The organism is Microbacterium sp. bgisy207 (assembly GCF_965345035.1).
Classification (GTDB): domain Bacteria; phylum Actinomycetota; class Actinomycetes; order Actinomycetales; family Microbacteriaceae; genus Microbacterium.
The window spans coordinates 112251-169803 of sequence record NZ_CBDRMG010000001.1; the positions used below are offsets into that span (position 1 = coordinate 112251).

The 57553-nt window shown below is 67.9% G+C and carries 47 protein-coding genes and 2 tRNA genes (2 of these 49 only partly in view); 24 read left to right on the forward strand and 25 right to left on the reverse strand.

Features of this window, described 5'->3' with window-relative positions; translation table 11 throughout:
* Together ACSGC5_RS00540 and ACSGC5_RS00545 are read right to left on the reverse strand one after the other, a co-directional pair.
* Positions 1-924 carry the 5' portion of a carboxylesterase/lipase family protein gene (locus ACSGC5_RS00540; protein ID WP_434968682.1) on the reverse strand. It extends 576 nt beyond the left edge of the window, so 924 of the gene's 1500 nt are visible here — the first part of the coding sequence; it begins with the start codon at positions 922-924; its stop codon lies off the left edge, out of view.
* Complete coding sequence (locus ACSGC5_RS00545) at positions 921-1508, reverse strand: TetR/AcrR family transcriptional regulator (RefSeq protein ID WP_434968683.1); 588 nt, start codon at positions 1506-1508, stop codon at positions 921-923. Before ACSGC5_RS00545 ends, ACSGC5_RS00540 begins: the two co-directional genes overlap by 4 nt.
* A 102-nt stretch (positions 1509-1610) precedes the next feature.
* Here ACSGC5_RS00545 and ACSGC5_RS00550 point away from each other — a divergent pair, with 102 nt between their 5' ends.
* Together ACSGC5_RS00550 and ACSGC5_RS00555 are read left to right on the forward strand one after the other, a co-directional pair.
* A complete protein-coding gene (locus tag ACSGC5_RS00550) occupies positions 1611-2939 on the forward strand; it encodes an MFS transporter (protein ID WP_434968684.1) in 1329 nt (442 codons plus the stop codon).
* A 55-nt stretch (positions 2940-2994) separates the two neighbouring features.
* Positions 2995-5280, forward strand: coding sequence for a glycoside hydrolase family 3 C-terminal domain-containing protein (locus ACSGC5_RS00555; protein ID WP_434968685.1), 2286 nt, complete (start codon positions 2995-2997; stop codon positions 5278-5280).
* A 59-nt stretch (positions 5281-5339) separates the two neighbouring features.
* Here the strand turns inward: ACSGC5_RS00555 and galK are convergent, their stop codons facing one another.
* Positions 5340-6500 (reverse strand): galactokinase, encoded by a 1161-nt coding sequence (galK, locus tag ACSGC5_RS00560; RefSeq protein ID WP_434968857.1) that lies wholly within the window; start codon positions 6498-6500, stop codon positions 5340-5342.
* A gap of 44 nt (positions 6501-6544) precedes the next feature.
* On the reverse strand, positions 6545-7708 hold the full coding sequence (gene galT / locus ACSGC5_RS00565; RefSeq protein ID WP_434968686.1) for a galactose-1-phosphate uridylyltransferase: 1164 nt from the start codon (positions 7706-7708) through the stop codon (positions 6545-6547).
* A gap of 47 nt (positions 7709-7755) precedes the next feature.
* Between galT and ACSGC5_RS00570 the strand changes: the two genes are divergently transcribed.
* The gene (locus ACSGC5_RS00570) at positions 7756-8757 is read left to right on the forward strand and encodes a LacI family DNA-binding transcriptional regulator (RefSeq protein WP_434968687.1); all 1002 of its coding nucleotides are present in this window, start codon (positions 7756-7758) and stop codon (positions 8755-8757) included.
* A gap of 43 nt (positions 8758-8800) precedes the next feature.
* Here the strand turns inward: ACSGC5_RS00570 and galE are convergent, their stop codons facing one another.
* The 6 genes from galE to ACSGC5_RS00600 form a co-directional block, all read right to left on the reverse strand.
* Complete coding sequence (gene galE, locus ACSGC5_RS00575) at positions 8801-9778, reverse strand: UDP-glucose 4-epimerase GalE (protein ID WP_434968688.1); 978 nt, start codon at positions 9776-9778, stop codon at positions 8801-8803.
* Between the two features lie 25 nt (positions 9779-9803).
* Entirely contained in the window at positions 9804-11537 is a 1734-nt protein-coding gene (locus tag ACSGC5_RS00580; RefSeq protein ID WP_434968689.1) for a glycoside hydrolase family 35 protein, read from the reverse strand.
* The gene (locus ACSGC5_RS00585) at positions 11534-13060 is read right to left on the reverse strand and encodes an alpha-N-arabinofuranosidase (RefSeq protein ID WP_434968690.1); all 1527 of its coding nucleotides are present in this window, start codon (positions 13058-13060) and stop codon (positions 11534-11536) included. The genes ACSGC5_RS00580 and ACSGC5_RS00585 overlap by 4 nt, the downstream gene beginning before the upstream one ends.
* Positions 13061-13186: 126 nt before the next feature.
* Positions 13187-14530: an ABC transporter substrate-binding protein gene (locus ACSGC5_RS00590; protein WP_434968691.1), complete on the reverse strand. Its 1344-nt coding sequence runs from the start codon at positions 14528-14530 to the stop codon at positions 13187-13189.
* Between the two features lie 86 nt (positions 14531-14616).
* Entirely contained in the window at positions 14617-15495 is an 879-nt protein-coding gene (locus ACSGC5_RS00595) for a carbohydrate ABC transporter permease (protein ID WP_434968692.1), read from the reverse strand.
* Positions 15495-16415, reverse strand: a complete 921-nt coding sequence (locus ACSGC5_RS00600) for a carbohydrate ABC transporter permease (protein ID WP_434968693.1) — start codon at positions 16413-16415, stop codon at positions 15495-15497. The genes ACSGC5_RS00595 and ACSGC5_RS00600 overlap by 1 nt, the downstream gene beginning before the upstream one ends.
* Before the next feature lie 232 nt (positions 16416-16647).
* On the opposite strand from ACSGC5_RS00600, the gene ACSGC5_RS00605 reads away from it, so the two are divergent.
* Both ACSGC5_RS00605 and ACSGC5_RS00610 read left to right on the forward strand, forming a co-directional pair.
* On the forward strand, positions 16648-17643 hold the full coding sequence (locus ACSGC5_RS00605; RefSeq protein ID WP_434968858.1) for a LacI family DNA-binding transcriptional regulator: 996 nt from the start codon (positions 16648-16650) through the stop codon (positions 17641-17643).
* A 111-nt stretch (positions 17644-17754) separates the two neighbouring features.
* Entirely contained in the window at positions 17755-18792 is a 1038-nt protein-coding gene (locus ACSGC5_RS00610; protein ID WP_434968694.1) for an FUSC family protein, read from the forward strand.
* A gap of 28 nt (positions 18793-18820) precedes the next feature.
* On the opposite strand, the gene pgm is transcribed toward ACSGC5_RS00610, so the two are convergent.
* Positions 18821-20461 carry a phosphoglucomutase (alpha-D-glucose-1,6-bisphosphate-dependent) gene (pgm, locus tag ACSGC5_RS00615; RefSeq protein ID WP_434968695.1) on the reverse strand — a complete coding sequence of 547 codons (1641 nt, stop codon included), beginning with the start codon at positions 20459-20461 and terminating at the stop codon, positions 18821-18823.
* A gap of 98 nt (positions 20462-20559) precedes the next feature.
* Here pgm and pheA point away from each other — a divergent pair, with 98 nt between their 5' ends.
* Complete coding sequence (gene pheA, locus ACSGC5_RS00620; protein WP_434968696.1) at positions 20560-21534, forward strand: prephenate dehydratase; 975 nt, start codon at positions 20560-20562, stop codon at positions 21532-21534.
* Between the two features lie 66 nt (positions 21535-21600).
* Here pheA and ACSGC5_RS00625 read toward each other — a convergent pair whose 3' ends face one another.
* The 5 genes from ACSGC5_RS00625 to ACSGC5_RS00645 form a co-directional block, all read right to left on the reverse strand.
* Positions 21601-22968: a cryptochrome/photolyase family protein gene (locus tag ACSGC5_RS00625; protein WP_434968697.1), complete on the reverse strand. Its 1368-nt coding sequence runs from the start codon at positions 22966-22968 to the stop codon at positions 21601-21603.
* 72 nt (positions 22969-23040) lie between these two features.
* Positions 23041-24123, reverse strand: a complete 1083-nt coding sequence (locus ACSGC5_RS00630; protein ID WP_434968698.1) for an LLM class flavin-dependent oxidoreductase — start codon at positions 24121-24123, stop codon at positions 23041-23043.
* Between the two features lie 123 nt (positions 24124-24246).
* Positions 24247-24756: a CinA family protein gene (locus ACSGC5_RS00635; RefSeq protein WP_434968699.1), complete on the reverse strand. Its 510-nt coding sequence runs from the start codon at positions 24754-24756 to the stop codon at positions 24247-24249.
* A 72-nt stretch (positions 24757-24828) separates the two neighbouring features.
* Positions 24829-26196 (reverse strand): DUF222 domain-containing protein, encoded by a 1368-nt coding sequence (locus tag ACSGC5_RS00640; RefSeq protein ID WP_434968700.1) that lies wholly within the window; start codon positions 26194-26196, stop codon positions 24829-24831.
* A gap of 95 nt (positions 26197-26291) precedes the next feature.
* A complete protein-coding gene (locus ACSGC5_RS00645) occupies positions 26292-27374 on the reverse strand; it encodes a diacylglycerol/lipid kinase family protein (protein WP_434968701.1) in 1083 nt (360 codons plus the stop codon).
* Positions 27375-27436: 62 nt separating this feature from the next.
* On the opposite strand from ACSGC5_RS00645, the gene serS reads away from it, so the two are divergent.
* The 3 genes from serS (at position 27437) to ACSGC5_RS00660 (ending at position 29771) form a co-directional block, all read left to right on the forward strand.
* Entirely contained in the window at positions 27437-28702 is a 1266-nt protein-coding gene (serS, locus tag ACSGC5_RS00650) for a serine--tRNA ligase (protein WP_434968702.1), read from the forward strand.
* Complete coding sequence (locus ACSGC5_RS00655) at positions 28699-29607, forward strand: HAD family hydrolase (protein WP_434968703.1); 909 nt, start codon at positions 28699-28701, stop codon at positions 29605-29607. Before serS ends, ACSGC5_RS00655 begins: the two co-directional genes overlap by 4 nt.
* A gap of 76 nt (positions 29608-29683) precedes the next feature.
* A tRNA-Ser gene (locus ACSGC5_RS00660) sits at positions 29684-29771 on the forward strand.
* Between the two features lie 271 nt (positions 29772-30042).
* Here ACSGC5_RS00660 and ACSGC5_RS00665 read toward each other — a convergent pair.
* The gene (locus ACSGC5_RS00665; protein ID WP_434968704.1) at positions 30043-32148 is read right to left on the reverse strand and encodes a DUF4012 domain-containing protein; all 2106 of its coding nucleotides are present in this window, start codon (positions 32146-32148) and stop codon (positions 30043-30045) included.
* A gap of 301 nt (positions 32149-32449) precedes the next feature.
* Here ACSGC5_RS00665 and ACSGC5_RS00670 point away from each other — a divergent pair, with 301 nt between their 5' ends.
* The 9 genes from ACSGC5_RS00670 to ACSGC5_RS00710 all read left to right on the forward strand — a co-directional run bounded on the left by ACSGC5_RS00670 (position 32450) and on the right by ACSGC5_RS00710 (position 42629).
* Positions 32450-33736: an LCP family glycopolymer transferase gene (locus ACSGC5_RS00670; protein ID WP_434968705.1), complete on the forward strand. Its 1287-nt coding sequence runs from the start codon at positions 32450-32452 to the stop codon at positions 33734-33736.
* Between the two features lie 77 nt (positions 33737-33813).
* Positions 33814-33902 (forward strand) — tRNA-Ser (locus tag ACSGC5_RS00675).
* Positions 33903-34219: 317 nt separating this feature from the next.
* Positions 34220-34741 carry a DUF1877 family protein gene (locus ACSGC5_RS00680; protein WP_228178416.1) on the forward strand — a complete coding sequence of 174 codons (522 nt, stop codon included), beginning with the start codon at positions 34220-34222 and terminating at the stop codon, positions 34739-34741.
* A 65-nt stretch (positions 34742-34806) separates the two neighbouring features.
* Positions 34807-36258, forward strand: coding sequence for a DUF3375 domain-containing protein (locus ACSGC5_RS00685; RefSeq protein ID WP_434968706.1), 1452 nt, complete (start codon positions 34807-34809; stop codon positions 36256-36258).
* On the forward strand, positions 36255-36914 hold the full coding sequence (locus ACSGC5_RS00690; protein WP_053547123.1) for a DUF4194 domain-containing protein: 660 nt from the start codon (positions 36255-36257) through the stop codon (positions 36912-36914). The genes ACSGC5_RS00685 and ACSGC5_RS00690 overlap by 4 nt, the downstream gene beginning before the upstream one ends.
* Positions 36911-40264 (forward strand): ATP-binding protein, encoded by a 3354-nt coding sequence (locus ACSGC5_RS00695; RefSeq protein WP_434968707.1) that lies wholly within the window; start codon positions 36911-36913, stop codon positions 40262-40264. The genes ACSGC5_RS00690 and ACSGC5_RS00695 overlap by 4 nt, the downstream gene beginning before the upstream one ends.
* Complete coding sequence (locus ACSGC5_RS00700) at positions 40261-41382, forward strand: DUF3322 domain-containing protein (protein ID WP_434968708.1); 1122 nt, start codon at positions 40261-40263, stop codon at positions 41380-41382. Before ACSGC5_RS00695 ends, ACSGC5_RS00700 begins: the two co-directional genes overlap by 4 nt.
* 112 nt (positions 41383-41494) lie before the next feature.
* The gene (locus tag ACSGC5_RS00705; RefSeq protein ID WP_434968709.1) at positions 41495-42019 is read left to right on the forward strand and encodes a helix-turn-helix domain-containing protein; all 525 of its coding nucleotides are present in this window, start codon (positions 41495-41497) and stop codon (positions 42017-42019) included.
* Between the two features lie 25 nt (positions 42020-42044).
* Positions 42045-42629 (forward strand): PIN domain-containing protein, encoded by a 585-nt coding sequence (locus tag ACSGC5_RS00710; protein WP_434968710.1) that lies wholly within the window; start codon positions 42045-42047, stop codon positions 42627-42629.
* A gap of 374 nt (positions 42630-43003) precedes the next feature.
* Here the strand turns inward: ACSGC5_RS00710 and ACSGC5_RS00715 are convergent, their stop codons facing one another.
* Positions 43004-43633, reverse strand: coding sequence for a hypothetical protein (locus tag ACSGC5_RS00715; protein WP_434968711.1), 630 nt, complete (start codon positions 43631-43633; stop codon positions 43004-43006).
* 131 nt (positions 43634-43764) lie between these two features.
* Here ACSGC5_RS00715 and ACSGC5_RS00720 point away from each other — a divergent pair, with 131 nt between their 5' ends.
* The gene (locus tag ACSGC5_RS00720; protein WP_434968712.1) at positions 43765-44943 is read left to right on the forward strand and encodes a MalY/PatB family protein; all 1179 of its coding nucleotides are present in this window, start codon (positions 43765-43767) and stop codon (positions 44941-44943) included.
* A gap of 63 nt (positions 44944-45006) precedes the next feature.
* On the opposite strand, the gene ACSGC5_RS00725 is transcribed toward ACSGC5_RS00720, so the two are convergent.
* From ACSGC5_RS00725 to ACSGC5_RS00735, 3 genes are all read right to left on the reverse strand, one after another.
* Entirely contained in the window at positions 45007-45177 is a 171-nt protein-coding gene (locus ACSGC5_RS00725; RefSeq protein ID WP_434968713.1) for a CsbD family protein, read from the reverse strand.
* A 94-nt stretch (positions 45178-45271) separates the two neighbouring features.
* Positions 45272-47677, reverse strand: a complete 2406-nt coding sequence (gene ppsA, locus ACSGC5_RS00730; protein WP_434968714.1) for a phosphoenolpyruvate synthase — start codon at positions 47675-47677, stop codon at positions 45272-45274.
* A 20-nt stretch (positions 47678-47697) separates the two neighbouring features.
* A complete protein-coding gene (locus tag ACSGC5_RS00735; RefSeq protein WP_434968715.1) occupies positions 47698-48534 on the reverse strand; it encodes a pyruvate, water dikinase regulatory protein in 837 nt (278 codons plus the stop codon).
* 333 nt (positions 48535-48867) lie between these two features.
* Here ACSGC5_RS00735 and ACSGC5_RS00740 point away from each other — a divergent pair, with 333 nt between their 5' ends.
* On the forward strand, positions 48868-50034 hold the full coding sequence (locus ACSGC5_RS00740; protein ID WP_434968716.1) for a cytochrome P450: 1167 nt from the start codon (positions 48868-48870) through the stop codon (positions 50032-50034).
* Between the two features lie 45 nt (positions 50035-50079).
* On the opposite strand, the gene ACSGC5_RS00745 is transcribed toward ACSGC5_RS00740, so the two are convergent.
* Both ACSGC5_RS00745 and ACSGC5_RS00750 read right to left on the reverse strand, forming a co-directional pair.
* A complete protein-coding gene (locus tag ACSGC5_RS00745; RefSeq protein WP_434968717.1) occupies positions 50080-50604 on the reverse strand; it encodes a flavin reductase family protein in 525 nt (174 codons plus the stop codon).
* 35 nt (positions 50605-50639) lie between these two features.
* On the reverse strand, positions 50640-51164 hold the full coding sequence (locus ACSGC5_RS00750; RefSeq protein WP_434968718.1) for an NADPH-dependent FMN reductase: 525 nt from the start codon (positions 51162-51164) through the stop codon (positions 50640-50642).
* A 349-nt stretch (positions 51165-51513) separates the two neighbouring features.
* Between ACSGC5_RS00750 and ACSGC5_RS00755 the strand changes: the two genes are divergently transcribed.
* Entirely contained in the window at positions 51514-52095 is a 582-nt protein-coding gene (locus tag ACSGC5_RS00755) for a TetR/AcrR family transcriptional regulator C-terminal domain-containing protein (protein ID WP_434968859.1), read from the forward strand.
* Between the two features lie 10 nt (positions 52096-52105).
* Here the strand turns inward: ACSGC5_RS00755 and ACSGC5_RS00760 are convergent, their stop codons facing one another.
* Complete coding sequence (locus ACSGC5_RS00760; RefSeq protein ID WP_434968719.1) at positions 52106-52678, reverse strand: hypothetical protein; 573 nt, start codon at positions 52676-52678, stop codon at positions 52106-52108.
* Positions 52679-52681: 3 nt separating this feature from the next.
* Between ACSGC5_RS00760 and ACSGC5_RS00765 the strand changes: the two genes are divergently transcribed.
* Together ACSGC5_RS00765 and ACSGC5_RS00770 are read left to right on the forward strand one after the other, a co-directional pair.
* Positions 52682-53404 (forward strand): Pr6Pr family membrane protein, encoded by a 723-nt coding sequence (locus ACSGC5_RS00765; RefSeq protein ID WP_434968720.1) that lies wholly within the window; start codon positions 52682-52684, stop codon positions 53402-53404.
* Positions 53405-53419: 15 nt separating this feature from the next.
* The gene (locus ACSGC5_RS00770; protein WP_434968721.1) at positions 53420-54118 is read left to right on the forward strand and encodes a PhzF family phenazine biosynthesis protein; all 699 of its coding nucleotides are present in this window, start codon (positions 53420-53422) and stop codon (positions 54116-54118) included.
* A 31-nt stretch (positions 54119-54149) separates the two neighbouring features.
* On the opposite strand, the gene dacB is transcribed toward ACSGC5_RS00770, so the two are convergent.
* Entirely contained in the window at positions 54150-55712 is a 1563-nt protein-coding gene (gene dacB / locus ACSGC5_RS00775) for a D-alanyl-D-alanine carboxypeptidase/D-alanyl-D-alanine endopeptidase (RefSeq protein WP_434968722.1), read from the reverse strand.
* 115 nt (positions 55713-55827) lie between these two features.
* On the opposite strand from dacB, the gene ACSGC5_RS00780 reads away from it, so the two are divergent.
* Positions 55828-57553: the 5' portion of an ABC transporter ATP-binding protein gene (locus ACSGC5_RS00780; RefSeq protein WP_434968860.1), read on the forward strand. Its footprint extends 134 nt past the window's final position; 1726 of the gene's 1860 nt are visible here — the first part of the coding sequence; its start codon is at positions 55828-55830; the stop codon falls past the right edge of the window.

Genomic DNA, 57553 nt, shown 5'->3' on the forward strand with positions numbered 1-57553 from the left:
GTCCGGCGTCGGCGCCGTGAGCAGATCCCCGTCGATGAGCGGACCCCACGGCAAGCCCTCGTCGAGGAGGCGCCGCACGCCCGCCAGCTGAGTGCCGCCCGATGACCCCGCATCTTCTTGGAGTCCGACCAGGACGTCAGGGTCCGCGGCGGCGAACCCCTCCCGGGTGGCGGGGACCCCGGCGAGTTCCGCCAGACGCGCCGCTGCCGCCGTCGCACGCGACCGGGTGACATCGCCCAGCGCAGGTGAGAGAGCCCAGACTCGATGGAAGAGGTGCTGGGCGGCGGGCATCCCGAGCAGCGTGAGCACCGCGCCACCGCCGGCCGACTGGCCCGCGATCGTCACCGCGCCCGGATCCCCGCCGAACGCCGTGATCTCCCGCTGCACCCACTCCAGTGCTGCCAGCCAGTCGCGTACCCCACGGTTGCTCGGTGCGCCGTCGACGAGCCCGAACCCGTCGAAACCGAGGCGGTATGAGATCACGACCGTGACGATGCCGTGACGGGCGAACGTGCCACCGTCGTACCACGGGCTTGCGGGGGACCCTGAGACGTAGCCCCCACCGTGGATCCACACCAGCACGGGCAGCCGGGCCGTGGAGTCGCCGGGCCTCGGGGTGAACACGTTGACGTTGAGTGTCGAGTCGCCCGGTACGGATGGCTCGGGGATGAGTGTCACCTCGGCGACTGGTCCGCGCTGCGGCGTCGCACCGAAGGCCGTCGCGTCACGCACTCCGGTCCAGGGTGCCATGGGCGCGGGAGCGGCGAATCGGAGTTCGCCGACAGGGGCCTGCGCGAACGGAATGCCGAGGAAGGCCGCGCTGCGTTCCCCCGCCCGTTCGCGCCACACGCCGCGAACCGCACCGAGGCGTGTCTCGACGACCGGTGCGGCAGAGGCCGGGCCCGACTGTCGGGGCGCCGTCACCGTGTGCTCGATTCGCGAGGCTGCAGCGCGGCGAAGAGTTGGTCGACGATTTCGGCCATGTCGATCGTCGGGTCGAGCAGCCACTGAAGCTGCAGGCCATCTGCGACCGCCTGGAGGATGCGTGCGAACACGTCGGGGGACAGCGTCTCCGGCGCCGGCGTGAGGGCGAACGCCTCGCGCAGCGCGGTGCCGCGTTCCACGAAGTACGCGTGAGCGGGGTGGTCCGGGTGTGCAGCCTCGACGGCGAGCCTCGAGAAGAGCTCGACCAGTCCGGGAACGTCGGCGTTGTGGCGGATGACGCGCACAAAGCCCGCCCGGGCCTTCTCGCTGTCGGTTTCCGCCACGTCGGGGAGGACGCCGAAATGCTGGGCATCGTGCTCGTCGCGCTTGCGCAGCACTTCGGTGAACAGCTCTTCCTTGCTGTCGAAGTAGTGCAGCAGGCCCGCCTGACTGAGCCCGACGGCCTCGGCGATGCGTTTGACGCTGGCGCCGCTGTAGCCCTCGGTTGCGATCACGTCGAGCGCGCGTTCGAGGATCTCCTCACGCTTGGCGACGCCTTTCGCATACGAACCTCGTTGTGCCATGAGATGAGTGTGCCGAATGGCGCTTGTTTTTCAAAACCTAGTGTCATATGGTTTTCGGCGAGTCCACCGTCGGACCGCTTCCTTGCCCGAAGGGTATGTGCCATGACATCGCCGTCTGATTCCCCCCTGAGCCCCGCCGATCCTGCGCTGGTCGCGGCCGCCGGCCCCATGACCGAGAACACGTTCGTGGCCTCGGCATCCGGTACCGATGACCCGCCACCACCGATCAAGGGCCTTCGCCGATTGATGTGGTGGATCATCCCTGCCAACCTCGGCATCTTCATGCTCTGGGGCGCGATTCCCGGCATCCTTCTGCCGCAGCAGATCACCGTGCTGTTCGGGGAGGCGGACAAGGTCGCCAACCTCACGGTCGTCGCCACGATCGGTGCGTTCGCCGCCATGGTCGCTCAGCCGATCGCCGGACAGATCTCCGACCGCACGCGCACCCGGTTCGGCCGCCGGGCGCCGTGGCTGATCATCGGTGCGCTCGCGGGCTCCCTTGCCCTCGTAGGTCTGGCCTTCGCGAACTCGTTGGTCGGCGTCATCATCGCGTGGACCCTCGTGCAGATCAGCTTCAACTTCGCGCAGGGTCCGCTCTCGGCGGTGATGCCCGACCGCGTGCCGGTCGCCCGCCGCGGCACGTTTGCCGCCCTCACCGGTATCGGACTCATGGTGGGTGCGCTCGGCGGCTCGATCCTCGGCGCATTCTTCTACAACAGCGTCGCCGTCGGGTACATCGTGTTCGCCGTCTTCGCGGTCGCGATGCTGAGCCTGTTCGTGCTGTTCAACCCGGACTACTCGAGCCATGGTCTCCAACCGGAGCCGTTCAAGCTCGGGGACTTCCTCCGTACGTTCTGGGTGAGTCCGATCACCCACCCGGACTTCTTCTGGGCCTTCACCGGCCGCCTCCTGCTCTACACGGGCTACTTCGCCGTGACGGGATACCAGCTGTTTCTGCTGACCGACTACTTCCGCATCGAGGCTCCCGAAACCGTCATTCCGGTCCTTGGGCTCCTGAGTCTTGTCGGCATCCTCATCTCGACTGTCGTGTCGGGCCCTCTGTCCGACCGCATCGGGCGCCGCAAGCCCTTCGTCTTCGCTTCGGCGGCTGTCGTGAGTCTCGGCTTCCTGCTGCCGTGGCTCTGGCAGGACGTGACCGCATGGATCATCATGACCTTCATCGCCGGCTTCGGCTTCGGGATGTTCCAGGCCGTCGACACCGCGCTGATCAGCGAGGTGCTCCCGTCCGCGAAGTCCTTTGCAAAAGACCTCGGCGTTGTGAACATCGCTGCGACGCTCCCGCAGACACTCGCGCCCGCGGTGGCTGGAGCGATTGTGCTGACGTTCGGATACCAGGGCCTGTTCCCGGTGGCGATCGTGCTCGGCATCCTCGGCGCGCTCGCGGTATGGCCGATCCGATCCGTCAAGTAACCTCTCGCCCAGGTGAACCTGCCTTGGGCATGCCCGTCTCCCCGAAAGGAACCCCATGACCAACAACGACAGCGTCGATGCCACCGTCGCGGATCTGACCCTGGAAGAGAAGGCGTCGCTGACCAGCGGGCTGAACTTCTGGCACACCAAGCCTGTCGAGCGGGTCGGCATCCCGTCGATCATGATGACCGACGGTCCGCACGGCCTGCGCAAGCAGGCGGGAGCCGGTGACCACCTCGGCCTCGGCTCGAGCGTGCCCGCAACCTGTTTCCCGCCCGCTGTGGGACTGGGCTCGTCGTGGGATGTGGAGCTGGTCGATCGGGTGGGCCGGGCCCTCGGCGTCGAGACATCGATCGAGGATGTCGCCGTCCTCCTCGGCCCGGGCATCAACATCAAGCGCTCGCCGCTGTGCGGTCGGAACTTCGAGTACTTCTCCGAAGATCCGCTGGTCTCGGGAGTGCTGGGCGCGGCGTTTGTGAAGGGCGTCCAGTCGCAGGGTGTCGGCACCTCCCTCAAGCACTTCGCCGCCAACAATCAAGAGACCGACAGGATGCGGGCAAGCTCGGACATCGACCCCCGGCCGCTGCGCGAGATCTACCTCCGCGGGTTCGAACGGGTCGTGCGCGATGCGCAGCCGTGGACGGTCATGTGCTCCTACAACCGGATCAACGGCGTCTACGCGTCGGAGGACCCGTGGCTGCTCACCCGCGTGCTGCGCGACGAATGGGGCTTCGAGGGCCTCGTCGTCTCGGACTGGGGCGCCGTCAACGACCGGGTGAAGGGTCTTCCCGCCGGCCTCGACCTCGAGATGCCCTCCTCCAACGGCCGCACGGATGCCCAACTCGTCGCCGCGGTCCGCTCCGGCGAACTCGATGAGTCGGCGCTCGATGTCGCAGCAGGACGGGTCATCGATCTCGTTCGCAAGGCCCGGGCAGGAGCAGGGAAGGTGGCGGGACCGCTCGACGTCGACGCGCACCACGCCCTCGCCCGCGAGGCTGCCGGTCGCTCCATCGTGCTCTTGAAGAACGAGGACGGCATCCTGCCCCTGGCCAAGGACGCGACCCTTGCCGTCATCGGAGCGTTCGCCGAGAAGCCGCGTTATCAGGGTGCCGGCTCGTCGCTGATCAACCCGACCCGCCTCGACACGGCGCTCGAGGAAATCCGCGCGCTCGCCACCGGCGAGGTCGCCTATGCCCCCGGGTTCTCGCTGGCTGCCGATGTCGACGAGTCCCACGCGACGCGGTTGCGTGATGAGGCGGTGGCTGCGGCATCCGCTGCCAAGGTCGTCGTGCTGTTCCTCGGACTGCCCGCGCGACTGGAATCCGAAGGCTATGACCGCGACGACATCGATCTGCCCGCCGAGCAGCTCGCGGTGCTGGATGCCGTGCGAGAGGTCAACCCGAACGTCGTCGTCGTGCTCTCCAACGGCGGGGTCGTGGCGCTGCCCTTTGCCGAAGACGTCCCCGCGATCCTGGAGGGGTGGCTGCTCGGACAGGCCGGCGGCGGGGCGACCGCCGATGTCCTGTTCGGTGAGGTCAACCCGTCGGCCAAACTCACCGAAACGATCCCGCTGCGGCTGTCCGACACTCCGGCCTACCTCGACTTCCCCGGCGAGTTCGGACATGTCCGCTACGGCGAAGGGCTGTTCGTCGGCTACCGCTGGTATGACGCGCGGGACCTGGATGTCGCCTATCCGTTCGGTCACGGCCTGTCGTACACGACGTTCTCGTACACGGATGCCGCGGCATCCGTGACGGCGGACGGCGACATCGAGGTGCGGGTCACCGTCACCAACACCGGTGAGCGGGACGGGCGTGAGATCGTGCAGGTCTATACGTCGCTGCCGGGCTCGACGGTGCAGCGTCCCGTCCGCGAGCTCACGGGGTTCGCCTCGGTCGCTCTTGCCGCGGGCGCGTCGGCGGAGGTCATCGTGCCGGTCCGTCGAGCCGACCTCGCCTACTGGGACATCCGTGTCGATGGCTGGGTGGTCGAGGGCGGCCGGTACACGGTCGATGTGGGAGCGTCCAGCCGCGACATCCGCGCCTCGGTATCCGTTGCGGTGGACGGCGATTCGCTGCGGCTCCCCCTTTCGCGGGAGTCCTCGCTCGCTGAAGTGCTCGCCCATCCCGTCGTCGGTGAGATGGTCCAGGGAGCCTTGCAGCAGATGATGGCGGGAATGGATGGTCTCGAGTCGGTCATGCCCGAGGGCGTGTCGATGGAGAAGATGATGCTCTCGTTCCCGATCGGCCGGATGTCGATGATGGGCGGCGACCAGGTCAGCGCCGAGATGATCGACGGCCTCATCGCCATGGCCAACGCGCCTCAGCAGGAGCGGGCGTAGGTGCACATCGCTGAGGGAGGACGAGGGGCGTTGCCATCGTCCTCCCTCAGCGATACCTCCTACCGCGGTGAAGCTCCGCCGGGGTCGTCGCGGTGGGCGCCCGCGGAGGGCCGTACCGTGAACACCCGCGGCGTGCGGAATCCGGATGCCGAGAACGCGGCGGTCACGGCATCCGTCACCTCCGCCACGCGATCGCGGGGGACGAGAGCGATCGCTGCGCCGCCGAACCCGCCGCCGGTCATCCGGGCGCCGACCGCGCCACCGACCATCGCGGCTTCCACGGCGGTGTCGAGCTCGGGCACGGAGATCTCGAAGTCGTCGCGCATCGACGCGTGCGAGGCCAACAGCAGTTCACCGATCGCCAGCGGCCCGTCGCTGCGGAGCACGCGCACCGTCTCGATGACGCGCGCGTTCTCGGTCACGATGTGGCGCACGCGCCGGAACGTCTCGTCATCCATCACGGATGCCGCGCGCTCGAGGTCATCCAGCGTCAGGTCGCGGAGCGCGGCGACGCCCATCGCTGCGGCTCCGCGTTCGCAGGAGGCGCGGCGCTCGCGGTAGCCGCCGGTCGAATGCGCGTGCGTCACGAGCGTGTCGATCACGAGCACCTCGAGCCCGGCGTCCGAGAGCCCCAGGGGTACGACCTCGGTCTCGAGTGTCCGGCAATCCAGGAACACCGCGGCGTCGGTCTCGCCGAGCATCGAGGCGGTCTGATCCATGATGCCCGTCGGTGCGCCGACGGCCTCGTTCTCGGCGGTACGGCCCACGCGCGCCAGCTCCCGCTTCGAAAGCCCGGCGTTCCAGAGTTCATCGAGGGCCACCGCGACGGCGCACTCGATGGCCGCGGACGACGACAGCCCCGCGCCGACCGGCACCGACGAGGCGATTGCCAGATCCAGACCGTGCGCCGAGGCGGACTCTCCGGCGGCATGACGCAGGGCCCACGCCACCCCGAGCGGGTACGTCGACCATTCGGGGACAGATGCCGGCGCGGCGGACGCGAAGAGCTCATCGAGTCCGGCGATCGGAACTGACGCCGGGGTCTCATCGAAACTGGAGCGCACCCGCAGGACCTCGTCGGTCCGTGGCGCGACGGCGACTGCCGTGCGCGCATCGATCGCGAACGGCAGCACGAACCCGTCGTTGTAGTCGGTGTGCTCGCCGATCAGGTTCACGCGACCCGGTGCCGACCAGACCCCCAGGGGCGCGGCATCCGTCATCTCCCGCAGCAGCCCGAGGGCGGCGGCGTGCGGATCGGCGGCGCTCACAGCTGGACCCCCTCGACGGCGTCACGGAGGCGGGCCGCTGCATCCTCGGGCGGGATGTCGCCGATCCAGGCGCCCATCGCCGCCTCGGAGCCGGCGAGGAACTTCAGCTTGTCGGCCGCGCGCCGCGGCGAGGTGATCTCCAGCCGCAGGCGCACGCTGTCGCGGCCGACGTGGACGGGCGCCTGGTGCCAGGCCGCGATGTAGGGCGTCGGCGTCTCGTAGAGGGCGTCGATCCCGCGCAGCAGGCGCAGGTAGAGCGCGGCAAGCTCGTCGCGTTCGGCATCCGTCGTCTCGGCGAAGTCGGCGACGTGACGGTGCGGCATGAGGTGCACTTCGATCGGCCACCGCGCGGCAAAGGGAACGTACGCGGTGAAGTGATCGCCCGCGAGCACGACCCGGGGCCCGGTCTGCTCGAACTCCAGGACGCGCGCGAGCAGGTCGGGGCTGGTGAGGTCGATGTTCTCGAGCAGCCGGCGGGTGCGCGGCGTCACGTACGGGTAGGCGTAGATCTGACCGTGCGGATGCGGGAGCGTGACGCCGATCGCTTCGCCGCGGTTCTCGAACGGGAACACCTGCTGCACGCCCGGCAGTGCGGACAGTGCGGCGGTGCGGTCGGCCCAGGCCTCGATCACGGTGCGGGCGCGAGTCACCGTCTGCGTGCCGAACGAGCCGGTGTGCTCGGGGCTGAAGCACACGACCTCGCAGCGTCCGACGGACGTGCGCACGCGGCCGAGCCCCGGTGCCTCGAGGTCGTCGAGGCCGCGGGGCGGGTTGGATGCCTCGGGCGCCGTCCCGTGCGCCTCGGCCAGCGCCGGTCCGAACGAGGGGGAGCGGTTCTCGAACACCGCCACGTCATAGCGCGACGGGATCTCCGACGGGTTGGTCGGCGTCTGCGGGGCGAGCGGGTCGAGCTCCGCCGGCGGCAGGAACGCGCGGTTCTGACGCGCCGCCGCAATCGAGATCCAGTCGCCGGTCAGGATGTCCTGCCGCATCGTGGCGGTCTCGGGTCGGGGGTCGAGCGGGCGGGCGTCGATGGCGCGCTCCGCGCCGAGCGCGGTGCCCGGGTCGTCGTAGTAGAAGAGGTCGCGGCCGTCCGCGAGTGTCGTGTCGTGGCGGACGACACCGGCTCCGAGAGTGGTCGGTTCGCTGGGCGTGTTCACGATAACACGCTAGTCGTCGAGCGTGATACCGTCAACACGGAGGCTTCATGACCGGGCAGCGCCGCACATCCATGGCAGACGTCGCCGAACTGGCGGGGGTATCGGCCCAGACCGTGTCACGCGTCGTGAACGGAAGCCCCCGCGTCGACCCCGCCACTCGCGAGCGGGTCGAGGCGGCGATGGCAGCATCCGGCTACCGCGTCCACCGAGCCGCCCGGGCGCTGCGCACCGGGCGCACAGGCGTCATCGGCGCTGTCGTATCGACCCTCGCCACGGTCGGCAACTCGCTGCTGCTGCAGTCGGTCGTCGACGAGGCTTCCGTCCGCGGCTATGCCGTCGCCATCGCCCGTATCGGCGCAGGGGGGCCCGCGGAGGCGTTCGACCGGCTGCGTGAACAGGGAGTGGATGGCGCGATCGTCGTCAATGAGGCATCCGCGCTCTTGCGGGATGTCGCATTACCCGCTGACCTGCGCCTGGTCGTCGTCGACTCACCGCCGGACGAGCGCTACCCCGGGGTGGCAACTGCCCACGCGGAGGGCGCGGCGCTCGCCACGGCTCACCTGCTCGACCTCGGGCATCGTGTGATCGCGCACGTCGCGGGCCCCGCGTCCTCCTACGCCGCCACCGAGCGCGAGCGAGGGTGGCGCGAGGCGCTGGCCGCCGCGGGGTGTGAACCCGGCCCGGTCATGCGCGGTACCTGGTCCTCGGCATCCGGCTTCGACGCGGGGCAGCAGGTGCTGGATGCCGTCACCGGGCGCGCAGCGGTCACGGGCGTGGTCGTCGCGAACGACCAGATGGCCCTCGGGATGCTGCGGGCGGCGTCGGAGCGCGGCATGTCTGTTCCGGGCCGGCTGAGCGTCGTCGGGTTCGATGACGTCGACGACGCCGCGAACTACACACCCGCGCTCACGACCGTGCGGCAGCGCTTCGATGTGCTCGGGCAGCGCGCGGTCGCCGCGGTGATCGACGGGGCCGACGCCGGTTCGAGACAGGTGGTCGACGCCCCGCTGGTCGTGCGAGCGAGCACCGCTGAACCGGCCACCTCCTGATCAGGCGGCGCGAAACAGTCCTGCGCCGACCTCAGCGGCTGACTTAGCTCGCCCTCCGACGTGCTTCCCAGCCCGAACGCACCATCTCGTCGATCGAGTAGCGCATCTGCCAGTCCAGGTCGCGGGCGGCAAGCTCCCCGGTCGCGACGATCCGGTCCGGATCCCCTGGGCGACGGGGGCCGATCTCGGGGGTGAAGGCGATGCCGGTGACCCGTGCCATGGCATCCATGATCTCCCGCACCGACAGCCCGTTCTGGGAGCCGAGGTTGTAGGCGGCCTCGACCGGTTCACCCGCCAGCAGTCGCTGCGCGGCGGCGACGTGCGCGGCCGCGATGTCGCCGACGTGCACGTAGTCGCGCACGTTGGTGCCGTCGGGAGTGTCGTAGTCGTCGCCGTTGATGCGGGGTGTCTCGCCGGCCAGCAGCTTCTCGAACACGATCGGGAAGAGGTTGTGGGGGCTCGTGTCGTATACGGTGGGGTCGGCCGAGCCGACGACGTTGAAGTAGCGCAGCGAGGTGTGCCGAAGCGGGGCGTCGGTGTCTGCTGTCGCGCGAGCCTGGTCGGCGATCAGCCACTCGCCGATGAGCTTCGACTCCCCGTACGGCGAGGCCGGACGTTTGGGGAGGTCCTCGACCACGAGCGGCACGTCGGGCGTTCCGTAGACGGCCGCGCTCGAGGAGAACACGATGTTGGTCACGCCCGCCGCGGCCATCGCCTCGAGTACGACGCGGGTGCCTTCGACGTTCTGGTGGTACGTGTGCAGGGGCCGGGTGACCGAGACGCCGGCGTACTTGTAGCCGGCAACGTGGATGACGCCGTCGACGCCGTGCTCGCGCAACGTCTTCTCGACGAGGTCTCGGTCCAGAATGGACCCGCGCACGAGCGGCACACCGTCGGGGACGAACCCGTCATGCCCGCTGGAGAGATCGTCGATGACGACGGGATCCATTCCCGCGGTCGACAGTGCGCGGACGACGTGGGCACCGATGTATCCGGCACCGCCGGTGACAAGCCAGCTCATGGGTTCCATCCTGTCAGGTTCGCGCTCATTCCTCGGTGGGTCCGAGGAGGGCGGATGCCTCGAACCGCGCGGTCGCAGCCGTTGCGGCATCCAGCGTCAGAACGACGATCTCGTTGCGGCCCGCGCGCGTGACCGGCCCGGGAACATAGAGCGTGCGCTGCGGCCCGGCGCTCCAGAATCGGCCGAGGAAGAACCCGTTGACGAAGGCGAAGCCCTTGCCCCACGTCGCCGTGTCGACGAACAGGTCGGCGGCGGCGGCCAGGTCGAACGTGCCGCGCAGGGTGTCGCGGCCACCGACCGCCGACCCATTCGCGCCTCCCGGCACGGTGGCGACGGCGCGCTCGAGATGGACCGGCTGTGTCGTCCACCCGGTCAGTTCCGCGCCATCGATCCGGACCTCGCCGATCAGGCCCTTGGGCTCACCGAGGCGGATGTCGTAGTTGACGCGACCCTGGTCCTCGACCGTGATCTCGAGCACGGCCCCCGAGGGAAGACGCAGCGCCGTCTCGTGGAGTGTGCGCGAGAGGCGACCGATCTCGACGCCGTCCACGCGTACCCACGCGAGGTCCCGCACCTCTCCGACCGTCAGCAGTCCGCCGCTGCCACCGGGAAGGTCGGCGCGATAGTGCACGAGCGGTCCGACGTGTGCGAGATCGTCGAAGCTCGCGAGACCGTCGGTGCTCGCGCCGAGCGCGCTCGGCAGCCAATCCCCCTCGCGGGCGAGCTCGACCTCGAAGACGGGCGCTGCGGATGCCGTGGCCGGCAGCTCTGCGGGCACCTCGGTGTAGCGGGCGATCACCTCGCGGAACGCGTGGAACTTCTCGGTCGGGTTCCCCGCCTCATCCAGCGGCGCGTCGTAGTCGTACGAGGTGACGATCGGGGCGTACCGCCCCTTATCGTTGGCGCCATTGGTCGTTCCGAAGTTCGTGCCGCCGTGGAACATGTAAATGTTCACCGAGGCGCCCGCTGCGAGCAGGTCCTCCAGTTCGGCAGCGGATGCCGCGGCATCCGTCGTGTGATGTACCCCGCCCCACCAGTCGAACCAGCCGTCCCAGAACTCCGAGCACATCAGCGGTCCGGTGGGCTGGTGCTCGCGCAGGGTCGCCAGACGCTCGGTGGCCTTCGAGCCGAAGGAACCGGTGCGGTGCAGCGTCGGGAGGCTCCCGTTTCGCAGCATGTCGGGCATCGGCTGATCGACGGTCGTGAGGGGAACGGTGATGCCGGCAGCCTCGGTGACCCGCACGAGTTCTTCGAGGTAGGCGACATCTGCCCCGTAGGCGCCGTACTCGTTCTCGATCTGCACCAGGATGACGTTGCCGCCCTGATCGATCTGGCGCGGCGTGACGATCTCGTACACGCGCTGCAGATACTCGGTGACCGCCGCGAGGTACTGAGGTTCGCTGCGGCGCAACCCGATGCCGGGGGTGCTGGTCAGCCACACCGGCAGCCCGCCGTTGTGCCACTCGGCGCAGATGTAGGGGCCGGGGCGCACGATGGCGTACATGCCTTCGGCGGCGACGGCGTCAAGGAAGGCGCCGAGATCGTTCCACCCGGTGGCATCCCACTGCCCGCGCTGCGGCTCGTGCGCATTCCAGGCCACGTAGGTCTCGATCGTGTTCAGCCCCATGAGTCGAGCCTTGCGGATGCGGTCGGCCCAGTGGTCGGGGTGTACTCGGAAATAGTGGAGGGCTCCGGCGAGGATGCGGAAGGGGGCGCCGTCGAGAAGGAAGTCGTTCTCGCCGATGGCGAAGCGGGTCACAGTGCATCTCCTGCAGGGGAATCGAGCTCGACACGCACGCATGCCCAGCTCACGGGGGGAAGGGTGAAAGTGTGTGTGCCGCCGGCGCTCGCGATCGCAAGCTCGCGCGGGGCGACGAGTTCCGCCTCGGGACCGTTCGTCGCGCGGATATCGCCGTCCGGGCCCGCGAGGACGTGCGCGGCGACGACACGGCCCGGCGCTGTGAAGCTCACCTCCTGCGGCTCGGTCAGGCCGCGGTTGACCGCGAACAGAGCGAGACGGTCCTCCTCGAGCGTCGCCACGCTGGCGATCGTCGGAACAGTGCCGTAGCGCGCCGTGTCCACGGCCGCCGACTCGATCACCGGAACGACGACGCGACCGCGAGCGTGATGGGCGGCATCCGCGAACGGGAAGTAGGTGGGCTGGCGCCAGGCGGCGCCGCCGGGTTCGCACCGGATGGGGGCGATGACGTTGACCAGCTGGGCGAGGTTGGCCATCGAGACGCGGTCGGCGTGCGAGACGAGGGAGATCAGCAGAGAGCCGACGACGACCGCATCCAGCGCCGTGTACTCGTCCTCGATGAGGCGGGGCGCCTCAGGCCAGTCTCCGCTGAACACCGCGGGCTTGTCGACTTCGTTCCAGCGGGTCTGGTTCCAGACGTTCCACTCGTCCACGCTGATGCCGATGGGGCGGGTGATCCCGCGCTCTGCGCGCACCTCGTCGATGATGCCCGCGACCTCCTCGAGGTAGGCATCCAGCCCGACGCTTGACGCGAGGAAGCTCGCGGTGTCGCCGTCGTGTTCCTCGTAGTAGGCGTGCACCGAGATGTGGTCGACGAGGTCGGCGGTATGAGTGAGCACGGTGCGCTCCCACGTGCCGAAGGTCGGCATCTCGTGGTTGGAGCTTCCGGCGATCACGAGCTCGACATCCGGATCGATGAAGCGCATGAGCCGCGCGGTCTCGGCGGCGATGCGGCCGTATTCGTCGGCTGTCTTGTGGCCGATCTGCCACGGGCCGTCCATCTCGTTGCCCAGGCACCAGACACGGATGCCGAACGGGGCCTCACGGCCGTTGCTGCGGCGCCAGTCGCTGAGGGCGGTGCCGGAGGGGTGGTTCGCGTACTCGAGAAGCTGCGCGGCCTCGGCGGGACCCCGGGTCCCGAGGTTGACGGCCTCCATCAGTTCGAGACCGACGCTTTCGGCCCACGATGCGAACTCGTGCAGGCCGACGGCGTTGGACTCTGTGCTGTGCCATGCGGCATCGAGGCGCCGGGGACGCTCCTCGCGCGGTCCGACGCCGTCTTCCCAGCGGTAGCCCGAGACGAAGTTCCCCCCGGGATAGCGCACGATCGTCGCGCCGAGGCCCCGGACGAGATCACGGATGTCGCCCCGGAATCCGGCCGCATCGGCCGTGGGGTGGGTGGGTTCGTAGATGCCCTCGTAGACGCAGCGTCCCATGTGCTCGACGAACGTCCCGAAGATGCGGGGGGAGACGGGGGCACCGGGGGAGGAGAGATCGAGGGCGATCATCGCCGTGCGTGTCATGGATGACTCTCTTGCGGGGTCTCGCGGCGTGTCACTGCCGGGGTGGAAGGCGCAGTTGGTGAGCGCCGTGTGTGGATGGGGGCGGGGCGGCCGGTTCGCCACCCCGCCCCCATCGGCTGTCGGGCCTTACTTGTTGACCGTGAAGCCCTGGTCGTTGCCGTAGGTCACGAGCTGGTCCTGCCAGGCCTGGAGACCGACGTTGAGGTCGCTCTGGGTCTGGTAGGACTGACCGACGGTGTCGCCGAAGATGCTGTTGGCGTACACCTGGTACGGCAGGTATTGCCAGCCGGTGCGCACGTCGGCTGCGGCCTGAGTGAGCACCTGGTTGATCTGCTGACCGCCGAAGTACTCCGACTCCTGGTCGACGAATGCCGGGTCGCTCAGCTGAGCGGTCGTCGAGGGGAAGCCGCCGCTCTCGGCGAAGATCTCCAGGCTCTCGGGGTCGTTGTTGAGCCACTTCAGGAACGCGGCAGCGAGGGCCGGGTTCTTGCTCTGCTTCGTCACGGCCTGTCCGCCACCGCCGTTCTCGGCGCTGACCGGGGAACCGTCATACGAGGGCATGGGAGCCACGCGCCAGTCACCGGCACCGTCAGGGACCGACGACTCGAGCACGCCGGGCATCCAGGCACCGATCACGAGCGACGCGATCGTGCCGTCACCCAGGCCGGTGAACCACTCGTCGCTCCACGCGGGGATGTCGGCGAGCAGACCGTTCTCGAGCAGCTGGTTCCACATGTCGGCGAACTGCGTCGACCCCTCGTCCTGCAGGTCGATGGTGATGGTCGTGCCATCCGTCGTCTGGAACGGCTGGCCGCCGGCCTGCCAGATCATGCTCGTGGTGAAGCCGGCGTCGCCCGTGTCGGCGGCGATGAACTTGGTGGGGTCAGCGGCCTGAAGCTTCTCACCCGCGGCGATGAACTCATCCCACGTCGTCGGAACCTCGATGCCGTACTGGTCATACACGGTCTTGTTGTAGAACAGAGCCATGGGGCCGGAGTCCTGCGGCAGGCCGTAGATCTTGCCGTCGAAGTCCACCGAGCCCCAGGGGCCGGCGCTGTAGTCGCCCTCGAGGTCGGCGAAGCCGTACGGCGCGAGGTCGAGCAGCGAGTCCGACAGGGCGAACTGCGGGAACGCGTAGTACTCGATCTGCACGACGTCGGGGGCGCCCGAGCCCGCCTTGATGGCGTTCTGCAGCTTCGTGTATTCCTCGGTGTTGGTGCCCGCGTTCACGAGGTTCACGGTCACGTTCGGGTACTTCGCCTCGAACGCCTCGACCTGCGCCTCAGCGGAGGGTGTCCAGCTCCAGTATGTGATCTCGCCGCCGGCCTCGAGGGCCGCTTCGAGGTCGTCAGCCGAGCCGCTGCCGCCGCCGTTGTCGCCGGACGAGCACGCGGCCAGCGAGCCGCCTGCCAGCAGCACGGCGGCCGCTGCGACGCCTGCGCGGCGCAGAACCGTCTTCTTGAGTGTCATGAGAGTTCCTCACTTCGTTGTCGATGAACCCGGTGCAGGACGCGCCGGTGAGGGGTGGGGTTTTCGTCGGAGCAATGGCCCTCATCTCATTGCTTGACGCTTCCGGCGCTCAGCCCCGACTGCCAGAACCGCTGCAGCACGAGGAAGGCGACGACAATGGGGATGATCGAGAGGACCGAACCTGTGATCACCAAGTTGTAGATCGGCTGAGCGCCGACACCGATGGCCTGCGCGTTCCACTGGTTGAGCCCGACGGTGAGCGGATACCAGGTGGGGTCGCTGAGCATGATCAACGGCAGGAAGTAGTTGTTCCAGGTGGCTACGACCGCGAACAGCGCGACCGTCACGATCCCGGGCGTGAGCAAGCGGATCGAGATCGTGAAGAACGTCCGGAACTCGCCGGCACCGTCCATCCGTGCCGCCTCGAGCAGTTCCGTGGGAACGGCATCCGTTGCGTACACCCAGATGAGGTAGAGGCCGAAGGGGCTGATGAGTGAGGGGATGATGATCGCCCAGGGGGTGTTGGTCAGGCCCAGCTGGCTGAACATCAGGAAGGTCGGCACCGCCAGGGCCGTCCCGGGGACGGCGATCGCACCGAGCACGACGGCGAAGACCGCGCGGCGGCCGCGGAAACGATACTTGGCCATGCCGTAGCCGGCCATCGTCGCGAGGATCGTCGCACCGCCGGCGCCGACGACGACATACAGCAGAGTGTTGCCGAGCCAGCGCAGGAAGATCCCGTCGTTGTAGGTCAGCGTTTGGACGATGTTGTCCCAGAGGGCGAAGTCATCCGAGAACCAGAGACCGAACGTCGTGAACAGGTCGGCCTGCGTCTTGGTCGCGTTCACGAGCAGCCAGAACAGCGGCAGGAGCGTGTAGATCAGGTACACGCCCATGACGAGCGTGAGAACGAGCGAGCGCCGCGCGTGCGTCGGCGACGTGCGAGCCAGAGCCGGGGCGGCCATCAGCGGATCTCCTGTCGGCTGCCGCGAAGCTGCACGACATAGGCGATGATCGCGGTGATCAGGCCCATGATGATCGCGATGGTCGCGGCGTAGTTGTACTGCTGTCCGGCGAAGGACAGGTTGTAGGCGTACATGTTCGGCGTGTAGTAGGTCGTGATGACGTTCGGGGCCAGCGGCTTCAGGATGTTCGGCTCGTTGAACAGCTGGAAACTGCCGATGATCGAGAAGATCGTGGCGATCACAATCGCTCCGCGTACGGCGGGGATCTTGATCGAGAAGATCTGACGCCAGGCACCCGCGCCATCGATGGATGCCGCCTCGTAGAGCTCCCCGGGGATGGTCTTGAGCGCCGAGTAGAAGATCAGCATGTTGTAGCCGACGAACTCCCACGTCACGATGTTTCCGATCGACAGCAGCATCCACTCGGGGGTGAACGGCGCCAGCAGAGGGAAGCCGAACAGATCGTTGATGTTGCCGGTGAGGCCGAATCGGTCGCCGTAGATGTACCCCCACATCAGCACCGCGACCACGGCCGGGACCGCGTACGGCAGGAAGATGACGATGCGGTAGAAGCCGGATGCGTGCAGACGCGCACTGTCGATCGCAAGCGCTGCGGCCAGCGCCAGCACGAGCATGATCGGGACCTGGATGATGAGGAAGAGGAAGACGCGACCGAAGCCGTCCCAGAATTGCGGATCCGTGAAGGCGGTGACGTAGTTCGACAGGCCGACCAACGCGTTGCCGCCGACCAGCTGATCGCGGAACAGGCTCAGGTACAGCGAGTAGAGCAGCGGTGCGAGGAAGACCAGCGCGAACACGACCGCGAACGGAGCGACGAACAGCCACCCTCGTTGCTCAGTGGCCGACTGCGTCTTGCGTGAACGGCGTACGCGCGCCGGGTGTGCGCTGATGGTCGCCATTGTCCGTTGCCTCTTCCGTGAGCCCTAGGGGTCAGTGATGATCGCCCGGGTTGTTGCCGTGGTGGTCCGCACGAGGATTCGCGGAGTGGCGAACGCTCATGTTTACGTCAACATAACTCCCTCGGTCTAGGATGTCAACGTCAACATTGGAGTGAGGCACATGGCTGAAGCGGAGCCGTCGGGTGGTCGGCACAGCGGAATGGCGCGGGCTGCCCGCCGCCGTGAGACGTCCATGGCGGATGTCGCGCGGCGCGCGGGGGTGTCGGGCCAGACCGTCTCTCGCGTGGCGAACGGGCGTGACAACGTCGACCCTCTCACGCGCGATCGCGTGATCGCTGCCATGCGGGAACTCGGGTATCGACCCAACAGCGCCGCACGCGCACTACGCTCGGGACGCTTCCGCAGCATCGGCGTCATCATGTTCTCGCTGTCGTCCTACGGGAACATGCGCACCCTGGATGCGATCGCCTCCGAAGCCTCCGGCGCCGGTTACTCCCTCGCGCTCATTCCGCTGGACTCGGCAACGCAGTCGGACGTGTCGGGGGCGTTCGATCGACTCAGCGAGCACGCCGTCGACGGAGTGATCATCCTCATCGAAACCCACCAGCTGGATGAAGCGGAGATCGCCCTGCCCACCGGGCTTCCCGTTGTCGTCGTCGACTCGAGCGCTCGCTACGCATATCCCGTCGTCGACACGGATCAGGCGCAGGGGGCGACGCTCGCCACCGAGCATCTGCTCGACCTCGGCCACGAGACCGTCTGGCATATCTCGGGGCCGCGGGAGTCCTATGCGGCCGAGCGTCGCCGTGCTGCGTGGGAGGTTGCTCTCGAACGTCGTGGCGCGCGGATCCCCGACGTCCTCATCGGCGACTGGACGGCGGAGTCGGGGCACGAGCTGGGCCGCATCCTCGCGGCCAGGGCGGATGTCACGGCTGCATTCGTTGCGAACGATCACATGGCGCTGGGCGTCATGCGCGCCTTCCATGAGGCGGGACGGACCGTGCCGGGCGACCTCAGTATCGTCGGCTTCGACGACGTGCCCGAAGCTGCCAACTTCTGGCCGCCGCTGACGACCATCCGCCAGCGTTTCGACCGGGTGGGCGAGTCGGCGATGCGCGCGCTCATCGCCGAGATCGAGGGAGAGAGCCCCTCGGGCCGCGAGCTCGTGCCGACGACTCTCGTCGTGCGCAGCAGCACGGCCGTCCCGGATCGTGCTGCACGGCGTTGAGTCGTGCTCCTGGTGTTCGTGCTGCTGCAGCGACTTGTCACGACGCGGCGAGAATGACGCGGCGGAACCGGGGTGTCCGCGCCCGGTCCGCCAAGCCCCTACGATGTCGGCATGCGGGAGCTATGGGCGAGCCTCTTTCGCCTTGATCCGCTGACGGCTCCCGCCTGGCCCAGGGCGATCCGCGCTGCGGTCGCTCTGGGGCTCCCGGTGGCGATCGCGGCGCTGCTGGGTGTTCCGCATCTCGGCTACACCGCTGCGGTCGGCTCGTTCGCGGCCCTGTACAGCGGCACCCTGCCCGCGCGCGAGCGCGCCAAAGCCGTTCCGTTCATCGCGGTCGGCCTGGTGATCGCAGCGGCCTTGGGGGTCGCGGTGGGTTGGTCGAGGCCGCTGACGGTCCTGGTGCTGGCGCTGGTGGCGATCGTCGCGGCCGTCCTCGTGTACGGGTTCTCGGTGGGGCCGCCGGGTGTCATGTTCTTCGTGCTCGTGTACGGGATGTTCGCGCATGTGCGCGCCCTCTCCTCTGAGCAGGCAGCCATCCAGAGCCTTCTGGCGCTCGTTCTCGGGACGCTCCTGACCTACGTCATCGCCATCGCGCCGCTGTTCGAGAAGCGGCCGGATGCTCCGACCCGGCCCCTGCGTGAGATCCTTCCGCGCTCGCGCTGGGACGACGCGGCGCGCCTGCTGCTGGAGCGAACCATCATCGTGGCGGTGGTCGGATCGGTTGCGGGCCTGTTCATCGATCCGGTGCGGGCATATTGGATCGTCGCGGCGGGCGTCACCGTCGTGGGGATATCGGTCGTGCGCACCGCGACGGTCGGTCGTGGCGTCCATCGCATGGTCGGCACCGTCGTCGGCGCGGGCGTCTACCTGGTGCTCGTGCTCTTCCCCTGGGAACCGCTCGGAATCGCGGTGCTGCTGGCGGTACTGCAGTTCGGTATCGAACTCGTCATCGCGCGCAACTATGCGCTCGCGCTGATCCTCATCACGCCGCTCGTCCTCGTCCTGACGGGAGCGGCGGCGGGGCAGTTCGGCTCGGTGGAGATCGCGGGCGAGCGGATCGTGGACACGATCGTCGGCTCTGTGCTGGCGGTCGCCGTCACCTTCGTGCCGCTCCCGGCGCTCCGTGGCCGTCGGGGCGCGCGCGGCTGAGGCCCCCGAGGAATGACGAGCGGAGGGGTCAGGCTCCCAATGCGGCCGAGACGACGGCGCGCGCCTGCTCCTGCACCTCGCGCAGGTGCTCCTCGCCCTTGAGGGATTCGGCGTAGAGCTTGTAGACGTCCTCGGTGCCTGATGGACGTGCGGCGAACCAGGCGCTCTCGGTCTGCACTTTGAGACCCCCGATCGGAGCTCCGTTGCCGGGCGCGTGCGACAGCTTGGCCGTGATCGGCTCGCCGGCAAGTTCGGTGGCGGTCACCGACTCGGGCGAGAGCTTCGCGAGCGTCGCCTTCTGCGCGGGGGTGGCCGGCGCGTCGACCCGCTGATAGACGGATGATCCGAACTGCGCTTCCAGTTCGGCGTAACGCCGGGACGGCGACGTGCCGGTGACGGCGAGAATCTCGGCGGCCAGCAGGCACAGCAGGATGCCGTCCTTGTCGGTCGTCCAGACGGAGCCATCCGTGCGGAGGAACGACGCGCCCGCCGACTCCTCGCCGCCGAACGCGACCGAACCGTCCAGGAGCCCCGGCACGAACCACTTGAACCCGACCGGCACCTCGTACAGGTCCCGGCCGAGGGCGGCGACGACCCGGTCGATGATCATCGACGAGACGAGGGTCTTGCCGACAGCGGCATCGGGCCCCCATCCATCGCGGTGCGAGAACAGGTAATCGATGGCGACCGCGAGGTAGTGATTGGGGTTCATGAGCCCGGCATCCGGAGTCACGATGCCGTGGCGATCTGCGTCGGCGTCGTTGCCGGTGAGGATGTCGAACTCGTGGCGACGTGCGACGAGAGCGGCCATCGCGGACGGCGACGAGGGATCCATGCGGATCTTCTCGTCCCAGTCGAGCGTCATGAACTTCCACGTCGGATCAACATCCGGGTTCACGACGGTGAGGTTGAGGCCGTACACCTCGGCGATGAGCGCCCAGTACTCGACGGATGCCCCGCCGAGCGGATCGGCGCCGATCCGGATGCCCGAGCGCGCGATCGCACCGACGTCGATGATGTTCTCGAGGTCGCGCACGTAGGCGTCGCGGAAATCGTAGGAGCCGATGCGCTCGCCATCCATGTCGGCGTAGCGGACCCGCTTGACTCCTTCGAGGCCGGCGGCGATCAGCTCGTTGGCTCGATTCGCGATCCAGCCGGTCGCGTCGGTGTCGGCCGGGCCCCCGTGGGGTGGGTTGTACTTGAACCCGCCATCGCGGGGAGGGTTGTGCGAGGGGGTCACGACGATGCCGTCGGCGCGCGTCGGATCGTCGGGCGCCTTGCCTCGGTTGTAGGTGAGGATCGCGTGACTGAGCGCAGGGGTCGGAACCCATGAGTCACGCGAGTCGACGCGCACCCCGACACCGTTTGCCACGAGCACCTCGATCGCGCTGCGCTCGGCGGGGCGCGACAGCCCGTGCGTGTCGCGTCCGAGGAACAGCGGGCCCGCGATGCCGTTCGCGGTGCGATAGTCGACGATCGCCTGTGTGGTGGCGAGGATGTGCACTTCGTTGAAACTCGTCGAGAGGGACGAGCCGCGGTGGCCGCTCGTACCGAAGGCGACACGCTGCGAGGGTACTGCGGGGTCGGGCACCCGCTCGTAGTACGCGGCGATCAGTTCGTCGATGTCGATGAGGTCGGATTCTTCGGCGGGAAGACCTGCGCGGCTCATGCTCCCAGTCTGTCACCCGCGGGGCCCCGCGCAATGCCTTGACGGTCACGAGGATCCCCGCCTGCGGGAGGTCGAGCCGCGGTCTAGGCTGGGTTGCCGTGAGCGACGAGCCCGAAGCGAACCGCCGGACCTACAGTTACCTCGGTCCCGCGGGGACTTTCACCGAAGCCGCCCTGGCGCAGGTGCCCGAGGCGCGCGGTCAGATCTGGCGTCCGGTGCGCAACGTGGGTGAGGCGCTCGCTGACGTGGTCGAGGGTCGCTCGGACGCGGCGATGATCGCGATCGAGAACTCCGTCGACGGCGGTGTCTCGACCGCGCAGGACGCACTGGCCACCATGCCGGGGCTGCGTATCATCGGCGAGTATCTCGTGCCGGTGGAGTTCGTGCTCGTCGGTCGTCCCGGCACTCGCCTGGAGGATGTGTCGCTGGTGGCGGCGCATCCGGTCGCCTACGCCCAGTGCTTGCGGTGGCTGACGGCGAACCTGCCCGCGCACGCGCACATCCCGGCGTCGTCGAACGTCGCCAGCGCTGTCGGGCTCGTCGACGGGACATCCGACGCGCAAGCCGCGATCGCGGCTCCCGGCATCCTGGAGCACCTTGACGTGGAACTGCTCGCGGAGGGAATCGGTGACAACGCCGAGGCTGTCACGCGGTTCGTTCTCGTCGGTCGCACCGTCGCGCCGCCCGAGCCGACCGGTGCCGACAAGACCTCACTCATCGCGGAGCTGCCCGATGACCACCCTGGTGCGCTGCTCGAGATGCTCGAGCAGTTCGCGACCCGCGGGATCAATCTGAGTCTGCTCGCGTCCCGGCCGATCGGGGACGCGCTGGGACGCTACCGATTCGTCATCGACGCCGACGGGCACATCAAGGACGAGCGCATGGCCGATGCCCTGTTGGGGCTTCGGCGGTTCAGCCCCAAGGTGATCTTCCTCGGTTCCTATCCGCGCGCCGACCACGCGGTCGTGCGATACCCCGATCGGTACTCCGACGACGTCTTCGTCGAAGCCCGCGATTGGCTGCGCGGCCTTCTGTCGGGCGAGCCCGACGCTGACGCTGAGCCTGGCGTCTGAGTCCGGTGCTCGAGTCGGACTCGACGGCAGGGAATCGACGCGTCGCCGCCGACGGGCTCGAGGTCGTCAGCGGTTCTTGACGACCTCGTAGGCTGCCAGCGCCGCATCACGGGTCGCCTTGAGGTCGACGATCGGCTCCGGTGCGCCCTCGCCGGCGTACTCCGGAGCCCAGCGGTGCACGTACCTTCGGTCCGGGTCGAACTTTGCGGCCTGCAGCTCCGGGTTGAAGATGCGGAAGTAGGGGGCGGCGTCGGCACCGGATCCCGCGACCCACTGCCAGCTGAACGGGTTCGATGCGGCATCCGCGTCCACCAGGGTGTCCCAGAACCACTGCTCGCCCTTGCGCCAGTCGATCAGCAGATTCTTCGTGAGAAAGGATGCTGTCACCATCCGCACACGGTTGTGCATCGTGCCGGTATGCCAGAGTTCACGCATTCCGGCATCCACGAGGGGAACTCCGGTGCGCCCCCGCTGCCACGCCTCCAGCCGCGCCGGGTTCAGCCGCGGCCACGGGAACGCGTCGAACTCAGAGCGCCAATTCTTGGTCGCCAGGTCCGGGAAGTGGAACAGGATGTGCCATGCGAACTCTCGCCATCCGACTTCGGCGAGAAACTTCTGCGCCGCGGCGGCGTGGGGGCCGTCGGCGTAGCGGGCACGGGTCTGGTGCCAGACCTCGTGCGGGCTGATCTCGCCCCACCGCAGGTGCGGAGATAACCGCGAGGTGACGGGGCGGTCGGGCCTGTCGCGCCCCTGCGCATAGTCGGGCAGATCCTCGGCGAGGAATGCCGCGAGACGGGACTGGGCGGACGCTTCGCCGGGCTCCCACGTGTCGCGCAGGCCCTGGGCCCAGTCCGGGTCGGTGGGAAGAAGGCCCCAGTCCTGGAGGTCGTCGCTGTCGATCTCGAGGCGGGCGCCGCGAGCGGCGGTGGGCGCCGGCAGCGGGTCGCGCGGCTCGGGCAGGGCCAGACAGGCTTTCCAGAAGGGAGTGAACACGCCATAGGGCGTGCCCGACCCGGTGCGGACGGTCCAGGGCTCGAACAGGAGGTTGGCGCCGAACGAGCGCACGTCGAGGCCGGCATCCCGCAGATCCGACTTCAGGCGCGCGTCGAGCTCGCGTTCGGGCGCGGCATAGCGGCGATTCCAGTAGACCGCGTCGGCATCCGTCTCGGCGACGAGGGCCGGGATGACCTGACCCGCCGCCCCGCGACGCAGGACGAGCGAGACGCCGAGCTCGCCGAGGTCGCGCCGGAGCGCGTTCAGGCTGTGGTGCAGCCACCACCGGCTGGCAGCGCCGAGGGGACGGATGCCGGGGGAGTGCTCATCGAGGACGAAGACCGCGACGATCGGCTCTCCGCGCGTCACGGCTTCGTGGAGTGCGGGGTTGTCACCGATCCGCAGGTCGTCTCGGAACCAGACGATCGTGCGAGGAGTCACCTTGGGATGCTATCCGCGTCCTGATGCCGTGGGGCGCGATCGGGCGGCATCCGTGTGTGCCCGCGAGGCGACTCACGCCGCTGCGGCGAGGAGCTCCAGTGTGCGCAGGCGTGCGGGAGCGGCATCCATCGGGTCGTTGTCGCGGGCCGCCGAGACGGGGGAGATCATGATCTCGTCCACCTGCCACTGCGTCGCGAACGACCGGAGGCGCTCGGCGACGGCGTCCGGCGTCCCGATGAACCACCGTTCGCGAGCCCAGGAGATCAGCGGTGCTGCCAGCCCGTCCGTCTGCTCGGCTGCCGCGGCCTCTTCGACGGTCTCGAGAGCCGTCAGCGGGCGCCCGGTACGCAGCCGTGCCATCATCCGGACCTGGGGAAGTGCGAGCGCGTGCGCGTCGGCATCCGTGTCGGCGACCACGACGTTCGCGGTCAGGAACGTGCGCGGCTCGTCGCCGTCGACTGCGGGACGGAACTGCGATCGGTACAGGCCGAGCGCACGCTCGAGCCCTTCTCCGCTGAAATGGTTCGCAAACACGTACGGAAGTCCCATGGATGCCGCCAGCTGCGCCGAGTAGTCGCTCGAGCCGAGCAGCCATACCTCGGGTGCGGCGGTTGCCGCGGGCGTCGCGTGCACGGCATACTCCTGCCCCGACGTGAATCTCAGGCTCGCTCCTTCGGGGGAGGAGAGGGCGAGGATGTCGCGGATGTTGTCGGGGAAGCGCTCGACGTCGCTGGTGGTTCCGGACTGTCGCAGGAGTTGCGTGATGACGGGGTCGCTGCCGGGTGCTCGACCGATGCCGAGGTCGATGCGGCCGGGGGCGATCGCTTCGAGGGCAGCGAACTGTTCGGCGACGACGAGGGGCGAATGGTTGGGGAGCATGACCCCGCCCGAGCCGAGGCGGATGCGGGAGGTGCGCGCCGCTGCGGCTGCCACGAGCACGGGCGGTGACGTCGAGGCGACGGCCGGCATGTTGTGATGCTCGGCGAACCAGTAGCGCCGGTACCCGAGGCGGTCAGCGGCCTCCACGACGGCGAGGGACGCGCTGATCGCTTGCGCGCTCGTCTGCTGCGAACGGACGGGGACGAGGTCGAGGACCGAGAGGGCCAGTGGTGCGGCAGACATCATCAGTGACAACGGCGAACCGCGTGATCTCATTCCGAGAGCCTGTTCCGCGCAGCCGCCGACGCGTCTCCTCGCCCGGGGGCGGATCGGTGCGCGGGGGGTGAGGGGCCATCCGGGCGGGGGAGCTCGGGCGAATCGCCGGCCCGTGCGCTGTCACTATCGAGCGCTAGCCACTGCCCGCTCGGCGGTGTCGGCGAGGAGTGCCACGGCCGCGTCGACGGCGGCGGGCAGAACGTCATCGGGCTCGTCGCCGAGATGTAGGCGTACGTGGCCCGCCGCGGTCGCGGTCGCCCACCCGAGATACACCGTGCCCGGCGGATGGCCGTCCGCAGGTTCGGGCCCGCCGACGCCCGTCGTCGAGACGGCGATGTCCGCGTCCAGCAGCTGTCGCACGCCGGCGGCGAGCTGCTCCGCGCATTCCGGAGAGCACGGATCGAGGTCCGGTTCGACGCCGAGGACGTGTTGCTTGACGTCATAGAGGTACGCGACCACTCCGCCGGCGAACCACTGACCCGCCTTCTCGCCCTTGCCCACCTCGCTGGCGACAAGGCCCGATGTCAGCGACTCGGCCACGGCGATCCGCAGCCCATGATGCTGCGCGATCTCGGACAGTCGACGGATGGCGTCCTGTCCATGGTCGTCGTCGGCCAGTCGGATGTCGTTCATGGTCACCTCCGCGAGCAGGATAACCGCCGAGGTGCGCCACGGCATGCTCCGTTGCGGGGGCTTGCGCGGGAGTCAGAAAGGTGCTGGGTCGCTGGGGTCGTCGGGGGTGAAGTGCACGGAGACAGGGGGCGGATGGTCTGTGTAGATCCGGCCGGTGGGCGAGGTGAACTGGAGGATGCCACCGTCGAGCTGTCGAATGCGCCAGGCAGTGAACTGCTTCATCGAATGATGTCGTTGACACAAGTGGCACAGGTTCCCGTGCTCGGTCTTGCCGCCCTTGGCGTAGTCGTCGTTGTGGTCGACCTCGCAGTTGATCGCGGGGATGCGGCATCCGAGCGTTCGGCAGTGTTGGTCTCGGGCTCGAAGCCAGCGATTCAGGGCCGCAGGTCTGGCATACCCATCTGCGGCCAACACCGCCCCGCTGACCGGGTGGGTGACCAGCCGCTCCCACCAGGTTGCGCCGGCCGCGAGCTGGCGCGCGGTCTCGGGGTCGATGGGGGAGTGCCCCACGAGGTCCGCGGGTCCGGCCGTGTCGGTGGTGCTGCCGACAAGGGTGAGCGCGGGGATGACGACCTGCACCTTCGCGCGAATGGCGCCCAGGGGGCCCGTTCCGTCCCCGGCAAGGGGGTCGACAACGGGCGAACCAGCGAGCAGCAACTGTGAGAACAGGTCGGCTCGGATCTGGTCTATCGTCCGGGTATCCCCGGTGAAGGTGTGTCCGTCAACGTCGGGTTCTTCCTCGGCGGCATCTGGGGTCGGTCGCGAATCGATGACGAGTCTGGCCATCTGAGTGAGCCGGTCGTGGATGCCGATAGCGATCACCGTCGGCACCGGTGCGCAGACCTCGCTCATCCCGCCCGACAGGGGCCTGATCCGAACGGCGCGTCCCTCGCGTGCTTCCAGGTGACGCTCCGGCATGGTGCGCGGGTGCATGCGCTCGGCGAGGATCATGATCGACGAGCGAACCCGGTTCGCCGAGTCGGTCAGGCACCGTTCGGTGGCCAGGCGGTCGAACTCCGCGCGCACGTCGGGAGGCAGCGGGGCGCCGGCCTCGACGACGAGGGTGACGTGCTGACGGGTGATCGCCCCGGTCTCGCGTGCCGCGAGCAAGGTGGGATAGTCCTCGACGAGTTCGACAGCGTCATTGATCTGGCGCTGCATCGACCTGTCACTGACGCGCGAGGCGGCCGCGAGCTCCAGGGCGACCGAGCGCAGGGCCATATCGTGCGCGCGAACCCTCGCGCCCTGCCCGGATGCCTGCTTGCGTGCCAGCTGCCCGGCCCGAGCGAGCACGCGCACACGCGCCACCTCTTCGCGGGCTGCCCGAATCTCCACGTCCTCGAAGTCGGAGAGGATCTGGCGCAGGGCGCCGAGGTCGGCATCCGTGTACCCGATCACCGACCCGATCGGCCGGTCACCCTTTCCATCATTCGAAGACATGTTCTAATGATGGCAGGGGCCCCCGACATTGCGTGAGCGTGTAGGGCCGGAGCATTCTCATCGGCTGCGACCGACCTGACGGCGCTCGCGGCCTCCTACGGTGCGGTGATGTCGTGTCCGGCGGGAATCGCGATCACGAGACTCTTCTGCTCGACGCGGCACTCGATTCGTACGGCCTCACCGAACTCGTCCCCGTCCAACTGAACGTGCTGTGGGGCCTCGGGCATGATCTCGACGGTGGTGCCGCGCGAATAGACGATCGCGTTGTCGGCGGTGCGCAGTTTCAGCAGGGCCTGGGTGCGCTGGAAGCGACGGCGCAGGAAGCCGTTGATCCACGCGACCCTGCGCCACACGAAGAACCAGCCGAAGAACCCCTTGGGCTGGATGACGGCCACATCGAGCTGCCCGTCCGCGACGGATGCTTCGGGGATCAGCGTCAGTCCCGCCGGCAGTGAGCCGCAGTTCGCGAAGAGGACGCTCTGCACGCGGGCGGTCCGCATCCGCTGACCCGACACCTCGTACAGGATGCGGAACGGTTTGGCCGTCCACAGGGAACGTGCGGCCCCATCGACGTAGGCGATCCAGCCGAGCCGCTTCTTGAGATCGCTGTTCGTGTTCGCGATCATCGCCGCATCCATGCCCATGCCGCCCATGACGACGAACGCGTGCTCATGGTGCGATCCGTCCGCGCGCCGGATCTGGGCGATTCCGACGTCGATCGTCTCGTGGTCGCCGGAGAACGTCGCCGTCACCATCGCGTCGGGAGGTGACAGGGGCAGCTGCAGGTTGCGGGCCAGGAGATTCCCCGTGCCCGACGGAACGATCGTGAGCGGGACGCCGGTGCCGGTGAGCGCCTCGGCAACGGCGCGGACGGTGCCGTCACCGCCGGCGACGAGCACGGCATCCGCCCCCGCCTCCAGCGCTTCTCGCGTCGCGAGCTGGCCCAGATCATCGACCGTGGTCTCGAAGAACAGGGGGTTGCCCCAGCCGGCCTTTGCCGACTCGCGTTCGACCGACGCGCGGATGGCGTCCTCGTCGACCTTGATGGGGTTGTAGACCAGCGCGGCGCGCTTCTTGTCGGCCGGTTCGGTCTCGTGGCCCGCGGAATCGACCGGGGAGTCCGTTCCAGGGGTGTTCGTCGACGCGGCTTCCTCGTCGGGTGGGGAAGCGTGCGTCATGCACACACGATAACCCTCCCGCGGCGGGGAGCCGGATCAGGCCGCTGTGACAGACTTGTCGGGTGATCGATCCTGTGCTGCTTCGTGAGAATCCCGAGCTGGTCAAGCGCTCGCAGGAGGCTCGGGGGCACTCGTCCGACACCGTGGATGCCGCTCTCGCTGCCGATCGTGAGCGTCGAGCGGCGCTCACGGCCTTCGAGGAGCTTCGGGCTGCGCAGAACGCCCACGGCAAGAAGGTGGCGCAAGCGCCCAAGGATGAGAAGGCGGCGCTCGTCGCCGAGGCCAAGGAACTGAGCGAGAAGGTCAAGCAGGCCCAGCAGCGGGTCGCTGTTGCCGAGGAGGCGGCCGAGGAGGCGCTCTCGCGCATCGAGAACATCGTGATCGACGGTGTTCCTGCCGGTGGTGAGGCGGACTTCGTGACGCTGCGCACGCACGGCGAGCCGCGCGCCTTCGATTTCACGCCGCGTGACCACCTCGAGATCGGCGAGATCCTCGGCGCCATCGATGTGGAACGGGGCACCAAGGTGTCGGGCAGCCGCTTCTACTTCCTCACCGGCGTCGGGGCGCGCCTCGAGCTGGCCATCATGAACCTCGCGCTGGACCGTGCCCTGCAGGCCGGCTTCACTCCGGTCATCCCCCCGACACTCGTGCGCCCCGAGGTCATGCGGGGCACCGGCTTCCTCGGTGAGCACGCCGATGAGATCTACCACCTCGGTGAGGACGACCTGTTCCTCGTCGGCACGAGCGAGGTTCCGCTCGCCGGCTACCACATGGACGAGATCATCGACTTCGCCAAGGGCCCGAAGCGCTACGCCGGCTGGTCGACCTGCTACCGGCGTGAGGCGGGTTCGTACGGAAAAGACACCCGCGGGATCATCCGTGTTCACCAGTTCAACAAGCTGGAGATGTTCGTCTACACCACGATGGAAGACGCGGAGGCGGAGCACCTTCGCCTCGTGGGGATGCAAGAGCGGATGCTGCAAGATCTCGGCCTGGCCTACCGGGTGATCGATGTCGCCGCCGGCGACCTCGGCTCGAGTGCTGCGCGCAAGTACGACGTCGAAGCCTGGCTTCCCACGCAGGGCGCATACCGCGAGCTGACCAGCACGAGCAACTGCACGACGTTCCAGGCGCGACGTCTCGACATCCGGCACCGGCCAGACGGCGGCAAGACGCAGCACGTGGCCACGCTCAACGGCACTCTCGCGACCACGCGCTGGATCGTCGCGCTGCTCGAGACGCATCAGCGGGAGGATGGATCGGTCGCGGTGCCCGAGGTGCTGCGTCCGTATCTCGGTGGGATGGAGATCCTGGAGCCGGTCGCGTGACGGATGCCGCGCTGCCGCGCACTGGTGAAATCGAGGCGGTTCCCGAGGAGGATGCCGGCGAGATCGTCGAGGAACTCGCCGAAGTCACCGAGCGTCATCCGGGGAGCACCCCGCGTCTGCTGATTGCTCTGGACATCGACGGCACCGTTCTGCTCGAAGACGAAACGCTCAGCCCCGGGGTCGTCGACGCCGTCGAGCATGCGCGCCGGGCCGGACACGAGGTCATGCTGGCGACCGGTCGCTCGTGGTCGAGCACTCGCGGCGTCGTCCGCGTTCTCGAGATCGAACCCGACTACGTCGTCTGCTCGAACGGAACCGTCATCCTCAAGAAAGTGGAGGGTGACGAGGCGCACTACGAGCAGGTGCACACCGAGACGTTCGACGCGACGGAGGTCGTCACGCTCCTGCGCGAACACCTCCCCGACGCGAAGTACATGGTCGAGCTCGAGGACGGCAGCCGCCTCTACACCGAGGAACTGGACGACTGGAATCTGCTCGGCGCCCGCCGGGTGGAGTTCGACGAGCTGACGCGAGAGCCGGTGTGCCGCGTCGTGGTCGTCTCACCCGATCACGCCGAGGGCGACTTCGTGGACCTTGTTGCGCAGGTGGGCCTGAACGAGGTGTCGTACGCGATCGGCTGGACGGCGTGGCTCGACATCGCCCCTCCCGGCATCGACAAGTCGACCGCACTGGAGATGGTGCGAGAGTGGCTCGGCTTCGACCCGCACGACGTGCTCGTCATCGGTGACGGCCGCAACGACCTGGGCATGTTCGCGTGGGCGCTCGAGAACGGGGGTCGCGCGATCGCGATGGCGCAGGGTCCGCAGGAGGTTCTCGATGCGGCGGGCGAGGTGACGACATCCGTCCACGAGGGTGGTGTCGCGGCCATCCTGCGCGCGCTCTGACTCGGCGGGAGGAACCTCGCCGAGGTGGTCGGATAGAGTGGACGCCGTTCGATGGATGCCGTGTGCGGCGTCGTCGGGAGGGTTGTCCGAGCGGCCGATGGACCTGGTCTTGAAAACCAGTGGGCAGCAATGTCCCGTGGGTTCGAATCCCACACCCTCCGCCATCGGAAGAGGCGTCGCCCGGGGGGCGGCGCCTCTTTCGATTCTCGGGCGCGGCGGGTTCGAACCCTTGGGTGGGCCCACGCCGCCGGAGGCTCCGCGCGCCGCGTAGCGGCGTGTGGAGTGGCGGTGGGGACGAATCCCACACCCTCCGCCACGAGCAAAGCGGGTCCCGCAGGGGCCCGCTTTGCTCGTTATCGCCGGTTGAGCGGGATGCGAACGGAGTTGGGCCCACGCCGCTGGAGGCTCCGCGCGCCGCGCAGCGGCGACGAATTCTCAGCCGATCTTGGTGAGGGAGATGTTCGTCGAGCCCTCGGGGCTGGCGAAGAGGCTCGCGCAGTTCGCGTCGACCGTGACCTCGGTGTCGTTCGCGCCCGGCGTGTGACGAAGCTGCAGCGGGCCGAGAGGGCCCTCCGGGAGCTGAACCGTGTACGACACCGTGCGGGATTCGCCCATCGGCAGAAGCAGCGTGCGGCTCAGCCCTTCATTCCCGTGGTCGATGCCCGAGCGGTCGCGGAAGTACGAATCCTGGTAGTCGCCGCGCTTCGGGTCAGTCGAGAGGATCTCGCCGCCGGGAGGTGCGAAGAAGAGGACATCGAGCATCATCGTGCGCGGGTCGATCCCGCGGTTCACGTTGCGAAGCCCCAGCGTGTACTCGCTCTTGATGTCCTCCGTGATGCTGTTGTGGAGGTTCATCGTGACAGTGATGGTGCGCTCGTCGACGTTGCACGTGGCGTGCTGGTCGTAGGTGAGGTGATAGTTCAGCTTGCCGATGGAGTAGTCGTTGAAGTAGATGCCGAGCTGGGTGGCATCCGTGTTGTCTTCGCGCAGCGACGCGTCGAGGCCGTACTCCGTCGCGAACGCTTCGAGGCCGGGGTCGTCGAACCACATCTGTATGCGGCCCTCCGCGGCGCTGCGCACGAGCTGATCCCACATCGCCCCGAACTCCCAGTCGCCGCTCGTGAGGGCGCTGAACATCTTGGACGTCACCTCGTTGAAGAAGGCATCCATCGCGGCGTTGTCAGCGCCGAACCTTTCGTACGGCTCGCTCATGAGCAGCGACGCCGTGTTCTCGGGCGTGACCTGCTCTCCCGAGTCGAGGGTGAGGGGCCCGGTCGCCTCGATGAGGTGGGCCAGCACGATCGGGTCGATGGAGATCGCGCCATCGAACTCTGGCAGGTCTTCCCACTCGCGAGTCGCCTGGAACAGCTCCACGGCGCGCGGGAACTCCGGGGTCATCGTGAAGTTCGATGACCAGCTCACGAGTTCGCGGGGGTAAAGAGACCGGACGTCGCGAGGGAGGGTGATCAACGAACCGTTCACGGTGTCGAATCCCAGCGACGGAAGCCGCGAGTACATCAGATCGACGCCGTTGTCTTGCCCGACGAGTTCCGCCTGCCCGTTGTCCACTTTCAAGATCAGCCAGTGGGCGACCCCGCCGCCGGTCGCACGGATCTCGGCCGGGGTCTGGATCATGACCTGGTACAGCATCGGCCCATTGGCGCCGGCTGCCTGCAAGAGCGCGGGAAGGTTCTCTTGGGCGACCTTGAGGATCGGCACCGCCTGATCGAGCAGCGCGACCATCTCGTCCATCGGTTCGTAGACGGCGGGCAGGACGTCAGTACGGTCCATGCTCGCCGCAATGGCCGAGGCATCCTCGAACGACGAGATGACCGTCGGAAGCACCGTCTCGGCCTCCAGGAACGGCTGGAGGTTGATTCCGAGGCTTCCCTCGGCGCGCTGCTGATCGACGTTTGCGGCCGACACCATATCGACGACGGGCGGGATGGACTGGCTCGCGATCGTGTTGACCGCTTCTGCCACGGTGCGCACAGCAAGCACGTTGTTTCCGACGCGGGGAATGTTCGCTGCCAGATCCCACAGGGGGCCGTTCGCGGTCTCTGAGGCGCGCTGTGTGCGAGCCACGATGTCATCGCCGGCCTGCTGCAGCCGTTCCACGTCCGCAGAGACGGCGGCTTCGGCGAGACCACCCAGCTGTGACTTCACCACCTCCAGGTCGTCGCGAACCTCGAGTACCTGCAGCGCGAAAACGCCGCCGAGGATGACGGTGGCCACCGCGATCGCGCCGAGAGGGCTGAGTGCCAGCCAGAAGTTGCGCCACCCTCGACGCCGACGCTCGGCCCTCGTCTCGGGCGCGGCATGGCGTGCGATCGGCCGCGCGGGGCGCCGTCGTGTCCGCGCCTCGCGCCGGGTCATCGGCGCTCGCGCCGGCGTCGAGGAGGGCCCACGGGACGATCGCCGCGTCGTGACCGCTTCTGCGGGCACGCGCGAGGGGACCGCGGACTCAGTTCGCGGATTGTCGGGATCGGGTTCGCTTGCCGGGACGGAATCGGCCAGCCGGTCGCCGTCAACGGTGGTCACGGCGCAGATGTTACCGGTGGAGGGTTGCGTGAAAGCCGAGCAGAGGCCGTGAAAGACCGAAGCGGGTCGGCGCGAATCTCAGTGGACGCTCACACCGTGGTCAGCGAGCCCACAGTGCATGCTCAGCAGGTATGGCATAACCTACCTTTCTTAGGGCATCCATCGTTCGGCCGTGCCAACACCCGACGTATCCGACCTCAACGTTCCGTGGCCGGATGGTGTCTTGAGGGGCCGAAGTGGCCTTTCGGCGCGGCGTGAGCTGCTCGTCGCGGGCTGCGACGGTCGCCCGGAAGGGATCTTGGTGAGCAGGACAACACCGCAGCGCGGTCGTCGCACGGTGGCCCGTCACGGGGCGCTGAGGTCGCCGCATCCGTTCTCGGTCTTCATGAAGGCACTCGGCATCGTCGTCGCCGTCGTCCTCGTGTCGGGGACCGGGGTCGCCGCCTACACGGTCTATGACCTGGCCGCCAGCTACGCCACCGAGAACACGGTGGATCTCGAGGACCAGCCGCCCGTTCCGCCCGACATCGGCGCGATCGAGGGTGGGGTCAACCTCTTCGTCGCGGGCACTGACGCCTGTGAGCCCGAGTTCGCAGCGATCTTCGGTGACCGCTGCTCGGGCTCCGATTCCGAGGGTGAGCTCAACGACGTCAACATGCTCGTGCACATCTCGGATGCGCCGCGCCGGGTGACCGTCATCTCGTTCCCCCGCGACCTCATGCTCCCGATCCCCTCCTGCGACCGTGGCGACGGCTCGACGTCGTCCGCCATGAGCAAGCAGCCCCTCAACTCCGCGTTCTATGCGGGCGGAGGATCCGAGGGCGGCGGGCTGTCGTGCGTTGTGAAGACGATCTCGCAGTTGAGCGGCCAGAGCATCCCGTTCGCCGCCAAGGTCACCTGGGGTGGCGTCATCAACATCACCGATGCGATCGGCGGCGTGGATGTATGCGTCGAGGGCGGCATCAGCGATCCGCTCGCAGGCCTCTATCTGCCCGACGGGATCTCGACCGTATCGGGCACTCAAGCTCTCGCGTTCCTGCGCACACGGAAGGGCGTCGGCGACGGCTCGGACCTCGGCCGGATCAGCAACCAGCAGCAGTACATGTCGAGTCTCGCCAAGAAGCTCGTCAGCGAGAACGTCCTTTCGGACCCGACGACGCTGTATCGCCTGGCGACCGTCGCGATCGACAACATCACCAAGAGCTCGAGCCTGACTAACCCGCTGACGCTCGTTCAGATCGCGCTCGCGATCAAGGATGTGCCGTTCTCGGACATCGTTTTCATCCAGTACCCCACCTTGGGTGACCCCGACGACCCGAACAAGGTCGTGCCGAACTATGCCGCCGCCGACGAGTTGTGGGCGGCGCTCGAAGCGAACGTTCCGCTGGAGATCACCGGCAAGGCGGGCGTGAACGGGAGCGTCGTCGACGTGACCCCGACCGAGGAGCCGGCTCCCGCGCCGACCACGGACCCGACTGCGACACCCGCGCCCACCGAGGCTCCGGCTCAGGAGGCCGCGGTCCTCCCGAACTCGATCAGTGGCTCCACGGCGGCGCAGACCACATGCTCGGTCGGAAACCTCGGCTGACAGCATCCATTCGTCTCGTCAGACGGCAGCGGTTAGTATTGACGAGGTCGTTCGCCCGGTTTCGGTGACGGATGCCTGGAGACGTCGCATAGTCAGGCCTAGTGCACCACCCTGCTAAGGTGGAGTCCCCTCACGGGGACCGAGGGTTCAAATCCCTCCGTCTCCGCCGAAGAAGCCCCGGTCAGGGTGGTTTTCTTCCGCTCCTGCCACGATTTCCGCCATTTCTGCCACGTTTGCGAAGCGTTCCGTTCTGGGCGATCTGAGCTCGATCATGAGTTCCCGCTCATCAACCTGCTCGGTTGCGGCTGGACCGGGCGAAGGTTCAGTGCCGCTGCCCGCGAGACCGCGAGCGCATATCCCTCGGTCTCCAGGGGCGGGGCCATGCGAAGGCCGCCGTTCCTCCACAGCGGCGGATTCGGGCGCGTTCCCCCACGGCGTCGGTTGCGGTGATCGTGGCTGCGCCTGCGTCGGGATGCTGGCCGCATGGGAATCCGCTACTACGCCTATGCCTTCGATGCCGACCTTGCTCAGCAGGCGGTCGATGACCCGCACAGCATCCTCTCCAGCGACCCGCTCGCTGACGCGTGGGGCCTGGAGCCGCACGCGAGCGTGAGTGTCGCGACGTTCGAGCAGGTCTCACCGAAGCGCGACATGCTCTATCTCGACAAGGCATGGTCCGCTTTGCAGTCCCTCACGCGCTCGGGGCCCGGAAGTTCCGCCGCCGGCTCGTGCTACCGGATGTTCGAGGGGAACGTGACGATGCACGACATGGGCTGGGACCCGTGGGTGAGGACGATCCTCCCCGAGGAGGTGCCAGCGATTCGGGACGACCTCTGTGCGATCGACGAGGACCAGGCGCGAACGTGGGCGCGCACTTGGCGAAGCCGGCACGGAGTCGACGATGACGACGAGCTCCGCTACGTCCTCGACTACCTCACGCGGGCACAGGAATTCGTCGAGGCGCTCGCGACAGACGGTCGCGGGATGGTCTACCTCATCGGGTGACTCAGCCCGAGCTATCCGCCGCCGCCGCGTCAACGGATGTCGGTGTGTTCCTTCAGAATGGACGCGTGCCCGCCGTCGCCCAGGTTCTCGAGCTCGCCCAGCTTGCGGAGCGCGATGCGGCGTGGAAGCTGCTTCGAGCCGACAGCGCACCCGTGGTCGCCGGTCTTCTCGGCACCCACCTGGGCGGAGACGAGCGCCGAGTCGACGCGGAGGAGCTGTACGAGCGGATCGATGCCGACCTCGAGCGGCTCCGTGCGCAGGGGCTGATCTTGCCGCTGACTGCGAAGGGGTACTGCGGGGAGTGGCGATCGGCCGGCTTCCTGGTGCGTCGGCCGTCATCGGAAGCGCGGGGTGAGACGCTCGAGCTTTCCCCGGATGCGATCGCCGGGATCCGCTTCTTGCAGGGGCGTGCCGCCCCGCGTTCGAGTGTGACCGAGTCTCGGCTTGCGAGTCTTGCGGCGCAGGTCCGTCGCCTCGCGATCGACACCGATCCTGACGTGTCAGCGCGCATCGCGCTACTCGAGGAAGAGATCGAGTCGATTGAGCGGCGGATCGAGAGCCTGCGTTCCGGTGACGAGTCCGCGATCGATGAAGACCGGGCGCTCGAACGCGTTCGCGACGTGCTGGCGCAGGCGGCGGACGTGCCGGACGACTTTGCTCGGGTGCGTGCCGAGTTCGAGACGCTGAATGCGTCGCTGAGGGCGAAGATCGTCGAGTCCGATGTTTCTCAGGCGTCAGTCGTCGACGAAGTCTTCCGCGGAATCGACCACATCTCCGACTCCGATGCCGGCCGCAGTTTCGCTGCCTTCTCCCAGCTCGTGCTCGACCCTGCACTCGGTGCCGCATTCGAGGCCGACATCCGCCGCATCCTCGACCGCAGATTCGCTCGTGATCTCACCTCGGATGAGCGCCGGGCACTGCGCGCCTTCCTCGCAACGCTCAAGGGACGAAGCGCGGAGATCCACGACGTCATCACCCTGTTCGCCCGGGCGCTCCGCCGCTACGTGCAGTCGCAGGACTACCAGCGCGACCGGGTCCTGCGGACTCTTCTGCGGGAGGCTCAGCACGCGGGAATGGAAGCCGCCGCACACACGCGTCCGTGGCATCCGACGTCTCTCACGCTGGATCTCTCGGCCGTTGCGCTGTCGAGCGTCGGGGCGATCGACCTTCACGACCCCGCCGAATTCGCCGCCACCGAAGAGATCGTCACGCAGACGACAACCCTCGCGAGCCTCGAGGAGCTGCGGGCGATCGCTCGCGAAACCGAGATCGACTTCGACGAACTCACCCGGAACGTCAACGACCTGCTCGCCGAGGTGCCCTCGTGCACCGTCGCAGATGTCCTTGCTCGATACCCCGCGACGCAGGGGGTCGGCAGCGTGATCGGACTTCTCTCGATCGCCGCCGAGCAGGGCACCGTTGACGATGAGCCCGAGGTACTCGCTTGGCAGGGCGCCGACGGAGTTCCGCGTGCGGCGATTGTGGCCGCGCACCGATTCACAGGAGCGGTGGCATGACCGAGTCGACCACGGCGGATGTCGCCCCCGACGAGCACGGGGGCCTCTGGCGTGGCGACGCCGGCGAACTCCCTGATCGCACGAGGCGCGTCTTGCTGCGTCTGGTGCGTGGCCCGTATCTTTCCGGAGCGCGCGAGGCGCAGCTGTGGGCGGTGCTGCTCACCGACGAGGCTGTCCTCCGCTCCCGGCTCGCCGATTTGTTCCTCGAATTGGTCATCGATCGGGACAACGAGTTCGCCTTCGTCCGCAACGCTCCGTCCGAGGACGCCCCGAAGGCAGTGCGGTCTGAGGCGTTGACGTTCCTCGACACCGCAATGCTGCTTGTCTTGCGCCAGACGCTGCTGAGCGAGGAGGGTCGCGGTCGGGTGATCGTCGGGCAGGCGGAGGTGTTCGAGCAGCTCGCCGTGTTCCGCACCCCGGACCGTGATGAGAAGGACTTCGCGAGCCGCGTCAACTCGTCGTGGAACAAGATGCAGAACAAGCTCCGCGTGCTGCACGCCGTCGGCGATGACCGTGCCGAGATTTCGCCCGTGCTCCGACTGCTCGTCGATGCCGACCAGATCCGCGCGATCACATCGGAGTACCACCGGATCGCCCGAGAGGGTGGAGGAGAATCCGCTGCCCCGTCGACGGATGCGGAGGATGACACAGAATGACGATGCTGAGCTTCCCCACCGACGAGCCGGAGGTCGATCCGACCGGGCCCGGCCAGTGGCGCCTTGCCCAGATCGAACTCGTCAACTGGGGCACGTTTGCCGGCCACGTCGCCGTGGATGTCGCGCGTGTCGGCCACCTGCTAACCGGCGCATCCGGATCGGGCAAGTCGTCGCTACTCGACGCGATTGCCGCCGTCCTCACCCCCGATAGGTGGTTGCGTCTCAACGCGGCGGCTCAGGATGGCGCTTCCCGGCAGAGCGATCGGACGCTGATGAGCTATGTGCGTGGCGCCTGGAGCAAGGAAGCTGACGAGACTGCCGATCGGGCCACCACGACCTACCTGCGCTCGAAGGCAACCTGGAGCGGCATCCTGCTGCGCTACGAGAATCTCCGCGATGAACCGGTCGTCCTGCTGCGGGTGTTCCACGCACCCGGCACGCGCACCGAACCGACCGCGTTGAAGGACGCGCGGATCTTCACCCGAGGTCACATGGAGCTTCTCGACGTGAAGCCGCACGTCGAAGGCGGAATTGACGCGCGCCGCATGTCGAAGGCCTTCCCCGACGCGCTGATCACCACCGGCGGACGACACGGACGCTTTCACGAGCGGGTCATCCGTCAGTTCGGCTTCCGCGGAGATGCGACGCTTCAGCTTCTCCACAAGACACAATCAGCGAAGAACCTCGGAACCCTCGACGCGCTGTTCCGCGGGTTCATGCTCGACCAACCGGGGACCTTCGCGCGGGCCGAGACCGCCGTTGAGCAGTTCACGGAGCTCGATGCCGCGCACAAGCACGTGGTCGACCTGAGGAAGCAGGCTGATGCGCTCCGCAAGGTCGACGAGGCGATCACCGCGTTCGACCTGGCCGACGCGGAGATGGCTGCGATCTCCGACCTCCACGACGCGGTCGAGCCCTTCACAGCGGGACTCAAGCTTCGGCTCGCGAAGGAAGCCGCGGGCCCCGCACGCGCCGCGCTGGCGCGCGCCGAGAGCGACCTGAGCGACGCCGCGCGAGAGCAGCGGTTGGCGGCAGAGGCGCTGGAAACCGCGAAGGCGCGGGTCCGGGACGAGGGCGGCGCGCGCGTAGAGCTTCTGCAGGAGCGGATCGACAGTGCGCAGCGTGCCGAGGACATCACTAGGCAATATCGAGCCCAGTTGACCGCCGAGCTGATGCGCATCGGCGCACCAATGCCCGAAGACCCCGAGCAGTTTGCGGAGCTCCTTGCCGCGGCCGTCACCGAGGTTGCGCGCGACATCCCCGCTGTCTCGTATGAGGTGCGTGACGCCGCGAGTCAGGCGCGTAAGGCGCTGGACGAAGTCACCAGGCAGATTCAGGCGCTGAGAGATCACCGGAGCAACCTCGACGAGAAGCTTCTGAGCGCACGACGATTCCTCGCGGACGCTGTCGGTGTGCCGGCATCGGCATTCCCCTTTGCGGGCGAGCTGATCTCGGTCACCGAGCAGCACTCCGCCTGGCGCGGCGCGGCAGAGCGAGTGCTCGCTCCGTTTGCGTCGACGCTCCTCGTGCGGGACGAACATCTTGTCGCCGCACGTCGGGCAGCCGACTCGCGGACACTCGGTGTCCGGCTCGTCATCGAAGCGGTCCCGCACGCCGTCGACGAGCCGCGTCGCCCCAAGGATGCCCGCTCACTCGTTCATCGCCTCACGGTGAGCGACGGGCCCTTCGCGTCCTACGTCCGCAGGCGCATGGCCTCCGAGTTCGACTACGCCTGCGTTTCGCACCCCGACGAGCTTGATGACGTCGAGCGTGGCGTCACGATCGGCGGCCTCGTCAAGCGCAACTCACGCAGGTACGAGAAGGATGACCGTCACGAGGTCGGTGATGCCACTCGATGGGTGCTGGGCGGCGACACCCACGCGCGGCTCGAGGCTTTGCTGGAGCGTCGGCGGGAAGTGATGGCGGCGATGGAGGAAGCATCCGCCCGCGACGCCGAGGCCGACTCGCTTCGTCAGGACGCTGTCAGTCGGCGCGACGTCTTCACACGCGTATCGACGTTCAGCTGGGACCAAGTGGACCTCGCATCCGCGATGGCGGTCACCGCGGCCCAGCGCGACGATCTCCGGGTGCTCACCAGCGAATCGGGGACTCTCCGCGAAGCACAGGAGGCCGCGGAGCGAGCGACCCAGCGACTGGACGAAACGAACGCGAAGCACGCACGGGCGCTCGGAGCCCACGCTGTCGCCCGCAATCACGTCGAAAGCATCGAGGCACACGTCGCCGGACTCGAGGCGACCCCATATGCACCGGTCGAGGAGCGGATCGCCGACGCCCTCGAGGGCCGGTTCCGAGCCGAGCGACGCTCGGTGATCCTGGAGACGGTGGACGAAGTCGCGCGAAAGGTGCAGTCGGCACTCTCGAAGGAGAAGGACGCCGCGGCCAGCCGTGCAGCGGATGCTGAGGCCAGCTTCGCCGGGCGCGCCGCCGAGTTTCGGCTCGGGTGGTCCGCTGCATCCGCAGAGTTGACTGCTGACATCCGTGACCGCTACGGCTATCGGGAGCTGCGGGAGGGCATCCTCGCCCGCGGCCTGCCCGAGAAAGAGTCCGAGTTCCGCAAGCTGTTGCGGGAACGATCGCAGGACGTCGTCGCACACTTGCTCAGCGATCTCCGCGACGCCCCGGGTCTCATCCGCGAGCGAATCCTCCCTGTCAACGCATCCCTGGGGCGGTCCCCGTTCGAGGGAGCGGACCGCTTCCTCGAGATCGATGTGAAGACGACGCGGACCCCGGAGGTCGACGAGTTCCTCACCGACCTCCGCCGCATCGTGGAAGGCAACTGGGCCGACGAGTCGGCGTCCGGTGCGGAGCAGCGATTCGCCGTGTTGCAGCGAGTGATCGGTCGACTTGGATCCAAGGACCGCGTCGACGTGGACTGGCGCAACCGAGTGCTCGACACGAGGCTGCATGTGAGCTTCCTCGCGCGGGAGAAGGACGTCACTGGGCGGGTCCTGCGGGTGTATGACTCGGCCGAGGGGCTGTCGGGCGGCCAGAGGCAGAAGCTTGTCATCTTCTGTCTTGCCGCAGCGCTGCGGTACCAGCTGACCGAGGAAGAGGACGAGGTTCCGCGGTTCGGTTCGATCGTGCTCGATGAGGCGTTCGACAAGGCTGACAGCCGATACACGCGTAACGCGATGGAGGTGTTCCGAGAGTTCGGATTCCACATGATCCTCGCGACACCGCAGAAGCTGCTGCAGACACTCGAACCCTACGTGGGCGCGATCACATCGGTATCGAATCCCGACCGCAACGCCTCACGGCTCGCGAACGTGGTGTTCTCGGTCGATGAGACTGAGGTCGCCGCCCCGCCGCACGCGGAGTCGCGCGCGTGACCACGCTCGTCACTCCGGCCGATGTGCGCGCGCGGGCGAAGAAGCTCTTCGACCGCGACGCACGCACGTGGGCAGCCGAGCAGCAGACGGATGTCGTGCTCGACGTTCCGCTACGTCCGCCAACCGAGCGCGAGGCGCTGAGCGACCTCGATCGCGTTCGACAGTGGGTCGACGGCTGGCGTGGCGTGAGCGAAGACTCGGGAATAGAGCTCGAGTGGGCCGTCCGCAATTGGTCACGCATCGGGTCGCAGGAAGTCCCCGTTCGCGCGGTGCTGCGCGGTTCGGATTCGATCGCTCGAGCGGCGGGCGAGACGGATGGCTGGCGACTTCTGGTGGCGCGACTTGACGAGTTGAGAGGCCTGGCCGGTTCCGACGCCAGCAGTGTGCTCCGCGCCAGTGCCCGTGCGATCGCCGATCTCGATGGCGCGGATTTCGACAGGCTCGTCCATGTGCTGGCCTGGTTGCGCGAGAACCCGGAATCGGGCCACCTGGTGCGGGAACTGCCGATCCGCGGCATCCACACCAAGTGGATCGAATCTCGCCGCGGGCTCGTCGAGGCGTTGCATCGGGCGGGAACCGGCGCGCCCGGACTGGGCCTTCGCGAGCTGTCACCGCTCATACGGATCCGTGCTCTCGATCCGTCGCTCTCGTTCCAGGGGCTCACCGATGTGTCGGCGCCCGTCGACGACCTTGCGGCAAGCACGATCCGGCCCGAGCGCGTGTTCGTGTTCGAGAACCTCGCCACTCTGCTCGCGATGCCGGATGTGCCCCGAGCTGTAGCAGTGCACGGTGGTGGTCACCGCGTCGATCTCGTCGCCCGCCTCCCGTGGGCGCAGACGGTCACCTACTGGGGCGATCTCGATTCGCACGGATTCGCCATACTCAACCGACTTCGAGCCAGGGGAGTGGACGCAACGTCGGCATTGATGGATATGGATACTCTGTTCGCTCACCGTGATCTGTGGGGGACCGATCCGGATCCGAACGTCGGCGTGTTCGAGCTGCTCACGCCTGATGAGCGCGCGACTCTTCAGTCGCTGAGCGCGGAGGGCAACATACGCCTCGAGCAGGAGCGCCTCCCGTGGAGTTACGCGCTCGAACGGCTCGGGGTGTCCTGACGAGGCATCTAATCGTTGCCCCAGCGCGCTCCTATTGACCTGTCGGCAACGCGTGCTACCGTAATCGCAACAAACGCAACTTCCTGCGTTTACGTGTATTGAGGTGATTTTCGTGTCTCGCGCTGCCGTCGTTGAAGAGACGTACCTTCCCAGCAGGGGCGTCGAGCTTGCCCCTGTGCTGGACTTCCTCACCGCCCATGAGGCCGCCGGCCGGGCTCTTCCCGAACCAAAGTACTTCCTTGCCGGGGCTCGTCCAGGTGACCAGGTAGAGCTTCCGGAAGAGGTCTACCTCGCTCTCCGCAAGATCGTGGACGCAATGCAAAGCGGGCTCGCCGTGTCAGTTGTACCCCAGACAACACGGCTCACCACCCAGCAGGCAGCGGATCTCCTGAACGTGAGCCGCCCAACCATTGTGAAGATCCTCGACGAGGGCGAGATCCCGTTCGAGAAGGCGGGAACGCACCGACGCGTTCTCCTCGCGGATCTGCTCGAGTACCGAGAGCGCCGGCGGGCGCGTCAGTACGACATGCTCGCCGCCACGCGTGACGGTGTCGGCGAAGACAACATCGAGCAGACGCTCGAGGACCTCAGGGCGGCGCGGAAGGCGGTCGCGGCGAGGCGGGCTGCCCGACTCTGACCTCGCAGGCTGACAGGATGGGGGCGTGTTCACGGCGACCCTCGACACCAGCGTGCTGTGGCCGAGTCTGCAACGTGACTTTCTCCTGTCCCTCGCGGTCGAGGGCGCGTATCGACCGACCTGGAGTTCGGTGAACCTTGACGAGCTCGAGTTCCACGAGGAGGCCAAGCTCGTGAAACGGGGGATACCCGTGACCGAGGCTGCTGGCCGTGCAGCGACCCTCATCGCCGCGATGCGGCGAGAGTTCGCCGACGCGGAGGTCGAAGGCTGGGAGCCGCTGGAGGGCACGTTCGGGCTTCCCGATCCCGACGACGAGCATGTGGTCGCCGCGGCCGTCATCGCGGGAGCCGGAGCGATCGTCACGGAGAACCTGAAGGACTTCCCTGCAGGCAGGATTCCGCCGGGCATCCAAGTGCTCAGCGCCAAGGAATTCGCGAAGAACACCGTTGTACTCAACCCAAGGCACGCGCTCGCCGCGGTGCAGGAGATCGCGAGTCGTTCCGGCCGCTACGGTGCAGTGCTCACCGTCGAGGAGATCCTGGACACGTTGCGGGACCGGTACGACATGATCGAAGCCGTCGAGATGATGGTCGAAGCTGCGTCCGCGTAGTCTCCAGCTCGCGTGACTGAAGGGCGAGTGCAGCCACCTGATTTCGAGCCGATACCCGCCACATTTCTGCCACGAATCGAACCCGGCCGACCTGATCCAGGAGTACGTCGGCGACGTCAGAATCCGCGTAATCATGCGGTTTGAGTTGGGTTCGATTGTCATTGGCGCGATTTCAAATCCCTCCGTCTCCGCCACGAACCGCTGGGCAGGGCCGCTTCACGGCATGCTCTGACAAGACCCGCCCGCATCTGACGATCTGCTCTCCGCCTCGCCGCGACTCTGCGCGCTCGGGCGCGCGAGCGTGCCGGAACCGTGAGCTTCGAACGGGTCCGCTGACCTTGTCGCCCTCGCAGCTTCACCACAGGACGACGGGTTCAGCCGCCGGGTCCGGTGGGGTCGATCGGGGCTCCGTCGCCGTTCTCGGGGATGTCGCCGCGCTGCACGGGTTCGGCGGGGCCGTCCGGAAGATCGGAGAAGAGCAGTTCGAGCTCGGCAGCAGAGGGCACGTGCACGGCCTGTGCGGCAGCCAGAAGATCCCCGGGGTCAGCGTTGTTCATCCCCGTGACGAGAATCAGCGTGTCGTCGCGCGCGACGATGTACTCGTGGGTGCTGCCTGATGTTCGATGCCAGCGGCCACCCTCGTCGGTGCAGGCGACCGGTTCGTTCCCGCCGTCCCACAGGGGGATGTCGGGGCAGGACGCGGCCGTGATCTCGCCGTGCTCCATGCGGATCGTCAGTATCCCGCCGGTGGCGGTGTTGACCCAGGATGCCGACATCCCGCCGCTGGGTGTCTCGCCGACCGACTGTGGCGCGAGATCGTAGCCGTCGACCGTTGTCGTGTAGACCAGATCGGCAGAGATGTCGGTGGCCGCTACGCGCTCGGCGATCGCTTCCGGATCGGCGGGCGCCGTCGACGCGCAACCGGCGACGGACCCGAGGACGAGTGCGGCTAACGCGATCGAGGCCCCGAGCGACGCCGGGTGGAGTGCCCCCGGTCTACCCATGTGCCCATTGTTCCTCATCGCCCGATGGCGTCGGCACCCCGCTTCGCCCCCTGGCCGATCGGAGCAGCCCGCGGGAGAGGCCGTCGTGCGCCGGGGTTAGGGTGAGAGCTGCCAGCCAGAAGGGGCACCGCATGACCGACTTCGCCCGGCGCGTCAACGCCATCACCATCGATCAGCTCCGTGCCACGGGAGCCACGAAGTGGGCGGGGACGGATGGCTCGATCGGCGCATTCGTCGCCGAGATGGACTTCGGCATCGACCCTCACATCACCGCCGCGTTGCACGCCGCGGTCGACCAGGGCGCGTTCGGCTACATGCCGAAGTACATCGCGGCAGATCTCTCGGACGCGACTGCCGGGTTCCTCGAGCGCCGCTACGGGTGGCAGGTCCCGGCGAGCGATGTGTGGGCCATCCCGGACGTCATCATGGGGCTGGAGCTCGCAATGGAGCATTGCTCCGCGCCCGGGTCGAAGATCATCGTCCCCACTCCGGCGTACATGCCGTTTCTCATGGTGCCGCCCATGCGGGGGCGCGAGGTCATCGAGATGCCGCTGGCGATCCGAGACGGGCGGTACGAGTTCGACCTCGACGCGCTGCAGCGCGCATTCGATGATGGTGGCAACCTGCTCCTGCTCTGCAACCCCTGCAATCCGGTCGGCCGGGTGTTCACGGCCGACGAGATGATCGGGATCAGCGAGGTCGTCGAGCGGAACGGCGGGAGGGTCTTCTCGGACGAGATCTGGGCTCCGCTCGTGTTCAGCGGTTCGACGCACATCCCTTACGCGACAGTGTCCCCTGCAGCGGCCGAGCACACGATCACCGCGATGAGTGCGTCGAAGGCCTGGAACCTCCCGGGACTCAAATGCGCCGAGCTCGTGCTCACGAGCGACCGCGACCGCGAGACCTGGGAGCGGATCGGACCGTTCGCTGGGCACGGCACCAGCAATCTCGGCGCGATAGCCAACACGGTCGCCTTCCGCAGCGGGGATGCATGGCTCGGGGACCTCGTGCCCTACCTCGAGGGGAACCGCGACCGTCTCCTCGCGCTTCTCGCGGAACACATTCCGGGGGCCTGGATGCCGAAGCCCGAGGGCACCTACGTGGGCTGGATCGACTTCCGCGGCGCCGGTATCGCCGAGCGCCCGGCGGAGTACTTCGGCGCAGCGGCATCCGTCGCTCTGACCGAGGGCACGATGTGCGGTCGCGCAGGCGACGGCTTTGCGAGACTGATCTTCGCGACGCCGCAGCCTGTGCTGGATGAGATCATTCGCAGGCTCGGGAAATCCCTCCCGGCCTCCGCTACGGCGTGAGCGGCGGCCGGCGGGGCTGAGGCGTGCGCGGGAGCTCTGCCCCGCACACGCACCGAGCGGATATCAGGACAGGGCGTCCTTCGTCTTTTCGCCGGCCTGCTTGAGGTCAGCCTTCGCCTGGTCTGCCTTGCCTTCGGCCTCAAGGCTCTCGTTGTCGGTCGCGTCGCCGACACCTTCCTTGGTCTTGCCCTTGAGGTCTTCGGCTGTGTTCTTGATCTTGTCGTCGAGTCCCATGATGCGTCTCCTCTCGTTGTGAGGTGGATGAGACGGCCACGATAGCCTCGGCCCGTGAGCCGGCGAGGGGGGTTGCCCTCGCTCCGCGATCAGGTTACGGACGACCCGGCCGCCCCACTGCAGCGTCAGCGGGCGTCTGCGCTGCCAGCCGCATCCAGGTCTCGACCACCGTGTCGGGGTTCAGGGAGATCGACTCCACGCCCTGAGCGAGCAGCCATTCGGCCAGATCGGGATGGTCGCTCGGCCCTTGCCCGCAGATCCCGACGTACTTCCCCTGGGCGCGGCATGCCGCGATCGTCATCGACATGAGCTGGAGGACCGCGGGGTCGCGCTCGTCGAAGGTGTTCGCGACGAGCGCGCTGTCACGGTCGAGGCCGAGAGTGAGCTGGGTCATGTCGTTCGAGCCGATCGAGAACCCGTCGAAGAACTCGAGGTACTGGTCGGCGAGCAGCGCATTGGTGGGCAGTTCGCACATCATGATGACCTTGAGCCCGTTCTCGCCGCGGCGCAGCCCGTTCTCGGCGAGCATCTCGACGACGGCATGGCCTTCGCCCACGGTCCGCACGAACGGGATCATGACCTGGACGTTGGTGAAGCCCATCTCGTCGCGCACGTACCGCAGCGCCTCGCACTCCATGTCGAAGCAGGCGCGGAAGTCGGGCGAGATGTAGCGGGATGCCCCCCGGTAGCCGATCATCGGGTTCTCCTCGTGCGGCTCGTAGCGCTCGCCGCCGATGAGGTTTGCGTACTCGTTCGACTTGAAGTCGCTCATCCGCACGATCACCGGCTCGGGTGCAAAGGCCGCGGCGATCATGGAGACACCCTCGGCGACGCGCTGCACGAAGAAGTCCCGCGGCGACGGGTAGGCGGCGACCCGCTCGTCGACCTGTGCGCGCAGCTCGTCTGGGAGGTCCTGTTCGAGCAGAGCACGGGGATGGATGCCGATCTGCCGGTTGATGATGAACTCCAGCCGCGCGAGTCCTACGCCCCGGTGCGGGAGCCTCGAGAAGGAGAACGCCTGGTCGGGCGTTCCGACGTTCATCATGATCTTGACGGGGAGTTCGGGCATCCGGTCCAGATGCGTCTCCTCTTCCACGAATGAGAGCAGACCGTCGTAGACGAAGCCCGTGTCGCCCTCGGCGCACGACACCGTGACCTCCTGGCCGTCCCGGAGCACCCGGGTCGCATCGCCGGCGCCGACGACGGCGGGGATGCCCAGTTCGCGCGCGATGATCGCCGCGTGGCACGTGCGCCCGCCTCGGTTGGTCACGATCGCGGCGGCCCTCTTCATGATCGGCTCCCAGTCGGGGTCGGTCATGTCGGCGACCAGGACGTCACCGGCCCGGAACGTCGCCATGTCGGCGAGGTCACTGAGCACCCGCACAGGTCCCGCGCCGATGCGCTGCCCGATGGCCCGTCCGGCTGTCAGCACCGTGCCCTTCTCGTGGAGCCGGAATCGGCGGATGACGTTCGCCCCCGGGCGAGAGACGACGGTCTCGGGCCGGGCCTGCAGGACATAGAGGCGGCCGTCGATGCCATCCTTGCCCCACTCGATGTCCATCGGTCGTCCATAGTGCTCCTCGATCACGAGGGCCTGACGAGCAAGCTCCTCCAGTTCGGCATCCGTCACGGAGAAGCGCGCGCGATCGGCGGGCGGGACGTCGACGAAAGTGGTGCTGGCTCCCGCCGACCGGCTGTCGGTGTAGCGCATGGCGATCGCCTTCTCGCCCACAGAGCGTTTCAGGATCGCGGGCCGTCCGGTCCGCAGGGCGGCCTTCGAGACGTAGAACTCGTCGGGGTTGACCGCGCCCTGCACGACCGCTTCGCCCAGGCCGTACGAGCTCGTGATGAACACGGCGCCGTCGAAGCCGGACTCGGTGTCGACGGTGAACATGACGCCTGCGGCGCCCACATCCGAACGCACCATCCGCTGCACTCCGGCGGAGAGTGCGACATCGGCGTGCGCGAACCCATGGTGGACCCGGTAGGCGATCGCCCGGTCGTTGTAGAGCGAGGCGAACACGGAGCGGATCGCCTGCAGGATGTTCTCGATTCCCGCGATGTTCAGGAACGTCTCCTGCTGGCCGGCGAACGAGGCCTCGGGCAGGTCCTCTGCCGTGGCGCTCGAACGCACCGCCCAGCTGACGCCGTCGGGGTCGGCATCCTCGGACACCAGTCGTGCGTAGGCGGCACGGATGCCCGACTCGAGCTCCGCCGGGAACGGCTGGTTCTCGACCCATTCCCGCACGGTCGCCCCGACCCGGGCGAGTTCGGCGACGTCCTCGGGATCGAGCGCGTCGACCGCGGCGCGGATGCGCTCTTCCAGACCGTCGTGCGCGAGGAAGGCGCGGTAGGCGTCGGCGGTCGTGGCGAAACCCCGGGGTACGGAGACCCCCGCCGACGACAGCTGCGAGACCATCTCGCCGAGAGAGGCGTTCTTGCCTCCCACCCGCGGGACGTCTGTCATTCCGAGGTCTTCGAACCAGGCGATGTGTGACATGGTCAGTTCCTTCGAACGGGTCATCCGTGCAGCTTCATGGACTGCATGATGACGGCGGACATCTCCTCGACGCTCTTGGCCGAGGAGTTGATGAAGGGCACGCGGGTGCGGCGGAACAGCTCCTCGGCGCGGCGCAACTCGAGAGTGCACTGCGCGATGCTCGCGTACCGGGAGTTCGGCCGGCGCTCGTGGCGCACCTGGCTCAGGCGCAGCGGCGTCGTGGTCAGGCCGAAGCAGCGCTCGCGGTAGGGCGCCACCATCGGCGGCAGCCCGTCGGTGGGGAAGTCGTCGTCGGTGAGCGGGTAGTTGGCCACGAGCAGTCCGTGATGCAGGGCGAGGTACATCGTCGTGGGGGTCTTGCCGCACCGCGACGGCGCGACGATGATGACGTCGGCGATCTCGAGGGCGCGCTCACTCTGGCCGTCATCGTGTTCGATCGCGTACTCCACGGCCCGCATCCGGGCGAAGTACCGCTCCACGTTGCCCAGGCCGTGGTACTGGCCGGGTTGCTCGGATGCGGTCACCCCGAGCGCCTGCTCGAGATCGGTCAGATGATCGCTCAGCAGATCGATGGTGGTGCCGGGGGCCGCGTGGAACACCGCCTTCACGGACGGGCTGCGCAGCGTCGTGAACACCAGGGGGACGGGCCCCGTCTCGGCGGCGGCCCGGATGTCGCCGACGACGCGCTGAGCCTTCGCGACGCTGTCGACGAACGGCACGGTCTCGCGCGCGAAGGTCACGCCGGGGAAGTTCGCCAGTAGTGCACTGCCCAGCGTCTCGGCGGTGACCCCGGTGCTGTCGGAGACGAAGAAGACAGCACGCGGATGCGGCGAAGGCGCGTCATCCGTCGTCGTCATACCCTGACGCTACGAGAAGAAGTCGATCCCTCCCGGCTCGCTGGCCTCGAAAAAAAGGCGGAAATTGACGGCTGAGCAAGGGGAGCGTCTGCCTCGCGGTCGGGCGAGGGCGTGCCTGCAACCTGCCGTCGAGTCAAGGCCCTGCCCGGCGCCGGCAGACGGGGCGTAGACCGGTGCGATCGGCGCCGACGGTGCGTCGTCGGACAGGAGCTATGCCATGGCACGACCGCGCCCTCCTGCACAGGCAGGGCATCGATCCGGGCGAGATCGCCGAGCGCATCAACTCGGCGCCGTGAGGGGGACACGGCAATGACGATCCCGCGGCTACGAACGATGGATGACTCGCTTCGGCTCCTTCGCGACGGCTACCTCTACGGCGGACGAGGGTTCCGACACGTCGGCGCCGACGAGTTCCACACGCGCCTCCTCGGCCGTCCCGTCACCGTGATGCGCGGGCTCGACGCGGCACGTTTCTTCTACGAGGAGAGCCGTTTCGACCGGTCGCCAGGGGCGGTGCCCCGCTCGGCGGTGCGTCTGCTGCAGGACGACCGAAGCGTCCAGACCCTGGAGGGTCGCGCCCACCAGGAGCGGAAGGCGCTCATGCTGTCCGCGCTGGCAGGCTCCGACGGTCTCGTCGCGGCCTTCCGCGAGCAGTGGGTATCGCGCGCGGAAGCATCGCGCGGCGAGGTCAGCCTGCTGGACTTCGCCTCTCAGGTGCTGTGGTGCGCGGCGGCGGAGTGGGCTGGCGTAGACGAACGCGCCATCCGCGTGACCGAGCTGACGTCGATGATCGACAACGCCGGCGTTGTGGGGCCGCCGAACTGGATCGCCCGAGCGCGGCGCGCGAAGACGGAGCAGACTGTCGGCGACATCATCCGCGAGCTCCGGCGCACGCCCGAGATCGCCCTCCCGGCCAGCCGGATCGCTCATCACCGGGAGGATGGTCGGCTTCTCCCGGTCCAGGTCGCCGCCGTGGAACTGCTCAACCTCCTTCGTCCCGTCGTCGCCGTCGCCCGGTTCGTCGTCTTCGCCGCGTACGCACTCGACCGCCAGCCTGATGCGGCCCACGGGGCACACGACCCGCGCGGAGCGAGGGCGTTCGCCAACGAGGTCCGCCGGTTCTTTCCCTTCTTTCCGATGATCGGAGGGCATGCCACCCAGCCCGTGGAGTGGAAGGGGGAGGAGCTGTCAGCGGGTGCCTGGGTGATGCTGGACCTGTACGGGACAGACCACCATCCGCTGCAATGGCAGTCTCCGTCCCGGTTCGATCCCGGACGATTCCGCGGCAACACCCCGGCCGTTGTGGCGCAGGGATTCGGAGACGACGTCGCCACGCACCACTGCCCCGGGGAACCCGCGACGAACGATCTCATCAGCGCGGCAGTCGGGCTTCTCCTCGACGGCCCGCCGTATCACGTACCCGAGCAGGATCTCCGGATCAGTCTGCGCCGCTTCCCTGCTGCCCCGCGCGACGGGTTTCGGATCGAATTCCTCCTCTAGAGCCCCTCCGCGCCCTATGGGGGCACCCCGAGGTCGTCCCCGCGCTCATCCTGTGAGTTCGTCCATCGCGCGCAGATGCCGGTAGGCACCCTTGAAGTAGAGCAGCGGCTCGTGCCTGTGCCACTCCGGCGGGCTCATGGCCACGACCCGCCCGAGGACGATGAGGTGGTCGCCGGCCTCGTACTCGGCCCACAGCTCACAATCGACCCACATCAGGGTGTCCGCGATGAGGGGGTTCCCCGACGGTGCCGGAGCCCAGCGGACACCTGCCCACTTGTCGGTGCCCCGGCGGGCGAACTGGCTGGAGATCCCGTCCTGATCGTGAGCGAGGACGTTGACCGCGAACCTGCCGTCGACCGCGATGCGCGGGTAGGTGGTCGACTCCTTCATCACCGTGAACGAGACCAGCGGCGGATCGAGCGAGACCGACGAGAACGACTGGCAGGTGAAGCCGACGGGCTCCCCGTTGTGGATGCCCGAGACGATCGTGATGCCGGATGCGTAGTGGCCCAGCGTGTCACGGAATTGCCGGGGGTCGAACGCCGTGGGTGTGATGGCGGACTGCGACATGTGTGTTCCTCCTTCTTCGTCGTGTCGCAATCGGTTCAGGAGCGAACGGATGTCGCGATCCGTCCCACCCGGGTCATGTTCGCCGCGTACTCGGCGGCGGCGGCCGTCACGACCTCGTCGACTCTCTCGAGTTGGCTGAGCGCGAGGTAGAAGCCGCGGCCGGGCACCGTCGCGCCCAGCTCCACCAGAAGGGGCGCGAGCGTGAACGTCGGACCCATCGCGTGAGTGAAGTCCGCCCCGGTGTGCACCGGGATCGCCGTCACGCCGGCCAGGCCGTTCGCGGGGTAGCGGTCCAGGAACGCCTTGAGAAGACCCGTGTAGGTCGCCTTGTAGGTGGGGGAGGCGAACACCGCCAGGTCGCTGTCGGCGACCTGGGTGTTCAGCTGCGCCATCTTCTCGGAGGGCCAGGCGAAGATCTCGTCGGTGTGCTCGGCGAGGTCGATGACGGATGCCTCGTAGGTCCCCGGCTCCAGGAGCTTCTCGACGAGGAGCTCGGCGATCTTGCGCGTGCGGGATGCAGGCTTGGGGTTGCCCACCACGATCGAGACCCTCAGCGACATGTATTACTCACTTCCGTACCGATTGACAGGAATCGGAAGAGTCGCTGCCCACACCGGTACCGGGACGTGGAGCAAACGACATCTCCACACGCCCCGGGGTCTTGTGGCCCAGTGCGCCCGCAACGGCTTACGCTGCACCACCATTGTGCACACGCTTGTGTTTCGGTCGCGTAAACCGCTTCTCACAGTCCCCGCATCTGCATCTGCTCGGGCCAGGCGGTGAGCCGCGCGTGTTGCCCGGGGTGATACCGACGGCTAGGTTGTCCATGCTCACGCCCACGGTCGTCAACTCGTTGCCGAGGAGGTTGTCATCGGCCGCCCGAATCGCCCCATCCTCAGTCGGAAGCTCATCGCCGACACCGCGCTTGCGCTCATCGACCGTCATGGTGCGGATGGGCTCGGCATACGGCAGGTGGCAAGCAAGCTCGGCGTGAACCCGGCATCGCTCTACAACCACGTGCCGAACCGGGCGGCGATGATCGAGGATGTTCGCGCGATTGTCTCGGCGAGCATCGACTTCCGCCCGTTGCGCGAGCTGCCGTGGGAAGAGGGTCTTGTGGCCTGGGCGCGCTCGTACCGCCGTGCGTTCGCCCGCCACCCCAAGGCGATCCCACTGCTCATGACCACTCGCGCATCAGCGCCGGTTCTTCTCGCCGGGTATGAGGACTTCACCATCGCGGCCCAGGCGGCCGGGTGGGCGCAGCGGGATGTCCTTCCGCTGCTGACGGCGTTCGAGTCCTTCATCCTGGGGAGTGTCCTGGACATGTCAGGGCCGAGCGTGGTCTTCGATCCGACCGGGCAGGAGTCCGACGTCCCGCGCTTCGCCGCGGCATACGCCACGCTCGCCACCGAGAACCCCGACGACCCTCTTGCCACTCGGGCGTTCGAGCTGGGGTGGCGGATGCTGGTCGCCTCGGCACGACCCCGGTAGCGTCGCGGCCTCACAGGTCCGCGCAGTGGCGCGTGAGCCAGACGGTCAACCTTTCGCTCGCCGATTCGATGACCTCCAGGATCAACGGCGGCGTGGCCGACGGATGCGGCGTCGGTGAGGAGGTCGGTGACGGCGATCGAGGAGACGCTGCCGCGGATGTCGGGGTGGGGGCTGCGGCATCCGTGCGAGGGAGCTCTCGAACCGCGTCTTCGACCGAGCGATAAGTCGGGCGCAAGTCGGCGGGTGCGAGTTCCCGCATCTCAGCGAGTTCATCCAGAATCGCCTCCGCCCCGCCCTCGCTCAGCCCGATCTCGGCGGTCCCCTCGATGGTCTGGAGCGTGATCAGGTCGTCGGCGATCGCCGTGCAGGCCTGCGACAGGCTGTCGTAGCCACCGGGCCCCGAGGTCGGCGTCGGGGTCGCTGTGGCAGAGGCCGACGCGGTCGAGGGCGGGGTCGCCGATCCGGTGCACCCTGCAAGACCCGCCATGACGGCAAGAGCGGCCAGCACCGCCGCGGCGCGCGTAGGCTCGATGATGTGCGCGGGCGGATGCCGGAAGAGTCGGCGCCTGCTGCGCGCGCTCATCCGGTGACCTCCCCGGCGAGGCAGCGCGGAGTGCGCGCCCTCGTCATCGCGCTGCGGTCGGCGGCGCTGATCACGACGGCCTGGGCCCTCATCTCGCGCGCCGACTGCGTCTTTGCCACCACCTGTCGAGCCACCAATCTGCTGAGCTACTTCACCGTTCAATCGAACATCGCTTTCGTGCTGTTGACCACCCTCCTGATCATCTGGACGGCGATGGGTCGCGCCGAGACATCCTGGCTGACGACGGTTCGCGCGATCGTGACAAGCTACCTGGTCATCTCCGGCGTGACCTTCGCCATCCTGATGGAGACCGCGGGCCTGCGAGAACTCTCCTTTCTCGTGCCGCTGTCGTCGAAGGTGCTGCACTTCGTGGTTCCGGTGTACGCGGTGATCGATTTCGCTGTGTTCCCGGGGCGGCGTCGCGTGCCCCTTCATCGGGCCCTCTGGGCACTGCTGTACCCGCTCGCGTACAGCATTCTGATCACTGCGCGGGGCAGGTCGCTCAACTGGTACCCGTACGTCTTCTTCGACCCCGAGTGGGTCGGCGGGTATGCCGGGGTGCTCGCGTATGCGGCAGTGTTGGCGGCCGCCCTGGTCGCGGTCGCCGCTCTGCTCGTGCTCGTCACCCGCTTGCCGACGCCGGCACAACCACGGCCTGTGCGCGGATCGGCACGTCCCGGGCCGTCGCGCCGTGCCGGGATGCCCCGTGATCGCCCAGGGGGCTGACCCCGACGGATCGGCGTGCAAGACTGGCCTGCTATGGGCATCCTCGCGACGGTGGTCAACGTCTTCGTCGACGAAGCGGGTGAGCACGGCAACCCGCTCGGGATCGTGTGGGCCTCACGGGCGACGCGCGGCCGCGAGCAGGAGATCGCCGCAGACCTCGGGTTCAGCGAAACGGTGTTCATCGACGAGGTCGACGGCCGCACCGTGCGCGCCCGAATCTTCACCCCGAAACAGGAACTACCCTTCGCCGGACACCCGACGGTGGGCCTCGCGGCGTGGCTGCGGGCGGCGGGCGACGATATCCGCCACGTCACTGTTCCGGCCGGCTCGGCGCGGGTGCGTGCCGATGGGGACCTCACCTGGATCAGTGCCCAGGTCGCGTGGGCCCCCGAGTTCGAGATCGAACAGCTCGATTCGCCCGCCGAAGTCGACGCCGTCGATCCGGATGCCTACACCGAGGGAATGCACTACGTCTGGGCCTGGCTCGACGAGGAGGAGGGGCGCGTGCGTACGCGGATGTTCGCCCCGGGACTCGGCATCCGCACTGACGAAGCAACCGGATCCGCGGCGATCCGGCTCACCGCTGCGCTCGGACGCGACCTGAGGATCGAGCAGGGTGCCGGGTCGCAGCTGTTCACGCATCGCCGAAACCTCGGTCGCGAGGTCGAGGTCGGCGGACGCACCACGGCGGGCCGCGACGTCGAGCTGGCCTGAACGGTCTCGGAACGGCCAGCCCGATGAGGCGTCAGTAGAGCTGGAACAGCTGCGAGGCGATCGCGCCCAGGTCGGCGTTGGCCTGGAGGACGGCCTGCACCTGGTCTATGGGCACGTCATTGACGAACACCGCGAATGCGAGGCGCCGGCCGGACGCGGCCTCCAGATAGCCCGCGAGCGCCTTGGTCTCGAGGACGTAGGGTGTGTCGGTTCCCGGGCCCACGAGTGTGCCCGTCTTGGCGTGCGCGGAACCGATCGCGGGGTCCCCATCGGGCAGGACGTTCGCGAGGGACCCGTCGACACCGAGGATCGGGGTGGAACCGAGGAACGTCTCGAACCAGGGGGCTTTCGTGACGAACGCGAGGTAGGTGGTCATCGCCGCCGGGGTGATGCGGTTTCCCGGCAGCCCCTGACCATCGGTGATCACGACGTCATCCGGGCCGAGCCCTGCATCCGCGAGAACGCCCATCTGCCGTGCGAGACCGGCCGCCAGGGTTCGCTCGCCCGCGTGTGCCGCGAGGAGCAGCGGTAGTTGATTCGCCCCGAGATTGTGGCTGACCTTGTTGATCAGGCGCGCGGTTTCCGAGAACGGCGGCGAGGTGAACGCCGCGACCGGGGTTGCGGCGTCGAGGTCGTCCATCGGTGGAAGCGCACTCGAGCTCGGTGACCGCGGGTCAGCCTCGACGGCGACCCCTGCCCGGCTCAGCGCCTCGATGAACAGCGTCCGGGCCCACGCCGCGGGGTCGGGAACCTGATACGTCTGCACCACCGGATCGACGCCCACGGGGATCGTCCCTGCGGCGGTGAGGATGCCGTCCTCCTCCGTGATCGTCACATCGAACCCGCTGTCGGCATCCGCTGTGCTCACCCGGTTGTCGAGGGAGTAGGCGGAGGTCTGGGGTCGCCAGCTCGCGGTCGTGGGATCGCCGACCGCCGCACCCGGCGTGATGACGATGTCGATGAGGTTGTCGTTGACCACGATCGGGGAGATCGGCACACCGTCCAAGACGGGGGGATCCCAGAGTCGGTCGTCGACGAGGACCTCCCCCTCGATGGCACGGATGCCTGATGCTGCGACCTGCCGCGCGAGATCGTCGAGACCCGCCAAAGGGTCCTCGGGCGTCAGGGTTGCAAGGCCGGGGAGGACGTTCGCGTCGTAGTGGTCGAAGATCGGCACGTCGATCGTCCCGTCGACGCTCGTTCGGCCCCCGAGGGTGAGGTCTCCGGACCCGCGCAGAACGAGGTCTCCCTCGAGGATGCCTTCCGTGACCTGGCCGACGGCGAAGACGGGGGTGGTGAATGTCGCGTCGGCACCCAGCAGGTCGAGGGCTGCGGTGACGGACAGGATCTTCGCGGTGGACCCCGTGAGGAACTGTTCGTCGGAGTTGAGGGCGATGAGGGTCTCGCCGCTGTCGATGTCGATCACCGACATCCCCCAGCTGCCGCCCTCGTAGGTGGGTTGGTCCATGATGGCCGCGATGGTCGGGGGTACATCAGAATCGGCGACAGGCGGGGAGACGGTGCAGGAGACCAATCCCGCTGAGAGGCCGACGACCGCTGCCACCGCCACCGTTCGTCGGGTGCGACGGAGCATGAGGCAGAGTCTAGCGAGCCACCCCTCCCGTCTCCGCCCTCCCGGAGTTCGGGGGAGGTACGCTTTACATGTACTAAGACATGGAAAGCGTCGGAGGGAGGCGTGGATGAGCATGATGCGCGGAGGCTTCGGCGGCGGGCTCACTCGAGGAGCCGACGAGCGAACGCAACGGGCGCGTAACGCGGAGGCGCCGCACATCCCGCACCTCGGTCGCCGCATCATCGCCCTGTTCGCCCCGTACCGCGGTCGGCTGATCGTCACCGCGTTCCTTGTCGTGCTGAGCGCGGCGCTCGGTGTCGTTCCCGCACTTCTGGTCGAGCAGGTGTTCGATGTCGCGCTGTTCCCGCCCTCCGGCGCCCCTGACATCCCACTGCTCGTGGAGCTGGTGGCCCTCATGGTCGGGCTGTTCGTGGCATCCGCCGGCCTGAACGTCGTGCAGACGTGGCTGACCTCATCTGTGGGAAACCGCGTGACCGGCGACCTGCGGGTGGGGCTGTTCCGCCATCTGCAGTCGATGGAGCTCGCCTTCTTCACGCGCACCAAGACGGGCGTCATCCAGTCCCGGCTCCAAAACGACGTGGGCGGCGTCGCGAGCGTCCTCACCAACACCTTCACGTCCATCCTCGGGAACACCGTCACCGTCGCCGCGTCGCTGGTCGCGATGATCATCATCGACTGGCGGCTCACGCTCGTCGCGGTGGTCATGCTGCCCGTCCTCGTGGTGATCCAGCGCCGTGTCGGCCAGGTGCGGGCTCGTATAGCCGCCCAAGCTCAGGAGTCGCTCTCCGCGCTCACCGCGATGACACAGGAATCACTCTCGGTGTCGGGAATCATGCTGACCAGCTCGTTCAACCGATCCGAGTATGAGACTGCCCGCTACGCCGACGAGACCCGCCGGCAGGTCTCGCTGCAGATCCGTCAGGCCATGAGCGGACAGGGATTCTTCGCTGTTGTCGGCGTGATCATGTCGGCTGTTCCAGCCATCATCTATCTGCTGGCCGGAGTGTTCATCACCGGGGGCGTCGACATCACGGCAGGCGCGATCGTGGCCTTCACCGCCGTGCAGGCGCGTCTGCTCTTCCCGCTGACGGCGCTCATGCGCGTCGCGCTCGACGTCCAGACGTCGATGGCGCTGTTCGCCCGCATCTTCGAGTATCTCGATCTGACTCCCGCGATCGTCGATGCTCCGGGCGCCATCACGGTCGCGGAAGCTCCCGGACCGATCGGCAGAGTCGAGTTCCGGGGCGTGTCCTTTCGGTACCCGGGCTCGGGGACGGAGGCCCAGACCCTGCACGATGTCTCCTTCGTCGCCGAACCCGGTCAGCACGTCGCCTTCGTCGGATCCAGTGGCGCCGGCAAGACGACGATCCTCTACCTCGCTCCGCGCATGTACGAGGCGTCTTCTGGGGCGGTGCTCTTCGCCGGCGCTGACGTCCGAGAGCTGCAGCGCGCGTCCCTGCTCGAGAGCGTCGGGATCGTGTCGCAGGAGACCTACCTGTTCCACGCGTCGATTCGGGAGAACCTGCTCTACGCGAAGCCGGATGCCTCACTCGACGAGATCGAGCAGGCCTGCCGGGGTGCCCATATCCACCATGTCATCGAGGCCTTCCCCGAGGGGTACGACACGATCGTGGGCGAACGAGGGTACCGCCTCTCGGGCGGGGAGAAGCAGCGCATCGCGATCGCGCGGGTGCTGCTGAAGAACCCGCCCGTGCTGCTGCTGGACGAAGCGACCAGCGCTTTGGACACCGTGTCGGAGCGGGCCGTGCAGCAGGCGCTGGACACTGCTGCTCGGGGGCGGACCACCCTCACGATCGCACACCGCATCTCGACGATCGTCA

What these genes read in the sequence shown, in the direction of transcription:
- ACSGC5_RS00545 (WP_434968683.1), bottom strand. Translation starts at nt 1,508, where the DNA reads ATGGCACAACGAGGTTCGTATGCGAAAGGCGTCGCCAAGCGTGAGGAG.
- ACSGC5_RS00550 (WP_434968684.1), top strand. Translation starts at nt 1,611, where the DNA reads ATGACATCGCCGTCTGATTCCCCCCTGAGCCCCGCCGATCCTGCGCTG.
- ACSGC5_RS00555 (WP_434968685.1), top strand. Translation starts at nt 2,995, where the DNA reads ATGACCAACAACGACAGCGTCGATGCCACCGTCGCGGATCTGACCCTG.
- galK (WP_434968857.1), bottom strand. Translation starts at nt 6,500, where the DNA reads ATGACGGATGCCGCGCCCCTGGGGGTCTGGTCGGCACCGGGTCGCGTG.
- ACSGC5_RS00570 (WP_434968687.1), top strand. Translation starts at nt 7,756, where the DNA reads ATGACCGGGCAGCGCCGCACATCCATGGCAGACGTCGCCGAACTGGCG.
- galE (WP_434968688.1), bottom strand. Translation starts at nt 9,778, where the DNA reads ATGAGCTGGCTTGTCACCGGCGGTGCCGGATACATCGGTGCCCACGTC.
- ACSGC5_RS00585 (WP_434968690.1), bottom strand. Translation starts at nt 13,060, where the DNA reads ATGACACGCACGGCGATGATCGCCCTCGATCTCTCCTCCCCCGGTGCC.
- ACSGC5_RS00590 (WP_434968691.1), bottom strand. Translation starts at nt 14,530, where the DNA reads ATGACACTCAAGAAGACGGTTCTGCGCCGCGCAGGCGTCGCAGCGGCC.
- ACSGC5_RS00595 (WP_434968692.1), bottom strand. Translation starts at nt 15,495, where the DNA reads ATGGCCGCCCCGGCTCTGGCTCGCACGTCGCCGACGCACGCGCGGCGC.
- ACSGC5_RS00600 (WP_434968693.1), bottom strand. Translation starts at nt 16,415, where the DNA reads ATGGCGACCATCAGCGCACACCCGGCGCGCGTACGCCGTTCACGCAAG.
- ACSGC5_RS00605 (WP_434968858.1), top strand. Translation starts at nt 16,648, where the DNA reads ATGGCGGATGTCGCGCGGCGCGCGGGGGTGTCGGGCCAGACCGTCTCT.
- ACSGC5_RS00610 (WP_434968694.1), top strand. Translation starts at nt 17,755, where the DNA reads ATGCGGGAGCTATGGGCGAGCCTCTTTCGCCTTGATCCGCTGACGGCT.
- pgm (WP_434968695.1), bottom strand. Translation starts at nt 20,461, where the DNA reads ATGAGCCGCGCAGGTCTTCCCGCCGAAGAATCCGACCTCATCGACATC.
- ACSGC5_RS00630 (WP_434968698.1), bottom strand. Translation starts at nt 24,123, where the DNA reads ATGAGATCACGCGGTTCGCCGTTGTCACTGATGATGTCTGCCGCACCA.
- ACSGC5_RS00635 (WP_434968699.1), bottom strand. Translation starts at nt 24,756, where the DNA reads ATGAACGACATCCGACTGGCCGACGACGACCATGGACAGGACGCCATC.
- ACSGC5_RS00640 (WP_434968700.1), bottom strand. Translation starts at nt 26,196, where the DNA reads ATGTCTTCGAATGATGGAAAGGGTGACCGGCCGATCGGGTCGGTGATC.
- ACSGC5_RS00645 (WP_434968701.1), bottom strand. Translation starts at nt 27,374, where the DNA reads ATGACGCACGCTTCCCCACCCGACGAGGAAGCCGCGTCGACGAACACC.
- ACSGC5_RS00680 (WP_228178416.1), top strand. Translation starts at nt 34,220, where the DNA reads ATGGGAATCCGCTACTACGCCTATGCCTTCGATGCCGACCTTGCTCAG.
- ACSGC5_RS00690 (WP_053547123.1), top strand. Translation starts at nt 36,255, where the DNA reads ATGACCGAGTCGACCACGGCGGATGTCGCCCCCGACGAGCACGGGGGC.
- ACSGC5_RS00695 (WP_434968707.1), top strand. Translation starts at nt 36,911, where the DNA reads ATGACGATGCTGAGCTTCCCCACCGACGAGCCGGAGGTCGATCCGACC.
- ACSGC5_RS00715 (WP_434968711.1), bottom strand. Translation starts at nt 43,633, where the DNA reads ATGGGTAGACCGGGGGCACTCCACCCGGCGTCGCTCGGGGCCTCGATC.
- ACSGC5_RS00720 (WP_434968712.1), top strand. Translation starts at nt 43,765, where the DNA reads ATGACCGACTTCGCCCGGCGCGTCAACGCCATCACCATCGATCAGCTC.
- ACSGC5_RS00725 (WP_434968713.1), bottom strand. Translation starts at nt 45,177, where the DNA reads ATGGGACTCGACGACAAGATCAAGAACACAGCCGAAGACCTCAAGGGC.
- ppsA (WP_434968714.1), bottom strand. Translation starts at nt 47,677, where the DNA reads ATGTCACACATCGCCTGGTTCGAAGACCTCGGAATGACAGACGTCCCG.
- ACSGC5_RS00735 (WP_434968715.1), bottom strand. Translation starts at nt 48,534, where the DNA reads ATGACGACGACGGATGACGCGCCTTCGCCGCATCCGCGTGCTGTCTTC.
- ACSGC5_RS00740 (WP_434968716.1), top strand. Translation starts at nt 48,868, where the DNA reads ATGGATGACTCGCTTCGGCTCCTTCGCGACGGCTACCTCTACGGCGGA.
- ACSGC5_RS00745 (WP_434968717.1), bottom strand. Translation starts at nt 50,604, where the DNA reads ATGTCGCAGTCCGCCATCACACCCACGGCGTTCGACCCCCGGCAATTC.
- ACSGC5_RS00750 (WP_434968718.1), bottom strand. Translation starts at nt 51,164, where the DNA reads ATGTCGCTGAGGGTCTCGATCGTGGTGGGCAACCCCAAGCCTGCATCC.
- ACSGC5_RS00760 (WP_434968719.1), bottom strand. Translation starts at nt 52,678, where the DNA reads ATGAGCGCGCGCAGCAGGCGCCGACTCTTCCGGCATCCGCCCGCGCAC.
- dacB (WP_434968722.1), bottom strand. Translation starts at nt 55,712, where the DNA reads ATGCTCCGTCGCACCCGACGAACGGTGGCGGTGGCAGCGGTCGTCGGC.